Genomic DNA, 56048 nt, shown 5'->3' with positions numbered 1-56048 from the left:
CCGGCTGGACACGCAGCCACTTTGCCACGTACCTGCCGGCGTTTTTCATTTCAGGGCTGCTCTGCGCAGTGGCTGCATTGATTGCCCTGTCCATCGTCCCTGCGGTGAAAGCGGCGAAGGCTCAGACCCACTGACGCGCCTGGGCCAGGACGGCAACGCCCAGGCCCATCAGCCCCCAGGCCAGCAGCGGGTGAAACGCCACCCGCCAGGCCAGCGCCCGCGGTTCGAAACCGACGCCGTGGACATAACCACCGGCCACGCCCCACATGATCAGCATCAGCATGCCGTGGGAATAATGGCCGCTGGCATCGAGCATCGACGCGGGATGAATCATCAGCACCAGGCTCAACGGAATCGCCAGAAGCAGCGACAGTGCCCTGCCCAGAGCGTGTCGGAACGGTGCGTTCAGCACATCAGTTGTCACGTCCGTTCTCCAGCGCGTTGCTGTCGGCTGACTCAAGCCACAACGCATTGATGATGCCGAAGCTGCAGGCCAGCAACACGCCGAGAATCCAGGCGAAATACCACATGAGAAGGTCTCCTTGTCCGAGGGTCGGCTCAATACAGGCCGTGAGGGTCGTGATCGATGTGGGCGGTGGTGACCTTGCCCCACATTTTCGCGTAGCACCAAAGGGTGTAAGCGAGGATCAGCGGCACGAAAATCAACGCGGCGACCAGCATGATGCCCATGGTTTTATGGCTGGATACGGCGTCCCACACCGTCAGGCTGGAAGCCGGGTCGAGGCTGGACGGCATGACGAACGGGAACAGCGCAAAGCCTGCCGTGCACAGCGCGCCGACGATGGCCAGGCTGCTGCCCAGAAACGCCGTGCGCCCCTGCCCCGCACTGGCGCCGAGCAAGGCCAGCAGGCCGCCGAACACACCCAGCAGAGGCGCGATGACCGTCAGTGGATGCTGGTGATAGTTGGCCATCCAGCCGTGGTTGTCGGCATCGACAGTCTTGCTCAGCGGGTTGAGCGCTGCGCCGGCATCGAACGCCGAGGTGATGCTCAGGCCCTGAATGCCACCGAGCAGCAGCCAGACGCCCGCCCCGATGAACGACAGCAGAAACACCAGCGCCAGTAACTGTGAAGCGCGACGTGAACGACGGCCGACCGCGCCCTCGGTGCGCATCATCAACCAGGTGCCGCCATGCAGACCGAGCATGCTCAGGCTGACCACACCGGCCAGCAGGCCAAACGGACTCAGTAACTGCCAGAAATTGCCCAGGTAGCTGGAGCGCAGGTTTTCATCGAAGCGGAACGGCACCCCCAGCAGCAGGTTGCCGAAGGCCACGCCGAACACCAGCGACGGCACCAGCCCGCCGGCAAACAGCCCCCAGTCCCAGCTTTGCCGCCAGCGGGTGTTGTCCAGTTTGCTGCGGTAATCGAAGCCCACCGGGCGCACGAACAAGGCGAACAACACCAGCAACAGCGCCCAGTACATCCCTGAGAACGCTGCGGCGTACACCAGCGGCCAGGCCGCGAACAGCGCGCCACCAGCCGTGATCAGCCAGACCTGATTGCCTTCCCAGTGCGGCGCAATGGTGTTGATGACCACTCGCCGCTCGTTGTCGGTGCGACCGACGAAAGGCATCAGCATGGCCGCGCCCAGGTCGAAGCCGTCGGTCAGGGCGAAGCCGATCAGCAGCACGCCGACCAGCACCCACCAGGTCAGTTTGAGTGTCTCGTAATCGAACATCATGTGTTCCTCAGGCCAGCGCCGGTTGTTGGGCAGGTGCGGACAAGTCGCTGTCGCGCTGTTCGAAGTGGTAACGACCGGTGTGCAGGCTGCTCGGGCCCAGGCGGGCAAATTTGATCATCAGGTACATTTCGATCACCAGCAGCAAGGTGTAGAAGGTCACCAGCGCCACGATCGAGCCGATCACATCCCCCGAAGACAGCGTCGACGCCGACAAGTGAACCGGCAGCACCTCACCGATCGACCAGGGCTGACGGCCGTGCTCGGCCACCCACCAGCCGGTCTGTGTGGCAATCCACGGCAGCGGCAGGCTGAACAGCGCCCACTTCAGCAACCAGCGCTTGCTCGACTCGTTCTTGCGGGCAGAAGCCCAGAAGGCGCAGATGAACAGCGCCAACATGAGCGAGCCGCTCAGCACCATCACGCGAAAGGTCCAGAAGATCGAAGCCACGTGCGGGATGGAGTCCAGCGCCGCCTGTTTGATCTGCTGCTCGTTGGCGTCGACCACCTTGTCGGTGTACTTCTTGAGCAACAGGCCGTAACCGAGGTCTTTCTTCACCTCATTGAAGGCATCGAGGGTCTGCTGGCTCTTGTCACCGGCGCGCAGTTTGCCCAGCAGGTCGTAGGCGACCATGCCGTTGCGGATGCGGCCCTGATGCTCGCTGACCAGATCCTTGATACCGGTGACCTGCTTGTCCACCGAGCGGGTGGCGATGATCCCCATCACGTACGGAATCTTGACCGCGTAATCGGTGCGCTGGGTTTCCTGGTTCGGCAGGCCGAACAGCGTAAAGGCGGCTGGCGCAGGTTCGGTTTCCCACTCGGCTTCGATGGCGGCCAGCTTGGTTTTCTGCACATCGCCGATCTCGTAGCCGGACTCGTCACCCAGGATGATCACCGAAAGGATCGACGCCATGCCGAACGCCGACGCGATGGCGAACGAGCGCCGCGCAAATCCGGTATCGCGGCCCTTGAGCAGGTACCAGCTGGAGATCGCCAGGACGAAGATCGCACCGGTCACATAGCCAGATGCCACGGTGTGAACGAACTTCACCTGCGCCACCGGATTGAACACCAGGTCACTGAAGCTGGTCATTTCCATGCGCATGGTGGTGAAGTTGAACTCCGCGCCGACGGGGTTCTGCATCCAGCCGTTGGCGATGAGAATCCACAGCGCCGACATGTTCGAGCCGATCGCCACCAGCCAGGTGACCGACAGATGCTGCACGCGGCTCAGCCGATCCCAGCCGAAGAAGAACAGGCCGATGAAGGTCGATTCGAGGAAGAACGCCATCAGCCCTTCGATCGCCAGCGGCGCGCCGAAAATGTCGCCCACGTAATGGCTGTAGTACGCCCAGTTGGTGCCGAACTGAAACTCCATGGTCAGGCCGGTGGTCACGCCCAGGGCGAAGTTGATGCCGAACAGCTTGCCCCAGAATTTGGTCATGTCCTTGTAGACCTGTTTGCCGGTCATGACGTAGACCGACTCCATGATCGCCAGCAGGAACGTCATGCCCAGGGTCAGGGGTATGAACAGAAAGTGGTACAGCGCGGTCATCGCGAACTGCAGCCGAGAGAGGTCGACGACTGATTCCGAAATCATTTTGGGTTCTTCTCAGGAGATACGGGAGGGGCGCCCAATACATGCAGGCCGGCTTGCACCCCGTCATCCTTGACCTCGACCGGCGCGTCGAACCAGACGCAGCGGATTCCCATCAACAGGACGAGTTTGATCAACAGGATCAGACCGATTTCTTTCGCCAGCGGGTGTTTGAGGAACGCGAGGGGACCGGGCATGTTGAGGACTCGTCGGGGTGCAGGGTATTTTTCCTACAGCCAAGTCCGAGACCGTTGATCCAGATCAAAAAATGCCGCGTGTGCTGGTGTGGCAGAACGCCACAGGTTCAGTCAGGTCGTGTTTATGGACTTGCCGCGGCGCCAAGGGGCCCCTCCCCAACCACAGGATGAACGGCAGATAACCGTCTCAAGTGGCGGATTTTTCAGCCGATATCCTGATGTGCAAGGCAGTCTGGTCATGTTGATCCGTCCTGTTGGGATCGGAAAACAGTCGCTACTGCAGTCGCTGAGGTAGCCGTCCATGACACTTAAATCGCTCGTTCACACCATCGGCAGCGTGCTTTTGCGCGCGCTGGGCCTGTGTCTGTGTGTCAGTCCGGGCGCGGGCGGCGCGCTGGCCGAGCCGATACGCGTGGTCACCGAGGAGCTGCCGCCCTACAACATGACCCGTGACGGCGTGCTGACCGGCATGAGCACCGAGGTGGTGCAGGCGGTCCTCAAGCAGGTGAACGTGCAGGCGACCATTCAATCCATGCCGTGGGCGCGGGCTTACGATCTCGCCCTGCATGACCCGAACGTGCTGATTTACTCCATCACGCGTACGCCGGAACGTGAACACCTGTTCAAATGGGTCGGCACTATCGCGGCCTCGCGCTGGTTCATCTATTCCTCAGCCAACCACCCGGTCAGCCTCATGGACCTGGAGGACGCCCGCGACTGGCAGACCGCGACGGTCAACGAAGACGTCGGCGAGCAATACCTGATCGCCAATCGCTTCGTCGTCGGTCAGCAATTGCAGTCCAGCAACCGTTACGAACTCAACTATCAGAAGCTGCAGACCGGTCACGTCGACCTGTGGATCTCCGACGAACTCAATGCTTATTACCTCGCCCGCCAGGTCGGTGACGACCCGGAGCGCACGCTGGTGCAATCCTTGCGTGTGCAGGCGCTGGAGGAAACCGGAGGGTTCAACATGGCGTTCAGTGCCGGCACGTCGGATGCGACCGTGCAACTGTTTCAGAACGGATTGAAGGCGATCCGTGAGAACGGCACCTACGACGCCATCGCGCGTAAATGGGATTGAGCATGCTTGCGGAGTCCGAATCGAACCTGACCCAGACCACCGAGGCGCGCCCGCGCAGCGGCTCGCTGGCGCGCCGACTGGTGCTGGCCACGCTGGCGTTCTGCATCCTGTTCACCCTGGCGACGGTCACGGTGCGAACCTGGTTCGCCTGGAACACCAACCTTGCCAACATGACCGCCGAACTGAGCCTGATCGATCAGGTGTTTCAAGGCACGTTGTCCAAAGCGGTCTGGGAGATGGACAGTGAAGCCCTGCAGGCGCAGATCGACAGTGTGGCGACGGCCGCGCCGGTGGGTCGGGTGGAGCTGCGCATCCTGCGCCCTGGCCGTGCGCCCGAGGTGGTCGAGCGCCAGCATGCGGGGCACGCCGGATCGGTGCTGGCACCTGCCCTGCGCCGGCAATTGACCGTCAGTCCTTACGCGGGCGCCAGCGAGGTGGTCGGCGAGTTGACGATCGAGGGCGACGAGAGCCTGCTCTGGAAACGCCTGTGGAAAGAGGTCGGCATCATCATGCTGACGCAGATCATCCAGTCGCTCGCCCTGGCGGGGTTGATCATGGGCATGTTCAACCGCTCGGTGACGCTGCACGTGCGGCGCATCGCCCGGCACCTGGAACAACTGACGCCGCAGAACCTCAAGACGCACCTGTCGCTGGAACGCCGCGGCAAGGCCGGTGACGAACTGGACCTGCTGGAAGCCGGGGTCAACGACCTGCAAGACAAACTGGCCAACCACCTCGAGCGCCAGGCCCGCGATGAGATCGCGCTGGCGGCCAGCCGCGACCAGTTGGCCGAGCTTGTGGAGCAGCGCACGGCGCAGTTGAAAGCGGCGAACATCCGCCTGGAAGCGCTGACCCGCTTCGACCCCTTGACCGGCCTTGCCAACCGCCGGCACTTCGACGAACTCAAGGAACTGGAATTCAACCGCGCGCTGCGCCACGGACTGCCGTTTTCGGTGCTGATGTGCGACGTCGATTTTTTCAAGTTGTACAACGATACCCATGGCCACGCGATGGGCGATCAGTGCCTGCGCGAAGTGGCTTTGACCATGAGCGCGCTGTTTTCCCGCTCGGGCGAGCTGGTCGCCCGGCTGGGCGGCGAAGAGTTTGCCGTGCTGCTGCCCGGTCAGGACGCGGCGCAGGCGCTGGCGTCGGCCGAGCGCTTGCGTGGGCTGCTCGTCGACCGGCAATTGCCACACGGCGCGTCGCCTGTCTCGCCCTTCGTCACGTTGAGTGTCGGCGTCGCCGAACTCGACACGGCGGCCATGGAGCGCTTCGACCAGTTGTTGCAAAGTGCCGACCGCGCACTGTATCGGGCCAAGAGCCAGGGCCGTAATCGTTGCGAGATCTGATCAGGGAGAGGAAGTGACATGGGAAATATTCAACGCCACTGCACGGTTCTGACCGTCAGCCTGCTGGCCTGGATCTGCCTTCAGGCCAGCGCGGCGACGCTGCAGGTGGTCACCGAAGACTCCTCCTACAGTTCGCTGGAGAATGGCAAGGTCAGCGGCGTGGCGAGCGAGATCGTCGAAAAGACCCTCGCCAGGGCCGGCATCACCGATTACCACATGGCCCTGTACCCGTGGGCCCGCGCCTACGACATGGCGCGTCTGGAACCCAACGTGCTGATTTACCCCATCATCCGCAGCAGCGAACGCGAGCCGTTGTTCAAATGGGTGGGCGAACTGGATCAGGTCATGCCGATGTTCTACAAGCTGCGCGCTCGCAGGGACATCGCGGTCGCAACCCTGGAAGACGCCAGACACTACAGCGTCGGCGTGGTGCGGGACGACTCGCGCCAGGAGTATCTGGAGAGCAAGGGTTTCAACAAGATGGTGGTCTCGGCGACCAATCTGGACAACTTGCGCAAGCTGCTCAGCGGCCAGGTGGCGCTGGTGCCGCTGCCTGAACGGGAAGCGCGGGAGCAATGCAAGGACCTGAACATTGCCTTCGAGGAGCTGGAAGCCGTTTACACCCTCGACGAGCTGTCCAAAGGCCTTTACGTCGCACTCAGCGCCGCGACCCCGGAAGACACCGTCAAACGGATCGCGGCAGCGTTTGCCCAGTTGAAAGACGACGGCACCGTGGCGAAGCTGCTCGCCCAGTGAGATCAAACCATCGGCAGCGACTTGAATATCTCCAGCGTTTCCGCGCGGGCGCTGAACTGCGCCAGCAGCGGGTAATCGGCGGGGCTGACCTGATCCGGCACCACCAGCTGGATGAACGACCAGCCCACTGCGATGCTGATGCCGTCCTGCCCGATGTCGGCGTCCGCGGGCAGTGGCTGGCGTTCAAGCTCCCGCTCGAGCTCGGCGCAGGCCGTCTTCAACTGCGCACTCACCCGCTCGACCCAAGGCGCATGCTGAATGTCGGCAGGCCGCAGGTTGCGCTCGTAATAGATCTGCACCGCTTTTTCATAGGCCACCAAGGCAAGCCCGGTCAGGCGCAGTGTGCGCACGCGTTGAGCGGGCTGGGCAGGCATCAGGCCCTCGCCCGGCCCTTGCAGAAATTCGACGTAATCGAGGATCAGGCTGGATTCCATGAGCACCACGCCGTCGTCGGTGACCAGGGTCGGCGCCTTGATCACCGGGTTGATTTCCCTGAACCGTTCCATCCCGCGAAAGACCGAGACCGATTCGTGCTCGAACGCGATCCCCAGACGTTTGAGGCTGACTGCGACCCGTCTCACATACGGCGAATCCAGCATACCGATGAGCTTCATCAAACCTTCTCCATCTGCCTCGTGAATACCTTGTGGCGTACTAGCCGGTTGTGGATTTTCGCAGGCTAGCAAACCTGTTTCGACGCGCAATGCCCCGCGCGGAAAAAATAGTGGGAGGTCTGACAGGCTGTCCACACTTCGTTCACGAACTCTTCACAATCGCTTTGAAAAACTCCGCCCGATATTCCGCTCTCCTATCAATCTGCCTGCCTGTAACGGGCGTTCCATACGTGCGGCCGTAAGGACACGACCAGCGGAACGCGCGCCAGGCCTGCGTCGAGTAGTCGCTAATATGGAAATGCGTTCAGTGGTCAGACCCGTCACCTCCACCCGCCTCGTCATGCTGTTTTCGCTCTGTCTGGTCGCCTTCTATAACCTCGCCACCTGGCACGCACTGCTGGGGCTGACTCAGCTGCAAGGCCTCAAGGCCGTCGCATTCTACGTGTCGTTCGGGTTGTTCCTCTGGGCGGCGATCACCTTGCTGCTGATGCCGTTCTCGTTCCGCCCCACGCTCAAACCCGTGCTGAGTCTGGTCGCCCTGGGCTCCGCCGCAGCGGCGTACTTCATGAACGATTACGGCATCAGCATCGACACGGTGATGATGCAGAACGTGCTCGAGACCAACCCCGGTGAAGTCAAAGCGCTGCTCAGTGGCCAATTGTTTGTTTATCTGGGTCTGCTCGGCGCACTGCCGATCGCGCTGATCTGGTGGCTGCCGGTGACCTATCGCCGGGTCTTGCCGGGGCTGGTCAACAAGGTGCTGGTGTGCATCGGCTGCATTCTGCTGATCGCTGCCGCCGTGGGTCCGTTCTATTCGACCTACGCGCCGATCTTTCGCGACGAAGACAAGCTGACTCACTTCATCAACCCGACCAACTACCTCTACGCCCTCGGCAAACTGACCAAGCAGACGGTGGCGATCAAGGAAACGGAGCAGATCCAGACCGTTGGCGCCGACTCGGTGCTCAGCCCCGAAGCGCAACAGCGACCGAAAAAGAGCCTGATGATTTTCGTGGTCGGTGAAACGGCGCGCGCCGATCATTTCTCGCTCAATGGCTACGGGCGGGAAACCAACCCGGAGCTCAAGCAACAGGACATCCTCAATTTCACCCATGTGGCTTCCTGCGGCACGTCCACCGCCGTGTCGGTGCCGTGCATGTTCTCGCGATTCCCGCGCACCGATTACAGCGACAAGAAGGGCAAGACTTATGAAGGCCTGCTGGACATGCTGCAGCGCGCAGGCCTTGAGGTGGTGTGGCTGGATAACAACAGCGATTGCAAGGGCACCTGCCTGCGCGTGCCGCACAGCGACATTCCGAAAAACCAGCCGAGCGCGTTCTGCGACGGCCAGAATTGCCTGGATGAATCGCTGCTGGTCGGCTTGCAGGACTACATCGACTCACTCAAGGACAACGCGATCATTGTCCTGCATTCCGACGGCAGCCACGGCCCGGAGTACTACGACCGTTACCCCAAGGCGATGGAGCGGTTCACGCCGGTCTGCCATACCAATCAGTTGGGCAGCTGCACCTCGGATGAGCTGAAGAACGTCTACGACAACACGATTCTGTACACCGATCACTTCCTCTCGCAGACCATCGAACTGCTCAAGCGCAATCAGGACAAGGTCGACACTTCGATGATCTACGTGTCCGACCATGGCGAATCACTGGGCGAAAACGGCATTTATCTGCACGCCGCGCCCTACGCCATCGCCCCTGAAGCACAGACCCACGTGCCGATGGTGATGTGGTTCGGCAAGCAGACGCTGGAAGATGCCAGCATCGATCGCAATTGCCTGGCGGCCAAGCAGAATCAGCCGGACCTGAGCCATGACTACATGTTTCATTCGGTGCTAGGCTTGCTCGGTGTCGACACCACTGAATACCAGCCCGCGCTGGACATTTTCCGCAGCTGCAAACACGCCAGAGGATGATCTGACATGGCCCTTCAGAACCCGGTGATCAACGCTGAGACACCGGTGTTCTGGCGGGACCCGCAGTTACCTTTCATTCAGGCCCGATCGATCGCCGACGGCCGCAAGGTCTGTTACGCGCGTCACTCGCACGAGGTGTTCTCCATCGGTGCGATCACTGCCGGACAGAGCACCTATCTGCGCGAAAAGACCTGTCAGACCATCGCCACCGGCACGGTCGTGCTGATGAATCCCGGCGATGTCCACGCCTGCAACCCTATCGACGACCAGCCGTGGTCTTACATCATGCTGTACGTCGATGCCGCCTGGCTGGGCCGGATCCAGCACGCGTGCGGCGTCAGCGAAGACCAGAGCTTTCAGCCGATAGCCGCCACTCATTGCGACGATCCGCAGCTGTTCAATGCGCTGCTGCGCCTGCACCGCGTGCTCATCGATCCGCACGCCCAGACCATGGCGCGCCACGAACAAGCCATCGCCTTCTTCACGCAGATGCAAGAGCGTCTGGGTGGGGGTCGGCCGCCGGTGAGAAAGGCCGGCGCCAGGATCGAACGCGCCGCGCATTACATCAACGCCCATTTCTTGCAGCCGATCCGGCTGGAAGACATCTGTCAGGCCGCCAATCTGTCGGAGGCCTATCTGATTCGCGCCTTCGAGCAGCACTTCCACATGACGCCCCATGCGTACCTGCTCAACCGACGTATCCAGCACGCCCAGACGCGACTGCTCGAGGGCGAGCCGATTGCCGCCGTCGCTCAGCGCAGCGGATTTGCCGATCAGGCGCATTTTCAGCGGGTGTTCAAAAAGCATCTGGCGGCAACGCCCGGACAATATCGCCAGTGATCACACGTAGAGCAGTGATACGGCGCAGCCAGCCAGCAAGGTCGCCATGCTGCGGTTGAACACGCGGATGCGCCGGGAACTGCGCAAGTAAGGGCCCAGAAACGCCCCGGCGTACGCCCAGCACGCCACCGACAAATAGCAGACGATGAGGTAGATCAGCGCAAACAGGCCGATCAGCCGCGCTTCGCCATCGGCCACGAATGCACCCATCCCCGCCACTGCTGCCAGCCAGGCCTTGGGGTTGAGCCATTGCATGGCCGCTCCCCTGAGCAACGAAGGCCGACGCGTGGGCTTGTCGACCTGCAACTGGCCGTCGTCCACCGCCAGTTTCCACGCCAGATAGATCAGAAACGCCATGCCCGCCCAGCGAATCATGTCGGTGAGCATCGGGTATCGGACGAGCACTTCGTGCAGCCCGAAACCAGTGAACACCAGCAGCAAGACGAAGCCCACCGTGGCACCCGTCACATGGCGCAAGCTCGCCGCGAGACCGAACTGCGCCCCGCAACTGAGCGCCACCACATTCACCGGCCCCGGAGAAATAGACGCCGCGAGGGCGAAGGCCGCCATGGAAATCATCAGGTTCATTGCTGCAACTCGCTGCTCATTGGATGAGCGAGAACCTTAATCGGCGAGCGTTGCAGGGGTATTGAAGAAAACTGACCAGTCCGGTGTGCGGCACACACCTGACTGCCCATCCATGGAAAAGCACCTGCGCCAAAGCCAGCGAGATTGGCGCATCGGCTGCGCTGGAGCCCGCTGTGCGATGGCGTTGGGTAGAGCGCGCTGTCAATCACTCGCCTGAGACAGCGGCCGTGCGACCTGCTCCAGGGATTTGCGCTCCGAAGAGACGCCCCAGATCGCCTGCACCGCCGCAGCCAGCAACATCAACGCCGCGCCGATCAGATAGCCGATGAACACCGGGCCGCGCTCATGGCTGTCGATCAGCCTGCCGAACAGCGTCGGGCCGACGATACCGCCCAGAGCCGTGCCGAACGCGTAGAAAACCGCGATGGCCAGCGCGCGGATCTCCAGCGGAAAGGTCTCGGCGACGGTCAGATACGCCGAACTGGCCGCCGCGGAGGCGAAGAAGAAAATGATCATCCAGGCAATCGCCTGCTGGGTCACGTTCAACACGCCCTGCTCGAACAAGTACCCGCTGATGCACAGCAGAATCGCCGAGACGGCGTACGTCAGGCTGATCATCACGCGGCGGCCGATCACGTCGAACAGCCGCCCCAGCAACAGCGGCCCACAGAAGTTGCCCAGCGCAAGCGGCAGCACGTACCAGCCGATCGACGCCGACGGCACTTGATAGAACTCGGTCAGCACCAGCGCGTAGGTGAAGAAAATGGCGTTGTAGAAAAATGCCTGAGCGGTCAACAGCGTCATGCCGACCAGCGCCCGTTGCCGGTAGGTATTGAACAACGTGTCGAAGATCTCCCGCAGCGGCGTGTGATCTCGGGCATGCAGGCGCAAAGGCGGGCCGCTGGGCGTCGGCAGCGCGTGACCCTGCTCGCGAAAACGCCGCTCGATGTTCTCGACGATGCTCCGTGCTTCTTCGCTCTGGCCATGAATCAATAGCCAGCGCGGGCTTTCGGGCAGCCACAGTCGCATCAGCAGAATCACCAGTCCCAGCACCGCGCCGATCCCGAAACACAGACGCCAGCCCAGGTCCGCGCCGATCCAGCCGGGGTCCAGCAACAGGATCGACCCGCCCGCCCCCAGCGCCGCACCGATCCAGAACGTGCCATTGATGGTGAGGTCCACCCAGCCGCGAAAGCGCGCGGGGGTGAACTCCTGAATCGTCGAGTTGATGGCCGTGTACTCGCCACCGATGCCCATTCCGGTCAGAAAGCGGAACAGCATGAAGCTCCACAGGCTGAAAGAAAACGCCGTGGCCGCAGTCGCGCTGATGTACAGCGCCAGCGTGATGAAGAACAGCTTGCGGCGCCCCAGCCGGTCCGTCAGCCAGCCGAAAAACAGCGCACCCAGCACCGCGCCACAGATATAAGCACCGCCCGCCAGGCCAATGTCCGCATTCGTGAGGCGCAGCACCGGGCTCTCCTTCAGCGCTCCGGAGACGGAACCCGCGAGCGTGACTTCAAGACCATCGAGCAGCCAGGTGATGCCCAGGGCAAACACCAGCAACGTATGAAACCGACCCCACGGCAGCCGGTCCAGCCGCGCCGGCAGATCGGTCTCGAACAGCCTGCCCTTGGCCTGCTCCGTTTCGGATTGAACGCCGGTGATAGCCATGCCTGATCCTTGCGCCGATGATCGGAGTGATGTTTGGTTCAGAGTCAGGCCAGGCGCCGGGAGTTCAGCGGATCGCTGCGCAGGGCGCAGTAACGCAAAACCGCCACGTCGCTGGAAGATACGCTGTATGAGTGGGAATGAGCTTACATGCGATGAGGGTGTTTCTGCTGGTAGAAATTTGGGAGCTGAAATGAGGGCTTCGCGGGCAAGCGCGCTCCTACAGGGGTTTTGGGGTGTTCTGGCGAGCTGCGTCACGCCGCTAACTAGGTAGGAGTGAGCTTGCTCGCGATGAGGGCGTTTCTGCTGGAGGAGATGGGTGGCTGAACTGCAGCCATCGCGAGCAAGCTCGCTCCTACAGGGGTTATGTGGTGTTTTGGCGAGCTGCGTCACACCGCGAAACAGGTGGGAGTGAGCCAACTGTTTCTAACGCCCCTTCGATCAACGGTTCAAGAACCGACGCCTTCCCGGCTAAAGCCGGTCCTACGAAAGTCTACAGCGTCTGTAGGATCGGCTTTAGCCGGGAAGAGGCCCGTGCTTGCTCACGAAGAGGCCGTTTCCAGCCACCACTAAATGCCCACCAAGCAAAAGCCCACCGGAAGGTGGGCTTTTGTTTCAGCAAGGTCCGGGTGTTACAGGTTGAACACGGTGACCAGTTTGGTGTTCAGGTACGCTTCGATAGCTTCGGTGCCGCCTTCGGAGCCGTAGCCGGAATCCTTGATGCCGCCGAATGGCACTTCCACCAGGCCAATGCCTTGGTGGTTGATGGAGAGCATACCGGCCTCGATGCGGGTGCTGAGGATGTGCGCGGTTTTCATGGAGGTGGTGAAGGCGTACGACGCCAGACCGAACGGCACGCGGTTGGACTCCTTGACGGCGTCTTCGACGGTGTCGAATGGCACCAGCAGCGCGACCGGGCCGAACGGTTCTTCGTTCATGATGCGCATTTCGGTGGTCAGGCCGCTGAGCACGGTGGGCTCGAAGAAGTAGCCAGGCCCCTCGACCGCCTTGCCGCCGGTGTGAACCGTGGCGCCGTTGTCGCTGGCATCCTTGATCAAGGCCGACAGCGCCGGAATGCGCCGCTCATTGGCCACCGGGCCCATGGTCACGCCCTGCTCCAAACCATTGCCGACCTTGACCTCATGGGTCAGGCCAACGAATTTCTCGGCGAACGCGTCAAACACTCCGCGCTGCACCAGAATGCGCGTCGGCGACACGCAGACCTGACCGGCGTTGCGGAACTTGGCGCCTGCCAGCACACGGGCGGCGAGGTCGATGTCGGCGTCGTCGAAGACCAGCGCAGGGGCATGGCCGCCCAGTTCCATGGTCGCGCGCTTCATGTGCTGACCCGCCAGTGCGGCGAGTTGCTTGCCCACCGGAGTGGAGCCGGTGAAGGTGACTTTCTTGATGGTCGGATGGGCGATCAGGTAGCTGGAAATCTGCGCCGGGTCGCCGTACACAAGGCCGATGACACCGGCCGGCACGCCGGCATCGACAAACGCACGGATCAGTTCGGCAGGCGAGGCCGGGGTTTCTTCCGGCGCCTTGACGATGATCGAGCAACCGGCTGCCAGCGCAGAGGACAACTTGCGCACCACCTGGTTGATCGGGAAGTTCCACGGCGTGAAGGCGGCGACCGGGCCGACCGGTTCCTTGATGACTTTCTGCTCGACCGAGACGTTGCGCGATGGCACCAGTCGGCCATAGGCGCGGCGGCCCTCTTCGGCCAGCCAGTCGATGATATCGGCGGCGGCGAGGGTTTCCATGCGCGCTTCGGCCAATGGCTTGCCCTGCTCCTGGGTCATGATGCTGGCGATGCTGTCAGCGCGCTCGCGCAGCAGATTGGCGGCCTTCTGCATGATCTTGTAGCGGTCGTACGCCGGCGTGCTGCGCCAGGTTTCGAAACCACGCTCGGCGGCGAGCAGCGCCTTTTCCAGATCGGCGATCCCGGCATGGGCGACGCTGCCCAGGGTTTCGCCCGTGGCCGGGTTGATGACGGCCAGGGTGCGACCGTCTTCACTGGTGCGCCATTGACCATCGATGAACAGCTGAACGTCTGGGTACATAAACAAGCTCCGGATGCGCCTGGCGTGAGGCAGGAGAAGGGAAAAAGGCCGTCCAATTTACGGGCATATGCCGCTATCGGTCAACCTCGGTGTGCGGCAGTGCAAGTGTGCGCCTGGCGCACGCTCAAATGTGCATCAGTTGCCGGGCGTACGCGTGCAGCACCTCGCGCTGGATCAGAAAACTGGCGTACTTGCCTTCGCGCAGCGTGGCGATCAGGCCGGCGCGCTCGAGCTCCTTCGTATGATGGGAAACCGTCGCCGCGCTCACCGGATGCACCTTGAGCAGCGCGGCGCACGGCACCGGCTCATCGCTGGCGCCGATCTGAACGAGAATCTGATATCGCCTGCGGTCAGCAAGCGCTCGGGAAATCAACGTGACTTGCAGATCAGTCAACGGAAATTGCTGTGCAGTGCTCATGAAGATCTTTACGCCCCAGTTGAAACCTCCTTGTCGAGAGATGGACCCGTCAGGACCTGGTATTGCCCAATACAACCCGCCGAGTTGGACGCCGATCGCCGACGTCAGGTTCAAAGGCAACAGAATAAGCGCCCGACGCAGACCCGCGAAACATTTTCTGGCATCCTTCGCGCCCTTTTTACAACGGGCGTTCTGGCTGACTCATGCCGTTATTTTGTACACAATTTTTCAATAAATTGTTTTTCATGCTGTGGACATGTTGTAGAGTCGCAAAACCTGACCTGACAGTTAAGTTCTGTCTTCCGGTCAGTCCAGCGTCACCTGCAAAGCCCACGACCGAATAAAAACAATTGGCAGGCTAACCATGACCACACCGCAAAGCAGCTCCGCGTCAACTCGCGCCTCACGCCCGACCGATCTGATCTACGGCCTCAACGACCGACCGCATTTCACCGCCGCGATCTTCGCGGCGCTGCAGCACGTGCTTGCCAGCTTCGTCGGCATCATCACGCCCACGCTGATCGTTGGCAGCGTGCTGGGCCTGGACAGCGAGGTGCCCTATCTGATCAGCATGGCGCTGTTCGTCTCGGGGCTGGGCACCTTCGTGCAAGCCAGGCGCTTCGGGCCGATCGGTTCTGGTCTGCTCTGCCTGCAAGGCACCAGTTTTTCCTTTCTCAGCGTCATCCTCAGCGCCGGCTTCCTGGTGAAGAGCCGTGGCGGCGGCACTGAAGAAGTGCTTTCGACCATTTTCGGCGTGTGCTTCTGCGCAGCCTTCATCGAAGTGGCGCTCAGTCAGTTCATCGGCAAGCTGCGCAAGCTGATCACTCCGGTGGTGACCGGCACGATCATTACCCTCATGGGCCTCTCGCTGCTGAAGGTCGCCATGACCGACATGGCCGGCGGGTTCGGCGCCAGCGACATGGGCTCGGCGGCGAATCTGGGGCTGGCAGGCTTGGTGCTGGTCACGATCGTGGTGCTCAATCGCTTCAATATCCCGCTGCTGCGGCTGAGCGCGATTATCATCGGCCTGACCCTTGGCTTCGCTGTGGCCTGGTACATGGGGCGCATCGACTTCGCGCACATGCCGCAGGTGCCGTTGATGAGTCTGCCGGTGCCGTTCAAGTACGGTTTTTCCTTTGATTTGCTGGCGTTCATACCGATTGCCGTGATCTTTCTGGTATCGCCACTGGAAGCGGCTGGCGACCTCACCGCCAACTCGATGATCTCGCAACAGCCTGTCAGTGGCCCGGTGTACATCCGCCGGATCAAATCCGGGCTGCTTGCCGATGGCCTCAACTCGGCGATGGCGGCCATGTTCAACAGCCTGCCGATGGTGACATTCGCGCAGAACAACGGCGTCATCCAGCTGACCGGCGTCGCCAGTCGCTATGTGGCGTTTTTCATCGCCGGCATTCTCGTGCTGCTCGGCCTGTTCCCGGTCATCGGCGCCGTGCTGCAACTGATGCCCAAGCCGGTTCTGGGGGGCGCCACCCTGATCATGTTCGGCACCGTGGCCGTTGCCGGCATCAAGATTCTCTCGGAGGCTGGCCTGCATCGGCGCAACATGCTGATCGTGGCCATCTCACTTGGCATGGGGCTGGGCGTCGCCGCCGTGCCGGAGGTGCTGCGCGAGTTGCCGAAAGCGCTGCACAACATCTTCGAATCGCCCATTACGGTCGGGGCGTTCTGCGCCATCGTGCTGAACATTTTTCTGCCCGAAGAACATCAGGAAGAGGAGCTCACCGAGTTCGACCCGGAGGCCTCTACGGTCAAGGTTTTGCAGGACCCGGCGCTCCCTGCGCCAGCAGAACCTCTCAGCGCCCGCGAGGTCGCACAGTTGAACCGCTAAGCTGTTGAGTGGGGTGCGCCGCGCCCCCGTCAGCCCGCTTCACTGGAGTGTCCGATGCCCTTACGCCCGATCCGAACCCTGCTCGCCGGCCTGCTGATCCTGGCGCTGAGCGCCTGCGCGCTGTTCCCCAATCGTGACCCGCTGAACATCAACGTGGTGGGTATCGAGCCCTTGCAGGGCCAGGATCTTGAGATCCGCTTCGCCGTCAAATTGCGCTTGCAGAATCCGAACGACACCGACATCGAGTACGACGGCGTGGCGCTGAATCTGGATGTGAACGGCAAACTGCTGGCGTCGGGCGTCAGCGATCAGAAAGGCACCATCGGCCGTTTCTCTGAAGGCGTGCTGACGGTGCCGGTCACGGTGTCAGCGTTCGCCGCGCTGCGCCAGGCCGTCGGGCTGACCGAGCAGCAGCGCCTCGACAATTTGCCGTATGAATTGCACGGCAAGCTGGCGGGCGGTTTGTTCGGAACGATGCGGTTTTATGACAGCGGCACGCTGAGCCTGCCGCAACCGGCAAGCGGAAGCTGGTGATGCCTGCCGGGCGCGGCTGACAGGGCCGCCAACGGCACATTCAGCCGCGGGCACCCGTGGGCATCAGCCTCGCGCGGCGGCGACCTGACGATTGACTTCTGCGCGGACCATGTTGGCGTATTCAGGCGGCGACATGGCGTCGAGCTCGGCGCGCACCCACTCCGACCATTTGCCCTTACGCTTGGCGCGCTCGCCCATCAAGCGGGCCGCGTCGCCCTTGGCCTTGCCCAGATTGCTCTGCCACAGCTCGAACAGACGGGATTTTTCGTCCTCGATGGCGGCGCGTTCGGCAAGGGACTTGTTGGCCAGGTTGAAACTCATGACGGTTACCTCGTGTGCAAAAACGAAACGCTATGACCGAGCCGCGTACGGGCTCAAAAGCGTCAGCATCTTACACCCGACGAGGGCGTTGCCCGACGACATTCGTCGCACTTTTTCGGCTCCGTCCGAAATGTCCTGCAACTTTTTCTCGCCCCGGCGACTCCATTGCTCACTGCCATTATCAACTGAAAGGAAATTGCCATGGCTCGTAAAACTGCTGCCCAGAACGCCGCCGAACAGATCAAGGATCAGGCATTCAGCGAATTGGCGGCCCTCATCGAAGAGTCCGACAAACTGCTCAAGGACAGCGCAGCGCTGGTTGGCGAAGAGGGAGAGACCGTGCGCGCGCAACTGAGCCTGAAGCTGAAACAGGCACTGGACTCGGTAGGCAATGTGCGTGAGCGCACCAAACCTGCGGTCGAAGCGACCGAAACTTACATCGGCGGCCACCCGTGGCAGACCGTCGCCGTGTCCGCTGGCTTCGGCCTGATTGTCGGCCTGCTGCTGGGCCGTCGCTGAGTCGGCACGCCGATATCGCATTTGCCCAAGGCCGTGGCAACGGCCTTCGGCATTTGCCGCCTTCCCCTGCTGCATTACCGATCCGCTCAACGCCGCTGCGGCACCACGCCTTGCAGCAGGCGGGCGAAGTAATCAGCGGTAAACGTCTGGGGTTCCGAATCCTTGACCCCGACAGTCTTCTTAAGCATCCACACCTGCCGTTCGGCTTCCAGGTGTAACGAATATTTCTCCTGTCCGTGCAGGCTCAGCCCGTTGACCGACACACTCACCTGCCCTGCCGGTCCCATGGCGTCCGGGACGAACGTGACCCGATGCGCGGCCAGTGAAAAGGTCAGTCGGCGGCTTCTGAACGGCGAGTTATCGTCAGGATAGCCCTTGCTCTGGGCCTGATGCGGATCGTATTCGAAGCGGGTCTGACCCTCTTCGACCAAGGGCTTGAGCCAGCCTTCGACCTGCTGATAAAGCGCGTCGATGCTGGCGTTCCACTGCACGAGGTCATCGTGAAAACGCTGTTGCTTCTGCTCTTCGTAACGCTGATTGGCATTGAGCAAATCACTCAGGCGTTGAATCTCGTCCATAACGGCGATTCCCGGTTTACGCGCCCGAGTATTCGAACGCGTTGACCGAGGGTGTCACAGCCATGGCAAGGTGTCGCGCTACATCGTGCAGTCGCTGCATCACGGCTTGGGAGGGATGACTTCCAGCTGTGACAGCCGATGACCTTTGACCAGCGCTGCGTCGATGTCGGTCTTGGCTTTCTCGGCGGCGTCCTGCGACTCGAACGGCCCGATCATGACCACTTCCCTGCCATCGACCTTGACCACATACGAAGGGTAATGGTGCTCGACCAGCCAGTAGGTCATGTCGCTCAGGGCTTCCTTCAAATGGACGCGAATGGTCCATTGCGGCGAAGCCGGGGTGGCGGCTTCTGTGACCGAATCGGTCGCCGGAACCTTGGCGGGCGTAGCCGGCTTACCGCCATCACAACCTGCCAGCATCAACACCGCCACCATCATTGCCATCTTGCGCACGTCTGTCGCTCCTCGTCTGAAGTGGCGAGAGTCTATCACTGCAGACGCACGCGGGTTGGCCGGCGAACGGCTGCCCGGCGGCTCCCCTGCGCCGGCGGCCAGCCTTGCGCTTCAAACCTGCGACTTTCCGACGCGGGCCGCACTCAGCGGATCGGCAACCGAGGGTGTGGGCTGGCCGGGTTTCGCGGAACGGTCGTTCATCGCAGCGATCTCGCGCGCCGCCTTGGCTTTGTCGAAAGAACCGTCCCATTTGGCAATGGCAATGGTGCCGATGCCGTTACCGATCAGGTTGGTGACCGCGCGTGCTTCATTGAGGAAACGGTCGACGCCCAGCAACAGCACCAGACCGATCATGGGAATGCCGTGGAACACCGACAGCGTCGCGGCCAGCGTGACGAAGCCCGCCCCGGCCACCCCGGCCGAGCCTTTGGAGGTCAGCAGCAGAACGCCCAGCACCGTCAGTTGATCCCACAAGGTCAGCGGCGTGTTGGTCGCCTGCGCGACGAAGATCGCCGCCATGGTCAGGTAGATGCAAGTGCCGTCGGAATTGAACGTGTAACCGGTCGGCAGGACCATCCCGACCACCGATTTCTCGCAGCCGAGTTTTTCCAGCTTGACCATCATTCGCGGCAGCACCGCTTCTGTGGAGCAGGTCCCGAGGGTGACGAGAATTTCGTCCTTGAAATACCGCAGGAACTGCATCAACGGCAGCCCCGACCAGCGTGCCACCGAGCCCAGAATCACCACGATGAACAGCAGGGTGGTGACGTACAGCGCGACCAGCAACTGGCCGAGCGACAGCAGCGTGCCGATGCCGTATTTGCCGATGGTGAACGCCATCCCCGCCCCGGCCCCCAGCGGCGCCAGGCGCATGACCATCGCCACCACACGGAACAGGCTCTGCAGCAGCATGTCGATGACATTGACCAGCGGCTTGACCGGTTCGCCGATCTGCACCAGTGCAACGCCCATCAGCACCGAGACCAGAATCACCTGCAGCATCGCGCCTTTTGCAAACGCGTCGAACAGCGTGGTCGGGATGATGTTCATGAAGAATTCGACCACCCCGCCCTGCGCCGCGGCGGCCTGGGTGTAGCCGCTGATGGCACTGCCGTTGATGGTGTTGATGTCGATGTTCATGCCCACGCCGGGCTTGAGAATATTGACCACCACCAGACCGATCACCAGCGCCAGGGTCGAGAGGATCTCGAAGTAGATCAGCGCCTTGGCGCCAATGCGTCCCACCTCTTTGACGCTGCCCATCTTGGCGATGCCCACCACCACCGTGCCGAAAATGATCGGTGCGAGCAGCATCTTGATCAGCTTGATGAAGCCGTCGGCGAACGGTTGCAGCTTGGCGCCGATGTCGGGGAGAAAGAAGCCGATGGCACCGCCTATGACGATACCGATCAACACCTGAACGTAGAGCTGGGAATACCAGCGTGTCGAAGCCTGTTCCATGGATTGCCTTACTGTTGTTTTTGTATGAGGGGAAAGGACTGCTTGAGCGATGCAGGACGGGTGGGAGTGAGCCATCTGTCTTTAACGCCCTTTCGATCAGCGACGTAACAACCGACGCGTTCCCGGCTAAAGCCGGTCCTACGAAAAGCTTGCAGCGTCTACAGGAGCGGCTTGAGCCGGGAAAAGGCCGGTGCAAGCTGTGGAGCATGCGGCGTCTGGAGATCAGTCTTCGCGAGCAAGCTCGCTCCCACCGGATCGGTGCTTGGCGCCAGACCACGCCCGCCGTAATACCCTTGTGGGAGTGAGCAAGCTCGCTCCCACCGGTTCGGTGCTTGGCGCCAGACCACCCCGTGCCGCAATACCCTTGTGGGAGTGAGCGTGCCCGCTCCCACCGGTTCGGTGCTTGGCGCCAGACCACGCCCGCCGCAATACCCTTGTGGGAGTGAGCTTGCTCGCGATTGCGATGTGTCAGACACATCGCCGGTGACTGACACACCGCATCGCGGGCAAGCGCGCTCCTGCAGGGGCGAAGCGGCGTGTTTACGCCCCCTCACCCAGTTCACGCATCACCGCATACAGCGCGGACTTGGCTTCGAAGCCCACCCCCGGAATATCCGGCAGTCCAACGTAGCTGTTCTCTACCCGGATACCATCGGCGAAGCCGCCGAATGGCTGGAACACGTCCGGGTAGGACTCGTTGCCGCCCAGGTGCAGGCCTGCAGCGATGTTCAGGGACATCTGGTGCCCACCGTGAGGCACGACCCGACGGGACGACCAGCCCAGGTCCTTCATCACGTCGAGTGTGCGAAGGTATTCCACCAGACCGTAGGACAGCGCACAGTCGAACTGCAGGAAATCGCGGTCAGGGCGCATGCCGCCGTGGCGCAGCAGGTTACGCGCGTCCTGATGGGAGAACAGGTTTTCGCCCGTGGCCATCGGCAGCTCGTAGTGATTGGCCAGTTCCGCTTGCAACGCGTAATCCAGCGGATCGCCCACTTCTTCATACCAGAACAGGTTGTACGGCTTGATCGCTTCGGCATAGGCGATGCCGGTCTTGAGGTCGAAACGACCGTTGGCGTCGACCGCCAGGCGCTGGCCGTCACCCACCACTTCCAGCACTGCTTCGATCCGGCGCAGGTCTTCGGCCAGCGGCACGGCGCCGATCTTCATCTTCACCACGTCATACCCGCGATCCAGGTAGCTCTGCATCTCGGCCTTGAGCTTGCTCTGGTCTTTGCCGGGGTAGTAATAGCCGCCGGCCGCGTACACCCACACCTTGTCGTCGGCCACGCCGTTGCGGTAACGGTCGGCCAGCAGGCGATACAGCGGCTTGCCCTCGATCTTGGCCACCGCGTCCCAGACCGCCATGTCGATCGTCCCCACCGCCACCGAACGCTCGCCATGCCCGCCCGGTTTCTCGTTGGTCATCAGGGTTTTCCAGATGGCGAACGGGTCGAGATTGTCGTGTGCCTGGTCGATCAGCGTTTCAGGGTCTGCTTCCAGAACGCGCGCCAGGAAGCGGTCACGCATGAGCGCCCCCTGCCCGTACCGACCGTTGGAGTTGAAGCCGTAGCCGATCACCGGCTTGCCGTCGCGAATCACGTCGGTGATCACGGCGACCACCGAGCAGGTCATTTTGGAAAAATCGATGTAGGCGTTGGCAATCGGCGAGGCAATGGAAACGGTCTTCTCGCGAATATCGACGATACGCATGGGTGACTCCTGTTGTTTTAGGTGAAGAGGTGCAGCGCTTGGATGAGCCCACTCTAGGGCTGGACCTTTTGTTGCGGCCAATGCTAAAAACGCGGCACTCAATGCGCGGACGGCATCACGATGGAATTGGTCTGGCTGGAAGATTTCAATGTACTGGCGCAAAGCGGGAATTTTTCCCGGGCGGCCGAGCTTCGGCATGTCACCCAGCCGGCGTTCAGTCGCAGGATCCGCGCGCTCGAAACCTGGGTTGGCGTCGACCTGTTCGAGCGCACCACCCAAGGCGCGACGCTGACCGATGCCGGACGGCACATGCTCGACAATGCCCAGGAGATGACCCGGCGCCTGTACCAGATGCGTCAGGAAGCGCGCGAGGTCGCAGGCAAGCAGGCGCGTACGTTGCATTTCGCCGCCACTCACTCGCTGTCGTTCACCTTTTTTCCGGGCTGGGTGCGCGCCGCCGAACGCTCAGGGCCGCTGGAGGCGATCCGCCTGCTGTCGGACAACATGAGCGTGTGCGAGCACATGCTGCTGGGCGGCGAAGTGCAGTTTCTGTTGTGCCATCAGCATCCCGACGTGCCGCCGCGTTTTGCCGCCGATCAGTTTCAGTCCAAGGTCGTCGGCCACGATCTGTTAGTGCCATTGCGCGCCCGTAACAGCGAACCTGCGGCGCCAGGCATCGCGCCGCCACACCTGGCGTACACGGCCGAGTCGGGCCTGGGGCGGATCATCGCCGCGCGGCTGCGCAAGGAAGACCGGCCGCCGACGCTGAACACTGTTTTCAGCTCCCACCTGGCGGCGGTGCTGTTGTCCATGGCTCAGGAAGGAAAAGGCTTCGCCTGGCTGCCCGCAACCTTGTCGGAGGCGGAAGTGGCCAACGGCAAGCTGGTTCGGGCGCTGGACGAGCATTGGGACATTCCCGTCGAGATCCGCCTGTTCCGTCCCAACACCGCACTGAGCGATTTCGCAGAGGATTTCTGGGCCAAGCTCTGACGCCCGAAAATGGCAAGAAAAGCCCCGCGCACGGGCGGGGCTCGATGCTCAGCGGCTGGCGAAGTACATAGTGACTTCGAAGCCGATACGCAGGTCGGTGTACGCAGGTCGGGTCCACATGGACGATGCCTCCTCGATTGACCGGAACAGCCCGGCAGCTCCGGTTATACGCCGTTGTCCGGACACCGCAAGACCCGCGCAGCCTCGGCCCCGGCGCGGCGGCGAGACACTTGCGCTACAGCTGTCGCGACCTTGCAACAGGTGCCGTGCAGCGCGCTGATCCGGGTGTCGCGCTCCGCCGCTCTGGCCCGGGCTGCGCTGTGCCGCAGGCGATCGGGTACAGCATTTGCTGTACCCGGAGCGCGCCGTGAATTATTTTTTGTAACAGGCATATTTCGTCACAGCCGCTAGTCTGAGCGTTATCCCTGCCGCCCCGAATGCCTCGGCGGCCGTCCTCAGAGGACACAGAACAATAATCATGCGTTGAGGCCTCATGGTCGCAGCCGCATCAGGAGAGTCATCTATGCCGTTGCAGACCTCAGCCACCGGACCTGCTGATCTCAAAGCGTTCGTCGGCGATTACTTTGCCGACCGCAGCCTGCCGTCCGATGGCCTGATTGTGCAGTCCTGGTATCGCAGCGTGGTCGAGCACGGTCTGAAGCCGGCAGGCCGGGCCAACAAGGTGATCCTCAGCGCCGCGGAGATTCATCGCCATCAGGAATTCCACCACGATTACATGACCATCGCCGGCCAAGGCGTCAGCGGCCTGGCCAAGCGCGTGGGTCAGGCCGGATTCGCCGTGCTGCTGAGCGACGAACACGGCATCGCGCTGGACTCGCGGGTGCCAACCACCGGCAGCGCCTACGCCGATTCGGGCCTGATCGTAGGTTCGCGCTGGGATGAATCGCTGGTCGGCACCAACGGCATCGGCACCGGCCTGGCCTCGGGCAGCGCGTTGATCATTCATCGCGATGAGCACTTTCTGCGGGAAAACGATCGCCTGAGCTGTTCGGTCTCGCCGATCTTCGATTCGCTGGGCCAGGTGCGTGGCTGCCTCAACGCGTCCTGCCTGAACAGCAACGGTCCAAAAGAGGCACAATACCTGACACTGCAACTGGTGATCATGTACGCGCGGATGATCGAGAACGCCTACTTCCGCCACAGCCACCGCAACACCCTGACGCTGATGATCAAGCCCTGCGAGGACATCAGCGACCTGGCCAACGAGCAATTGCTGGCGCTGGACGACCAGGGCCGGGTGATCGGCGCGAACCGTGCGGCGTTCGTCGAGCATCAGAACCATGGCGACGGCCCGCTGCTGGGGCAAGCATTGAGCGCGCTGCTGCCGGTAGACGTCGAGCAACTGCTGCGACTGTGCAACGGTGGCGCCAATGCCACGCGTCTGCGCAGCGGCCAGCGCTTGCTGGAGGTCGGCTTGCGCATGCCGGTCAAGGTTCAGCCTGCCCGGTCGCCGGAGCCGCGGCCTGCGCAGATGCATCATTGCGCGCCAACGCTGGAGCGGCTGAGCGGTGGCGACCTGCGCCTGCAGCAGAGTGTGGCGCGCTTGCGCAAGGTGCTGAACAAGGACCTGCCGATCCTCATCAACGGCGAGACCGGCACCGGCAAAGAAGCCTTCGCTCGCGCGATTCACCTCGCGAGCCAACGGCGGGCCGGGCCGTTCGTGGCGCTCAACTGCGCAGCCATTCCGGAAACCCTGATCGAGAGCGAACTGTTCGGCTATCGCAGCGGCAGCTTTACCGGTGCCAGCAAGAAAGGCATGAAAGGCAAGCTGGAAATCGCCAATGGCGGCACCCTGTTCCTGGACGAAATCGGTGACATGCCCGCGCATTTGCAGACCCGCTTGCTGCGCGTACTGGCGGAGCGGGAAATTTCGCCCTTGGGCGCTGACACGCCCATGCCGCTGGACATCCAGGTCATCTCCGCGACCCATCAGAACCTGGCCAGCATGATGGCCAGCAAGACCTTTCGCGAGGACCTGTTCTACCGGTTGAACGGCATGACCCTGCACCTGCCGGCGTTGCGCGAGCGCAGCGACATCCGGATGCTGATCGATTCGGTGCTGCGTGATCAGCCTGGCGGGCAAGCCTGCCGCATCGACCCGGTCAGCCTGAAGTTGTTAAGCCGGTACGCCTGGCCAGGCAACATTCGCCAGTTGATCAATGTGCTGCGTTACGCAGTGGCAGTCGCCGACGAAGGGCTGATCGACACGACGTGTCTGCCGGCGGACATTGTCGATCAGGCGGCACTCGACCACGCCGTACCCAGTGCCCTGCCCGACCGCTTGCCGCTGGCACGGCTCACCGCAGACGACGAAGAACAGCGTCTGAAGGAAGCCCTGCGCCGGCACCAGTGGAACGTGACCGGGGTCGCCGACGAGTTCGCCGTCGCCCGGTCAACGCTTTACCGCAAGATGAAAAAATACCGGATCGTGCAGCCCAACCGGGGCGGATGAAAGCGCCTCAGATCTGGATGTACACCACGTGGGTATGGGTGAATTCGTAGACGCCGTGCTTGCCGTCCGCGCCGCCGATCCCGGACTTGCGGATGCCGGCGTGGAAGCCCTGCATGGCCTCGAAATTTTCCCGGTTGATGTAGGTTTCGCCGAAGTCGATTTCGTTGCAGGCGCGCATGGCCGCGCTGAGGTCGCGGGTGTAGATCGAGGACGTCAGACCGTATTCACAGTCGTTCGCCAAATCGATCGCCTGATCCAGATCATCGATGATCTGGATCGGCAGCACCGGCCCGAAGATCTCCTGGCGCATGATTTCCATGTCCTGACGGCAATTGGCGAGCACGGTCGGCTGGTAGTGGAAGCCCTTGCCGTCACGGTCGGCCACCGCGCCGCCAGTGATCACCTGCGCGCCATCGCCCACCGCGGTTTCAACCATCTGCGCGACTTTGTCCAGACCGGCCTTGTTCACCAGCGGCCCCATGTCCAGCCCTTCCTCTGCCAGCGGGTCACCGTATCGAGTCGCAGCCATTGAGGCGCTGACTTTCTCGATGAACTGATCGGCAACCTTGCGCTCGACGTAGACGCGCTCGGCGCAGTTGCACACCTGCCCGGTGTTGATCACCCGCGATGCAGTGATCGCCTTGACCGCCAGATCCAGATCAGCGTCCGCCAGCACGATGGCCGGTGCCTTGCCGCCCAGCTCCAGGTTGAGTTTGGTGATGTTGTGCGCGGCGGCAGCCATGATTCGCTGGCCGGTGGCAACACTGCCGGTGAAGTTGACCATGTCCACCCCGGCGCTGGCGCTGAGCGCGTTACCCACCGTAGCGCCCCTGCCGGAGACGATGTTGACCACGCCTTTGGGCAGATCGGTCTGGGCGAGCAATTTGGCGAATTCGAAGCAGTTGATCGGCGTTTCTTCGCTGGGTTTGATCACGATGGTGTTGCCTGTGATCAGCGCCGGGGCGAGCTTGCGGGCAATCAGGAAGAACGGAAAATTCCACGGCAGAATGCCCGCGACCACGCCCAGAGGCTTGCGGAATACGAAGATGTTTTCACCAGGCCGGTCACTGGTGAGGATTTCGCCTTCGAGACGGCGCCCCCACTCGGCCATGTAATCCAGGTAATCGGCTGTGAAGTTCACTTCCACCAGCGCCAACCCCAGCACCTTGCCCTGCTCGGCGGTAATGATTCGCGCCAGCCGGTCGGCGTTCTCGCGCACCTTGGTCGCGATCTGGCGCAGGTAACCGGCGCGCTCGTTGGCCGGCTTGCGAGCCCAGCCTTTTTGCGCCGAGCGGGCGGCGGCGATGGCCCGCTCGACCTCGCTCAGGCTGGTTTCCGGCACCGAGCCCAGCAGATCGCCGTTGGCCGGATTGAACACCTGAATGTGGTTGTCGCCGGCGCTGAAGGCGCCATCGATATAGCTTTGGTAGATCGGTAGCGGGTTGCTCATGGGGGTTGCCTCTTTTTATCGATTGGATATGTGATCCCTGCAGGGGCGACCGGGGTGGCGCTCCACCTTGCCCGCGATGGCGATGTGTCAGACAGCAATGGGGTGCCGACACATTGCAATCGCGGGACAAGTCACGCTCCTACAGGTAGGGCGTTTACTGCGCCGCTGCGGTCTTGGCCGACGCCATTTCTTTCTTCAGGTCGTTGGCGCGTTTGATGATGTATTGGTGCACCAGCTCGACTTCATCGGGCTTGAGCTCCTCGGCGAACGACGGCATGCCGTCATTGACCCGGCCGCCATAGACGATGCCGAGGAACATCTGATGATTTTCCTTGCTGAGCATGCGCAGATCCGGCAGCACGCCGCCGCTGATCGCGTTGATGCCATGGCAGGTGTCGCAATGGCCGTTGAACAGCGCGCGGCCTTTGTCCACTTGCTCGGTGGTGCCGGTGAAGGCCGGTGGATCGACCTTGCGATCGGCGTATTTGTATTTCAGGTCAGGCAGCTTCGCCGTTCCGCCCAGTTTGTAGGTCAGCACCTGGGCGTTGGGCTTGACCCCGGCGCGCAACGACAACGCGCCGGCGAAGGTCGAAAACGCGCCGCCCCATCCCGCCATGAACGTCACGTACTGCTCGCCATCCACCTCATACGTCACAGGGCCGGCCATCACACCGGTGTTGGCCGGTTGCTCCCACAACACCTTGCCCTTGTCGGCCGAATAGGCGACCACCCGCCCGTCCGCAGTGCCCTCGAACAACAGGTTGCCCGCGGTGCTCAGCGTGCCACCGTTGAAGATCGTCGAATACGGCACTTCCCAGCGCGCCTCCTGCTTGAGCGGATCCCAGGCGATGAGCTTACCGGTCCAGGTGTCGGCCAGTTTGCGCAGGCCGTCCGGGTCCTCCGGCATCATTCCGGTGTTGACCTGCAACTGGTACATGCTCTTGAATTTCTTGCGCGGCGGCTGGCCGTCGACGTCCTGATACAGCGCCGACATGATGTGCGCGGGAATGTAGACGAGGCCCGTCTGCGGGTTGTAGGACATCGGCTGCCAGTCATGGGCGCCCCAGAATGCAGGCTGCACCAACAGCGCTTTCTTTTCCGGGTCGCGCCAGTAGACCGCGGCCTTTTCATCGACGATCGGCCTGCCGGTCTTCATGTCGACGCCGCTCGCCCAGTTGATCGGCACGATGTTTTTCGCCGACAGCAGCTCGCCGGTCTTGCGGTCGATCACGTAGAAAAAACCGTTCTTGGGCGACTGCATGAGCACTTGCCGCTCTTTGCCATCGATCTTCAGGTCCGCCAGCATGATGTGCGCGGTGGCGGTGAAATCCCACGCATCGCCGGGCGTGGTCTGGTAATGCCAGACGTATTCGCCGTTGTCGGGATTGATGGCGATGATGGACGACAGAAACAGGTTGTCACCCTTGCCTTCAGAACGCAGACGCGGGTTCCAGGACGAGGCGTTGCCGACGCCGATGTACAGCAGGTTCAGTTTCGGGTCGTAGGACATCGAATCCCAGACGGTCCCGCCGCCACCCTGTTCGACGAACTTGTCGCCAAACCAGGTTTTGCTGGCAATCTCCATGGCCTTGTTTTCCGGCGGCAGTTTCGGATCGCCAGGGACGGTGAAGAATCGCCAGTCCTGCTTGCCGGTCTCGGCGTCATAGGCAGTGATGTAGCCGCGCACGCCATATTCGGCACCGCCGTTACCGATGATGACCTTGCCTTTCACCACCCTCGGCGCACCGGTGATGGTGATGCTGCGATCGGGATCCGTGCGGGTGTCCACCGACCAGACCTTCTGCCCGCTTTTCGCGTCGATGGCCTCCAGGCGGCCGTCGAGTACGCCGACGAATACTTTGCCGCCCCAGACGGCCACGCCGCGGTTGACGGCATCGCAGCATGCCTCGCCCGCGCGGCTGCGATCGGAGTGCGGGTCGTATTTCCAGAGCAGTTTGCCATCGCGGGCATCCAGTGCGTACACCACCGAAAACGGCCCCGTGGTGTACATCACGCCATCGACCACGATGGGCGTGGCTTCGACACCCCGGTCGATGTCCAGCTTGTAGGTCCAGGCCAGTCCCAGTCCCGAGACGTTGCCGTCGTTGATCTTTTTCAGCGGGCTGAAGCGTTGCTCGTCGTACGTGCGTCCGTGACTCATCCAGTTTCCCGGTTCCTGATCGGCGGCGCTGATTCGCGCGCCGTCAACCTGCGCAGGCTGTGCAGCGAACGTCTGCGGGCTGAAAGCAACGCCCAGTGCGATGGCGGCGAAAAAGAGTCGGGTGGGGGCGCCGGGCAGGCGCGGATGCTGGCCAAATCGGTTCATGTGGCTCTCCGTTCTTATTAGAACCGGGCGCTTGGCTGCCCCGGCTGTCGAGCGAGAGAGCAAGCGCTGTGCCACGCTGAAGAAAGCCTTTTGTTTCAGATAATTAACCGCACGATGCCCTCCTGCTGATCGCGCTGTCGCGCTACACTTGTCGCGTTTGCAGCGACACATGCCGCAGGGACGTCACGCCAGCGCGCTACGGACGGTGCTCATGCCACCGAGATGCCGAGCAGGCGAACCGCCGTCGAACCCGATGCTGGCATTGTGGTCAATCTCTCAAGCCAACCCAGACAGCGTGCTGTTCATGAACTCAGTCCCAAGCAAACCCGGCAGGCACTGCCGCGACGGCGTATCGTCGCCTGCATCGCCTGTGTGCATGCGTATGCTCAAAGCCGATCTATCGTGAACACGTCCATTCCCTCAACGACAACGGCGCCGATGACCGAAAGCCCACCCCCGCACGCCGATTCAGCACAGCGCTGGATCATCTGCGAGCACTGTGACTCGCTGTACGAATCGCAAGCCCTGAACAAGGGCGAGACCGCGTATTGCCTGCGCTGCGCCGCCGTGCTCGACCGCGGTCATCGCATGAGCATCGAGCAACTGCTGGCGTTGAGCGTCGCAGCCGGGATCCTGTTCATTTTCGCCAACGTGTTTCCGGTCATCAGCATCAGCATGCAAGGCCTGCATAACGCGGTGACGTTGTGGGGTTCGGTGCACGCGCTGGCGCAAGGGCAGATCACCCTGATCGCACTGGTAGCGGGGCTGGCAATCATCTTCGCCCCCGCGTTGCAGATCGCCCTGCTGTTCTGGGTGCTGGCCCATGCCCATCGCGGAGAAATCGCACCCGGCTTCAGAACCTGCATGCGCACCCTGGAACACTTGCGGCCCTGGAGCATGCTCGAGGTCTGTCTGCTGGGGATTCTGGTGGCGATCATCAAGCTGGCGGGCATGCTGGATGTCCACCCGGGCGTGGGTCTGTGGGCCATGGCCATGTTGATGGTGCTGATCGTGCTGATCGCCGGCAAGGACATTCGCCGACTGTGGGACGAACTGGGAGTCGAACCGGAATGAACGGCATCCCCTTCGCGCGGGAACACAAGGTCACCCTGTGCCATGTGTGCAGCTATGTCTGCGCCGAGGACGATGAGGCCTGCCCGCGCTGCGAATCGGCAGTGCATCCGCGCAAGCCCGACAGCCTCAGGCGCACCTGGGCGTTCCTGCTCGCCGGGCTGATTTTCTACATCCCGGCCAATACTCTTCCGGTGATGTTCACGACATTGCTGGGCAGCAGCAGCGAGAACACCATCATGAGCGGGGTCATCGAGTTCGCCGAAGGCGGCTCGTGGGACATCGCCATCCTGATCTTCATCGCCAGCGTGCTGGTGCCCTGCATCAAGTTTCTGGTGCTGGGCATGTTGCTGGTGACGTGCCAGCGCCGCAGCCAGTGGGCCATGCGCGAGCGCTCGCGCCTGTATCGCTTCATCGAACTGATCGGCTATTGGTCGATGCTCGACGTGCTGGTCGTGGCGCTGGTCGCCGCGCTCGTTCAATTCCGCGGCTTGAGCACCATCGAGCCCCGGCTTGGCATTCTGTTTTTTGGTCTGGTGGTCGTGATGACGATGTTCGCCGCCATGAGTTTCGATCCCCGGCTAATCTGGGACGCAGAGGTTGAAGATGTCCGATAACACACTCCCCCCGTCAGCCCCCGCGCGCCCGCATGTCAAGGCCCGCAAGGCGCGTATATCACTGGTCTGGCTGGTGCCGATCGTGGCCGGCATCATCGGCCTGTCGATGGTGATCCACGACTTCCTCAACGTTGGCCCGAAGGTGGTGGTGTCGTTCCTCACGGCCGAAGGGCTGGAGGCGAAGAAAACCCAGGTCAAATACAAGAACGTAGTGATCGGGACCGTGACCGACATCGCGCTCAGCGACGACCGCACGCACATTCTGGCGACCATCGAACTGAATCAGTCGGCCACCCCATTCACTCGCGCCGACACGCAGTACTGGGTGGTTCGCCCGCGGATCGGCGCCCACGGCGTGTCAGGCGTCGACACCTTGCTGTCGGGTGCATTCATCAGCGCCGACGCGGGCAGTTCGGACAAGACCGAAAAGAATTTCACCGGTCTGGAAACCCCACCACCAGTGACCTTCGGCGAACGCGGCAAGCGCTTCATCCTGCACACCGATGACCTCGGCTCGCTGGACATCGGCTCCCCGGTGTATTTCCGCCGTATTCAGGTGGGTCAGGTGGTGGCCTACGAACTGGCCAAGGACGGCAAGGGCGTGGACATCGAAATCTTCATCAGCTCGCCCAACGATGAGTTCGTGCTCACTGACTCGCGTTTCTGGAACGCCAGTGGCGTCGATGTCTCGCTGGGCGCCGCCGGATTGAAAGTCTCCACCCAGTCGCTGACCTCGATCATCTCGGGCGGCATTGCGTTTCGCGAGCCCAACTATAGCCCTGACGCCAAGCCTGCCGAGGGCAACGCCGAGTTCAAACTGTTCGATGACCAGGCCAGCGCCCTCGCTCCACCTGACGGCGAACCCAAATACATCCGCATGCGCTTCAATCAGTCCCTGCGCGGGCTGGTGGTCAACGCGCCGGTCGATTTCCTGGGTGTGAACGTCGGCCGCGTGGTGTCGGTGGACCTGGACTACGACCCGGCGACCGGCAGTTTCCCTGGCGTGGTCGGCGCTGTGATTTACCCGCAACGACTGGGCGCGGCCAACGACAAGCTTCGGCAACAGGCTGGCGGTGGCGACGAAGAAGAGCAGACGTCGAGAATCATCGGTCGCTTCGTCGAACGCGGTCTGCGGGCACAGGTTCGCACCGGCAACCTGCTCACCGGCCAGCTGTACGTGGCCATGGATTTCGATCCGAAAGCGCCGAAAATTGCCTACAACGCCAAGGCCCGGCCGCTTGAGGTGCCTACCGTCGGCGGCAGTTTCGACAAACTTCAGGAGCAGTTGCAGGCCTTCGTCGACAAGCTGGGCAAGATTCCGCTCGACGATCTGGCGAAGAACCTCAACGGCAGTCTGATCGAATTGCAGAAAACCATGAAACAGGTCAATGGCGAAGTGTTGCCGCAGATGCGTGGCACCTTGCAGCAAGCGCAGAAAACCCTTGGCAGCGCGAACGACACATTCGCCGACGACTCCCCGGCGCGCCAGCAACTGGGCCAGGCCATGGAGGAAGTCCAGCGCACCGCGCGTTCCGTGCGCGTATTGACCGACTTCCTCAGCCGACACCCGGAATCGCTGATTCGGGGACGCAGCGGCGACGCGGCGCCCGGCTCGTATAAAGGTTCTTCCTCATCCCGTGAAATCGCTCCGGAGCCTGTGCAATGACCCTGCGTAACCACTTTCTGACGTTGGCCTGCGCGTTGAGCCTGGGCGCCTGTTCCTCGACGCCGACGCACTACTACACCCTCATCGCGCCTGCGACCCAGCCTGCAGCCAATATTGCGCAGGCGCCGTTTCAATTCGAGATGCAGCCGGTACTGATGGCCGTGCAAGTGGATCAGCCGCCGCTGGTGGTGCGTCAGGGCGACGGCAGCCTGGCGATTCTGGAAAACGAACGCTGGGGCGCCCCGCTCGGGGATGAGTTTCACGACGCGCTGACCGGACAACTGGAGCGTCGCCTTGGCTCGCGGGATCTGGCCGGGTTGCCCAAACAGAGCGACGAGCCGGTGCTGTCGGTGCGCACCGATGTGCGGCGGTTCGAGTCGGTGCTCAATCAATACGCGCTGATCGACGTGGTGTGGAACCTGAGCGTGCGCGGCGCCGGGGCCAAACGCCAGACGCTGACCTGCAGCAGCGTCATCCGCGAGCCTGCGGGAACCGGCATGGAAAACCTGGTGCTGGCCCATCAGAAAGCCGTGTCGAATCTGGCCGATATCATTGCTCGAACCGCGACTGACTGGGCTCGCCAGCCCTCCTCGCGCTGCCCTTCCTGATCCTGAAGATTGAACTGACGGGCCGCCATGCAATGTGGCGGCCCGCCTTGCCTCCTGCCCATCGGCTATACGCGCCGTTTATGAATATCCATTCAGTCGTAACACTTTCATACAACCATTTGAGAAAAGTCTGACAAATAGCACCAAAATGGATCCACATTCGAATGAATGTGAGTTATCGTCCGAACGCCTTACGCCGTTATTCATTTGGTTTACATCAACCACTCGTTGGAATTCTCCCTGCAAAAGGGATGCTACGAGCTCCACGCTGCAAGACGCATCATCAGGCCTCGGCCAGTGATCAAGGAGTTTCATCATGTCAGGGATCGGTGTGCGGCTCAGGCAGGAACGCAACCGGCTTAAACTCTCCCAGAGCGCCCTCGGCGCGATCGGAGGGGTGGAAACGAACGCACAAGGCAATTATGAAAGCGGGGCGCGCTCGCCCAAGACCAGCTACCTGCTGCGCATTGCCGAGGCCGGTGTCGATCTCAACTATGTGCTCACCGGCGTGCGCACGGACAAAACGAACGCCGCGAATGAGGGTGACGGCGCCGGGCTGAAGCCGGTTGTGGATCACCATTTGCACAAGGTGACCGATCAGTTGCATCGCAATCTGTATGGCCTGATCGACGCGCTGTATCAGATGGCGCAATTGATCGAAACCCGCGCGAACGACACCTTGGATGAACAGGCAAAAGCCGAACTCGACAACATGAAAGCCGAGGCCCAGTCGCTGGCTCAGGCGTCGGTGCGGCTGATCTTCATTACCTCGAAACTGAGCTGATGACCTGCGCCGGGTGATGTACAGCCCGGCGATCCCTGCGGCATGATTCGCTTTCTCCAAACAATGTGGAACGCGCCGTGTCTCTTGCCCCTTCTGACCCCAGTCTGCTGACCGCCAGCGCGGCCTTCAAACAGCTCCAGCGCCGGGAACTGACCGCGCAGCAACTGCTCGGCGCCTGCCTGGAACGTATCCGCGATCAAGAACCACAGGTCCTGGCCTGGCGCCATATCGACGCCGAGCGCGCCCTCGAACACGCCCGCGCACTGGATGCGGGTCCGATACGCGGGCCCTTGCATGGTCTGCCGCTGGGGGTGAAAGACCTGTTTGATACCCGTGACTTTCCGACCAGGTATGGTTCGCCGATCTATCAACACCATCGGCCGGTGACCGATGCAGCCGCCGTTGCCCTGTGCAGAGCAGCGGGGGCTATCGTGTTAGGCAAGACCGTCACCACCGAATTCGCCACCTTCACCCCCGGGCCGACTCGCAACCCGCACAATCCGGGGCACACACCGGGCGGATCCTCCAGTGGCTCGGCAGCTGCCGTGGCGGCGAACATGGTGCCGCTGGCGCTGGGAACGCAGACCGCTGCGTCGATCGTTCGCCCGGCGGCCTACTGCGGGATCGTGGGTTTCAAACCCGGCTTCGGCCTGATTTCCCGTGCAGGCGTGAAAAGCCTCAGTGAGTCGCTGGACACGGTAGGCGGTTTTGGCCGCAGCGTGGCGGACGTGGCGCTGCTGACCTCGGTGATGGCCAATGCTGCGGCCTGGCGTGATCTGCCCGAGGACAGCAAACCTCGAATCGGCGTCTGTCGTACGCCGCATTGGGACAGCGCGAGCGCAGCGGCGCAGCAGGCGTTCGAAGGCACTGTCCAGCGTCTGGCCCGGGCTGGCGCGTTTGTGGTCGATGTCAGCCTGCCCGACGCCGTTGCCGCGCTGACCGAGGTGCACGATGAAGTGATGTGCGCCGAGGCCTTCAAGGCGCTGGCCGATGAGCGTTTGCATCATCCTGAATGGCTGAGTGAACGGCTCAGGGCAATGCTCGAGCGCGGCGCCGCCGTGACCTACGAGCAGACCGTCAGCCATCGCGCACACGTGGCGTCGGCCCGTCATCAACTGGGACGTGGCTTTGCCGCATACGATCTGTTGATGACGCCCAGCGCGTGTGGCGAGGCCGATGCAGGCCTTACCGCCACTGGCGATCCGCTGTTCTCACGTATCTGGAGTCTGCTGGGTTTGCCGAGTGTGGCACTGCCGACCGGATTCGGACCGCAAGGTCTGCCACTGGGCATTCAACTGATCGGACCTTCGATGAGCGATACGGCGACGTTGGGGTTCGCGCACTGGATCGAACAACGCCTGCACGGCTGAGCGATGCGCGGGTTCCGAGGAGAAAGGGCCGACTGAGGAAATCGTCAGGCGTACGGCACGCGTGAACGGCCGTACGCCCTCACCCGGAGCGGGTCAGCGGCGTTTGAGCCGGTCGATGATCACCGCCAGCAACAGGATCGTGCCGCGAATCACATACTGGTAGAAGGTGTCGATGTTCTTCAGGTTCATCGCGTTCTCGATGATCGCCAGGATCAGCACGCCGGCAATCACGTGACGGATCATGCCGATGCCGCCGCTGAGCGAAACCCCGCCCAACACGCAGGCAGAAATCACCGTGAGCTCGAAACCCTGACCGATCATCGGCTGGCCGGAGGTCATGCGCGAGGCCAGCACCACACCCGCTAGCGCGCCGATCAGCCCGTGCACGGCGAAAATGATGATCTTGGTGCGGTCGACATGAACGCCTGCCAGTAATGCGGCTTCCTGATTGCCGCCGATGGCCAGCGAGTTGCGCCCGTAGGTGGTGTAGTTCAGCAGCCAGCCGAAAAACACGAAGCAGACGATGGTGATCAGGATCGGCACCGGCACGCCGAACAACTGCCCGTTGCCGAACACGAAGAAGCCTTCTTCGCCCACGCCTACCGCTTTACCGTTGGAAAAAATATACGCCAGACCGCGCACGATCTGCATGGTCGCCAGCGTGGTGATCAACGCGTTGATGCGCAACTTGGCAATGACGATGCCGTTGATCAGACCGACCAGCAGCCCCATGGCCAGCGCGGCCGACACGCCGAGGAACACGCTCTCGGTGTCACGAATGACGATCCCGGCGATGACGCCCGAACAGGCCAGCACCGAACCGACCGACAGGTCGAAATGCCCGGATGCCAGGCAGAACAGCATGGTGCAGGCTGCGATGCCCACAGTTGAAATCGCCAGCCCCAGGCCACGCATATTGAGCGGCGACATGAAGTTATCGATGAGCAAGGCACAGAGCACAAATATGCCCAGTGCGGCCAGGAGCATCGCCCAATCGTCGAAGAATCGACGCATGTTCATGCCCTGGCGGGGAGCCGTCAGGCTGGTTTCGGTAGACATACGCACCTCGTTTTTATTTTTCACTGTCAACACCCGCTGTCAGCCGCGCGTGCGCGGCAATGCCAGCTGCAATAACCGTTGCTCGTTGGCTCCATCGCGAGAAAGCTCGCCGGTGATCGCGCCTTCGCTCATGACCAGAATGCGGTCGGAAATACCCATCACTTCCATCAGATCGCTGGACACGACGATGACCGCAATGCCGTCCGCCGCCAGGTTGTGGATGATCTGATAAATCTCGGACTTGGCACCGATGTCGATGCCTCGGGTCGGCTCGTCGAGCAGCAATACCTTCATCGGCATCGACAGCCAGCGGCCGAGAATGGCCTTCTGCTGGTTGCCGCCGGACAGGAACAGCATCTGCTGCTCCGGCGAAGGCGTCTTGACGTTCATCGAGCGGATCTGGGCCTTGGCGTTTTCCCGCTCCCACTTGCCCTGAATCAGACAACCCAGGTGCACATGTCGAGGCCGCGCGCCGATATTGATGTTTTCGGCGACGCTGGACAGCGGCACGATGCCTTCCTTCTTGCGGTCTTCCGGGCACAGCAGGATGCCGGCAGAAATCGCATCGCGCGGGGATCGCAGTTCAAGGGGCTTGCCATCCAGTTGCAGGGCGCCGGCATGACTGCGCGTCAGCCCGGAAAGCAGGCGGAACAGCTCGGTACGACCGGCGCCGACCAGCCCGAAGAAGCCCAGCACTTCGCCCTTCTCGACCGCGAAACTGACCGGCTCCTGCAGCCCAGGCCCCATCAGGCCGGTGACGCGCAGACTCGGACCCTGGTGCTGGCGCGGGCGATAATTGTAGATGTCCTGAATGTCGCGCCCGACCATGCACGTCACCAGACGATCATGGTCCAGCTCAGCCATGTCTTCGAAGGTGCGCACGAAGCGCCCGTCCTTGAACACAGTCACCGCGTCACACACCCGGAAAATCTCTTCCATGCGGTGCGACACATACAGAATCACTCGTCCTTCGTCGCGCAGCTTGACGATGATGTCCATCAAGCGATCGATTTCCCGCGCCGAGAGGCTGCTGGTCGGCTCATCGAAGGCGATGACGTGAGCGTTGCGCGACATGGCCTTGGCGATTTCCACCAGTTGCCGCTGGCCCAAAGACAGGTCGCCCAGGCGCATGCCCGGATCGATCTCGTCGGCCAGGCCTTTGAGCAGCTCGCGGGCGCGGCGCGTCATCGCACGGCGGTTGACCATGCCCCAGCGATTGGGCATGTGCCCCAGCAGCAGGTTCTCCGCCACCGACATTTCCGGCACCAGATGCAGTTCTTGGTGAATCACTGCAACCCCAGCAGCGATGCTGTCCGCGGTGGACTTGAATGCCAGGTGCTGATCGCCGATCTGCAGGTCGCCGCTGTTGGGCTGGTACGAGCCGCCAAGGATTTTCAGCAGCGTGGATTTACCCGCGCCGTTCTCGCCCATCAACGCATGAACGCTGCCTGGCCGAGCCTCGAAATTGATGTCTGACAGCGCCTTCACGCCCGGGAAGGTCTTGCCGATCCCGTTGAAGCGCAGACTGCCGCCCGATTGTTGTTGTTGAGCTGATGCCTGTTGCATGAACCACCCTCCTCCTCGCTCCACGCCATGGGCATGAAGCGAGGCCTTGCAGATGTCAGCCTGTGTTATCAGGCCGGCCAATGTGCGCCGCGATTACTTGTACAGACCAATCTTGGTCAGCTCGTCCTTGAAGTTCGCACGGGTGATCAGGGTCACGTCATCCATGGCGGTGTACTTCGCCGGTTCCCTGCCGGTGGTGACCCACTCGTACATTTGCAGGGCGGTGTTGTAGCCCTCTTTGTCAGGGCTTGGCAGCATCGAGCCGAAGAAGCCGCTTTCGGGTTTCTTCAGTTCGTCGATGGCATCGGTGCCGTTGATGCCGATGCCGATGACGTCGGCCGGGATAAACCCCGCGCCTGCGGTTGCGCGCACGCCACCGAGCACGGTGTTGTCATTCATGCCGCCGACGATGAGCTTTTTCGCGCCTTTGGGCAGTTTAGGCAAGGCCGCGTTAGTGGCGTCCATGCTGCCAGGTACGTCGAGGGTTTTCTGCGGGGTGAAGAGGATATGGTCTTCCGGCAGACCGGCTTTTTTCAGTGCTTCGACCGAACCGTCGGTGCGCTTCTTGCCTGTGTCCAGCTCGTTGTAGGTGTTGATGATCGCGTAGGTTTCCTTCCAGTCCCACTTGCGATTCTGCGCTTCGGCGGCCATGGCCGCGCCCTGTTTCTGACCGACCTCGAAAGCGGCCATGCCCAGATAAGGAACGTCTTCCATGAACTTGCCTTTTGCATCGACGAAGCGATCATCCACCGCCATGACCTTCATGTCGTTGGCCTTGGCTTTGGCAACGATCGACGGACCGAGGGAGACATCAGGCGGGCAAATGACGAAACCCTTGGCGCCGTTGGCGGCCAGGCTGTCGATGGCAGAGAGGGTTTTCTCGCCGTCCGGCACGGCAATCTTGATCACTTCGAAACCGTGATCCTTGCCAGCTTTTTCGGCGAATTGCCATTCAGTCTGGAACCAGGGCTCTTCAGCCTGTTTGACCAGAAAACCGATCTTGACCTTGTCAGCGGCAAACGCGCCGCCCGTCATTCCGACAATGGCGGTGGCAACAGCGGCACAGCACAGGGAACGAATCCCGTGGCGACTCAACATAGCTAACTCCTTATTTTTATTGAATAGCTACAGCGTTCAGCAGTGGTTGTCGTGACGACCCGAGTGAGGGGGCCGATCGACTGAAAACAGTCATATCATATTATCAATGACGTCTATGTAACCGAGTGTCACACCCCTTCAACGCGCCCCCGCGTTCATCCAGAGAACCGGTGCGATGGCGTTCCCTTGATACCGGTTTCGGCACTCAACACACAGCCGTCCAGCTCAAGGGCGCCGCTGGCAGGCCTTGCGCTGGTGACGAACAGCGTGGTCATGTCCGGCCCACCGAAGACACAACTGGTGGGGTGGCTGACGGGAAGTTCGACGATGCGATCGACGCGGCCATCGGGCGCGAAGCGGATGATGCAGCCACCGCCCCAGCGCGCGTTCCAGACGTACCCTTCGGCGTCCATCGCTGAGCCATCCGGAGTTCCCCGCGGATGTTCATGGGCCCAGATATCGCGCTCGCCGAGCGAGCCATCGGGGCGAATCGGGTAACGATAGATCAGACCGTCCAGACTGTCGGCGGACAGCAGTGCCCCGCCGCCGGCTGGCCAGAGCATCGTATTGACGATGCCCTGATCGCTCAGCAGCGCAGTGACGCGTGCATCGCCATCGATGCGAAAGATGCCGCCCGAGCGGCGCTCGAGCGGAAGATCACCACCCTGCGCATCAAGGTTGTTTTGCATGGTGCCCAGCCACAGCCGGCCCTGACTGTCGCAACGGGCTTCGTTGGCGCGATTGCCTTCGACCGGATCGGCGACGCACAACAGCGTGAGTTCGGGCTGGTCGGCAGGGGAATTCAGATTCAGGCGATAGACGCCGCTGGCCAGCGTTACCAGTGCATCGCCTGCAGAGGCGGGAATGAACGCCGACACCGGCTCGTTGAATTGCCAGTGACGCACCTCTTGCCGATGCAGTTGCAAGGCGCGGAACCCGGCAATATCGACCCAGTACAACGCCGCTTGCGCGTCGTCCCAGAAAGGCCCTTCGGCCAATGTGAAACGCTGGTCACAGACCGGCTGCCACTTCATAGGAATGTTCCTGTTTTATTATTGTTGTTCCAGGCCTTACGGCCCGCTTGCAACTCATTCGTTCACTGCTGCGCCATCGAGCGAGAGATCACCTCGCAAGCGTTTTCGATCAGACTCATGCACGCCCAGACACCGCGCGCCGAATCACGACTGGCAATCGCATCCGCCAGCTCTTTGTGCAGCGGCAGGGTCCTGCCCAACTCCCCCGGCACCGCCGAGGACACTTCAAACGAAATCGCCAGCAGCGCGCCCAGGGCCGGCAACATCTGCTCGATAAACTGGTTATGACTCGCCGCCAGCACCGCCTCATGGAAACGCTGATCGGCGTGGTTGTAATCACCCATGTCGGCGACACTGGCCGCCAGTTGCACGTACGCCGCCTGAATCTCGGCAATCTGCTGCGGTGTCGCGCGCTCACAGGCCCAACGCACGGCCATCGGCTCTATCGCACGGCGCAGGTCGAGCAGGTCCATCACCAGGCTTTTCGACAATCCCGTCGCCGCCAGCCAACCGACCACCTGCGGGTCGAACAGGTTCCAGCTGCGCGCCGGTAACACGCGGGTCCCGACCTTCGGGCCGACCTCCAGCATCCCCTTGGCCACCAGCGTCTTGATGGCTTCGCGGATCACTGTCCGACTGACGCCGAACTCCTCACCCAACGCCGCCTCCACCTTCAGCGACTGCCCCGGTGCAACGCTGCCCCGAGCAATCCAGGCCCCCAGGCGGTCTACTGTCGACGCGTGAAAACTGCTGCTCATTGATCCGCCCCTTCTCGCGGCCTTTCCGCGAACTGGAGGCTAATGATCATATGATTAGGTGTCAAACGGCTGTACAAGCCCGAAAAGCTGGACTAAACCTGTTCACCGAATCGCTCAAGCAGAAGCTTCTCCAAATAGTATTACAATTTATTTTTAAATCGAGTTTTTTGTTCTATATATTCATCCGTTCGGTTCGCTGATCGTCGAATAGTATGACCAATTGGCGTAAACGTCGTTCGCAGACACGCTGCTCTGCGTGCGGTCGCCCCATTGGCATGCGCAACGCTCCTAAAACAACAAAAGGAAGGACGCAATGAGGAAGACGCTTATCCCTGCCATCGGGCTGACCCTGCTGGCTGCGGCCCTGCAGGCCAATGCCGCCGCCGGCCTGTCCGCCGAACATAGCACCTTCGGCAAAATGCCGGATGGCACGACAGTCGAGAAATACACCCTGCGCAACAGCCTCGGCATGCAGGCGACGGTTATCACCTACGGAGGCACGCTCCAGTCGCTGCTCGTGCCCGACAAGAACGGCAAGGCCGAGGACGTCGTGCTGGGTTTCGATGACCTGGACGGCTACCTCAAAGGCACCTCGTTCTTCGGCGCCACCATCGGGCGCTTCGGCAACCGGCTCGCCGACGGCAAGTTCAGCCTGGACGGCAAGAGCTTCCAGGTGCCGCAGAACGACAAGACCAACGCCCTCCACGGCGGCACTAAAGGTTTCGACAAGCAGGTGTGGAAAGCTGAGCAGGTCAAGGACAAAGGCTGGGTGGGTGTGAAGCTGACCTACGTTTCGGTGGACGGCGAAATGGGCTTTCCCGGTACGCTGAAAACGGAAGTGACCTACAGCCTCAACGAGAAAAACGAGCTGCGCATCCAGTACCACGCCACCACCGACAAGCCAACGGTGCTGAACCTGACCAACCACAGCTATTTCAACCTGGCCGGTGCCGGCAATGGCGACATTCTCGATCAGGTCGCCGTCGTGCACGCTGCGCGCTACACGCCGGTCAATGAAAAGCTGATTCCGACCGGCGAGCTGGCACCCGTGGCGGGCACGCCGATGGACTTCCTCAAACCCGTCGCGTTCGGCAAGCGCATCCGTGAAGACCACCCGCAGCTCAAGTTCGCCGAGCCGACCGAGGGCGGCTATGACTTCAACTGGGTCCTGGACACCAAAGGCAAGGTCGGCAACCTGGCGGCCGATGTGGTCGATCCAAAATCCGGACGCCGACTGCAGCTGTTCACCAGCGAACCGGGCGTACAGCTGTATACCGGCAACTTCCTGGACGGCACGGTGAAAGGCAAAGGCGGCAAGATTTATCCGCACTGGGGCGCCTTTACGCTGGAAACCCAGCACTACCCCGATGCGCCCAATCAGCCTGCTTTCCCGTCCACTCGACTGGATCCGGGCAAGTCGTACAACCAGACCACCGTCTTCAAATTCCTGACCAAGTGACCCAGGCTGCGCTGGCTCATCGGCTCCTCTGATGAGCCAGCGACCGCCCACTCATTCGTCCACATCCTCAAGTTGCCACACATTCTTCTGTACCAAACGTAACCGTTTGGCATTGAAAGGATTATTTGACTGAATTTTCCTGACGGCAGCGACTCAGTGGAATGTGAGCGACTGATAGGGAGGTTAGCAAGAGTGGCACAGTACAAGCATTTCAGAATCGATTATCTGCTTCATGGCAAATACAAAAGCTTCTACATCAGCGCCGAAACCATGGATAACGCATCCGCATGGCATTGGGCTTCTGTAGACGCAGGATTTGGGCAGATACCGAAATATCGCTCGGACAAAGTCCCGAAAGTCAGTAAGCCCAAAGCCGAACAGCTGGGGCTGACGGACGTTGAGTGGGCAGAGTCGTGAGTCGCTGATCGGGCTTGTGAAGTGTTCAAGCCGGCCCCGTCGGCAGCGCTGGAAATGCGTGTCGGCGGGGCCCTGGATTTTGTCATTCCTTTAATGATTGCCCTCTTTCTGCTTCGTTTGGCTGCGTTGATTCCAGGCTCTCCGCCAAACAGCCAATCCACAGTTTGCCCCCCGCGGTCAGCCTTAGCCGACCCTGCCGCCTGGCCTATTCCCGGCTGAAGCCGGTCCTACTGACGGTAGGCGTTTCTTCTGTAGGCCCGGCTTCAACCGGGAAGGCGCCAGACGTCGCGGCTCACCAACGATAGCGCCCACTCGGGCCTATTACCGGCTGAAGCCGGTCCTACTGACGGTAGGCGTTTCTTCCGCAGGATCGGCTTCGACCGGGAAGACACCAAACGTCGCGGCTCACCAACGATAGCGCCCACTCGGGCCTATTACCGGCTAAAGCCGGTCCTACTGACGTATGCGCTTCTTCCGTAGGACCGGCTTTAGCCGGGAATATGCACCACACGTCACGCCGCAGAATCGATGGCGCAAACACAGGCATCTTCCTGCTGGCACAGAACATATTTGTGACCATTGACTGGCTGCATGGGCACCATTGGCGGAACTGATCATTAAACGATCATTATGAGTAAGGCCTTGGATTTACTGCCTCACAGCAACTTATCCACAGAGATATTCACGTTTTCCGTGGACAACTTTTTGAACGATATGGCGTTGACTTTCAGCGTCTGTCCAGCGTAGCCGCAGCAGTCATCATCGGCTCAAGCGGCAGGCACAACCGTTACGAAATCCGGCTTGCTCGCGACGACAAAAAGCTCTCGCAGGCAAGCGTTCCCTTCCCCATAATCCGCCCCTCTTCGGCACGACGCCTCCGGCAAAGGCAGCGCTCGCGGCACGTGTTAGCATCGCTGCCATGCGCAACAGTCACCGAGGAGCACCCATGCTGGAGCAGTCCACCTTCGCCGCCTTTCTGTTCGACATGGACGGCACGCTGACCAATTCGATCGCTGCCGCAGAGCGGGTCTGGACCCGATGGGCGCTCGATAAGGGCGTGAACGTCGACGAGCTTCTGCCCACCATTCACGGCGTACGCTGCATCGACACGCTGCGCCGCCTGAACCTGCCCGGCGTCGATCCCGAGCGCGAAGCCGAACTGCTCGCTCAGGCGGAAACCGATGATGTCGAAGGCGTGATCTCGATCGAGGGTGCTGCGGCATTTCTCGCAAGTCTGCCTGCTGAACGCTGGGCGGTGGTGACCTCGGCGCCGCGAAAGCTGGCCGAGCGCAGAATCCTGGCGGCTGGTCTGCCACTGCCCAAAGTCATGGTGGCCGCTGAAGACGTCGCCCACGGCAAGCCCGCGCCAGACTGCTTTTTACTGGCGGCCCGACGTCTGGGTGTAAACGCTGAAGAGTGTCTGGTATTCGAAGACGCGGTCGCCGGCATCACTGCCGCAGAGGCGGCGGGTGCGAAAGTGATGGTGATCACTGCGGCCCATTCCCACGCAATGGACACCGCGCATCCCACCCTGAAAAGCTATGACGCCTACTCGATCGAATTCAACGATGAAGGGCGATTGCAACTGCGCGCACGCTGAGCCAACTGGGCAGGGGCCGGTCTCAGCCCCTGCGACCGGCCTCTTGAGGTCGCTTCAAAGCAGCTGCTATTCAGCGCCGAGGACGCGAGCCAGTGTTGCCTTGACCTTGCCGATGCCGTCATGCAACGCCTGTTCGATCTCCGCCATGGTAATGACTGCGGAGGACTTGCCGGCGGCCGGGTTCACGACCAGCGCCAGACAGGCGTAATCCAGTTCCAGTTCGCGTGCCAGTGCGGCTTCAGGCATGCCGGTCATGCCGACGATGTCACAGCCATCACGCTCGAGCCGGACGATCTCCGCCACGGTCTCCAGACGCGGGCCTTGCGTGCATGCGTACACGCCAGAATCGCTGAACGGATAGCCTTCGGCAGACAACGCAGCGATCAGCCGCGCCCGCAAAGGCTCACTGTAGGGGTAACTGAAGTCAATGTGGGTGACATGCTCGAGGTCATCGGCAAAAAACGTGTGATCGCGGCCGCTGGTGTAGTCCACGAGGTCATGAGGCACACAGAAATGTCCGGTGCCCATGTCAGGGTGAATACCGCCCACAGCATTGACCGCGAGAATCGCTTCGGCCCCTGCCTGCTTCAATGCCCAGATATTGGCCCGATAGTTGACCTTGTGTGGCGGGAAGCGATGCGGGTGGCCGTGACGGGCCAGGAACATGACCTCGCGCCCGGCATAGTCGCCCACCTGGATCTCACCGGACGGCGCGCCATAAGGCGTGTTCATCGGCAGCGACTGACGAATTGTCAGGCCTTCGAGCTGCGTCAGGCCGGTGCCGCCGATAATTGCGTAAACAGTCATGGCAATTCCTTAATCGATCAAGTGTGCGGCGCGCAGGTCGCTCAACGCCGACAGCCAGCGCGGATGCTGACGGTATTCCGTGGTCGCAAGGCCCTGGCCTCGCATTCTGGCGACGCGGGCAGCGGGTGAAATCTTCAGGCGCTGGGCGGCACTCAACGCAAGCTCTGCCGCCGCGCGATCATTGCAGACCAGCCCCATGTCGCAGCCAGCCGTCAGCGCGGCCTCAATGCGACTGGCCGCATCACCGACCACATGCGCGCCTGCCATGGACAAGTCATCGCTGAAGATCACGCCGTCAAAACCCAGCTCACCGCGCAGAATTTCCTGTAACCAGCGACGGGAAAACCCAGCTGGCTGAGGATCGACATGGGGATAGATGACGTGGGCCGGCATGACCGCAGCCAACTGTTTGCTCAAACGGGCAAACGGAATCAGATCATTGGCGCGCAGGGTTTCCAGGCTGCGTTCGTCAACCGGTATCGCCACGTGGGAATCGGCCTCGGCCCAGCCGTGTCCCGGAAAATGTTTGCCGGTCGCCGCCATCCCCGCCTGATTCATGCCACGAATGAACGCGCCGGCCAGCAGCGCGGCGCGCTCCGGATCGCCTTCGAACGACCGCGTACCGACGACCGCACTTCGCTGGTAATCCAGATCCAGCACCGGCGCAAAACTCAGGTCAAGGCCGACAGAAAGCACTTCAGTGGCCATCAACCAGCCGCATTGTTCAGCAAGGTGTTCGGCATTGGGCGCAGCAGCGATGGCGCGCATGGCCGGCAGACGCACGAAGCCCTGGCGCAGACGCTGAACCCGACCACCCTCCTGGTCCACCGCCAGCAGCAGATCGGGACGGATGGCGCGAATGGATGCGCTCAGCTCACGAACCTGCCGTGGACTCTCGATATTGCGCGCAAAAATAATCAGGCCGCCCACTTCGGGCTGACGCAGAAACTGACGGTCTTCGGATGTCAGCCAGGTACCGGCGATATCCACCATCAGGGAGCCTTGCAGGCCAGAACTCATATGAAGATCCTTCAACAACCATTGCCCAGGCCGGCATGGTGAGGGATCGACGGGTGCGATGCAAATGCCGGCGCACCCGGCGTCGGCTGCGCCTCAGGCCTTGGCGGCGACTGGCGCAGAACTTTTGCTGCGCGGCTTGAGTTGGGCGTTGATCATCGCGGTGTCGGTCACGCCGGTTTCCGCGCGCATGCCGGCCGCCAGAAACGGCACCATCAAGCGCATGACCTGCTCGATGGACGTGTTGACGCCGAAATCGGTTTCGGCGATGGCGCGCAATGCCTTGATCCCGGACATGCTGAATGCCGCCGCACCCAGCATGAAATGCACGCGCCAGAACAGTTCGATAGGCGGAATACGCGGCGCGGCTTCGTTGACCAACAACATGTAACGGCGGAACACCTTGCCGTACATGTCCTCGAGATAACGCCGCAGGTGGCCCTGGCTCTGGCTGAAAGCAAGGCCCAGCAAGCGCATGAAAATCGACAAATCGTTGCCGCTTCGGGGCTGCACGACCAGCGCCTGCTCGACGAGGATCTCGAGCAACTCTTCCAGCGTGGGTTTGTGATCGGGCTTGGCCTGCCGACGCTCCAGTTCGCGATCCAGGCTGATGCAGAAAGGGCCCAGGAATCGCGAGAACACAGCTTGAATCAAGGCTTTTTTCGAGCCGAAGTGGTAGTTCACCGCTGCCAGATTGACTGACGCCTTGCTGGTGATGAGGCGCAACGACGTTTCGGCAAAACCTTTTTCCGCGAACAGCTGCTCAGCAGCATCGAGAATTCGTTCAACTGTTTCCGACTGGGCCATGGTTATTCGCCTGACAAACACTTGTTTGAAACATACGTTTCAGTCGATCGCCTGTCAACCCTGACGGTTCGTTTTCTGTCCAATGAGTCACGCCATTTAACCATACAAACCGTGGCCTGTAGCCAGCCCCTGCGAGACCATCCGGCGCGCTCGATAAAAAGGAGGATTGCCAAGACGCGATCACTGTATATAATCCCAGTCACTGTATAAAAAGACAGAGCGATGCACATGATCAAACTGACGTCACGCCAAGCCGAAATTCTGGACTTCATCAAGCGCTGTCTCGAAGATAACGGCTACCCGCCCACCCGTGCGGAAATCGCTCAGGAACTGGGATTCAAATCCCCCAACGCCGCTGAAGAACACCTCAAGGCCCTGGCGCGCAAAGGCGCCATCGAGATGACCCCGGGCGCTTCCCGCGGCATCCGCATTCCCGGCTTCGAAGCCAAGACCGAAGAAAGCGGCCTGCCCATCATTGGCCGCGTCGCCGCCGGCGCGCCGATTCTGGCCCAGCAACACATCGAAGAATCCCTGGCCATCAACCCGGCCTTCTTTCATCCGAGCGCAGACTACCTGCTGCGCGTACACGGCATGAGCATGAAGGACGTCGGGATTCTCGACGGAGACCTGCTTGCCGTCCACACCACCCGTGAAGCCCGCAACGGCCAGATCGTCGTGGCGCGGATTGGTGACGAAGTCACGGTCAAGCGCTTCAAGCGTGAAGGCAGCAAGGTCTGGCTGATCGCCGAAAACCCCGAATTCGCCCCTATCGAAGTCAACCTGAAAGATCAGGATCTGGTCATCGAAGGGTTGAGCGTTGGCGTGATTCGCCGCTAAGGAGAACGTTTATGCAGTTCCCACAGACACCGCAACAACATGCACAACTGCCTTTGTTCGAAGCATTCATGGCGCCTGTCGCGACGATGCTCGATGTCCCACGGCTTCACATCCCGGTGCTCGACGAAGTCGTCGATACGCCGTGGAACAGTGAGCCGGAAGCCTTTAGTGAATTGTCATTGCGCGGCGCTGCCGGGAACTGCCTGAACCTGCTCGCACCGATTCTGCGAGAACTCAGCCAGGACAAACATGACCGCTGGCTGACGCTGATCGCGCCGCCATCGAGCGTGACACAGGCATGGCTGCGCGATGCCGGCCTGAACCGGGAACGCATTATCCTGATGCATCCTCGTGGAACGCAAAGCGCACTGGAGCTGACTCGCGAGGCGCTGCGCCTGGGCCGCAGCCACACCGTGGTGAGCTGGATCAATCCGATATCGGGCAGCGCTCGTCAGCAACTGATCAGCGCGGCACGCACCGGCGACGCACAGAGTCTCAACATCCGCCTGGGCTGAACCGGCAAACCGCGTGAGGAAGGATTCGGGGATGTTTCCGGGCTTCTCTGGGACGAGAAGCCGACAGACATGAAAGCAAGAGGATAATCCTGGCGGATCAATGCAGGACGCGAGGTCCCTCTTCTTCTTTGGTCAACTCACCCTCGGCCAGACGACCGGCCATCTGCACACCCACACTGAGCATCGCTTTGGCGACTTCGACGTGTTGGCCTTGCAGAAACGCTTTGGCATCTTCGGAGAAGTTCAAGGTCACGAGAGACCCTTCATCCTCGGCTCGGCGCAGCTCGATGCGACCGTCAGGCAGTTCGACAATTTCCAGAAAAGAGGTTGGCATCAGGACAGTTCTCCACGAAAGGCGGGCATTGTAACAGCCTGATGACTCAGGCCCTAGCCCATCGATCACTCTGCTGCCTCAACACTCGCTCAGCCCTTCCCTGAACCGAATTGCCAGCCCTTTCAGTTGCTGACGCCAGCTTTCCATCTCCTCGCGACTCAGCTCCGGTTCAGCGTCTTCCTCCACGGCGACGGCAATGATCAGTGGCTGGGTCACGTCACCTTTGGGTTTCTTCGGCGCTCTGGGTGGCATAAACAGTGCGTTGTACGAAGCCAGCAATTGTGCCAGCCATGTTTCCCGCTGCTGCGCCAGTTCAACGAGCTCGGCCATTTCCGGGATGGCAATGGCTTCCAGAACCTGAGGTGTCAGCAAATCTTCTGCGCGAGAGGTGCCCGCCTGGGGCAAGCGATAAAACCCGGCGATCTCGTGACACAAGCCCAGCAATGCACCATAGAGGTGAAACACTGCCGATTCGCGTTCGGCCTGCTCCAGCCCCTGGGCATTCATGGCATGGCTGTCCCGGGCCTTGGCCATTGCCTCCAGGGCGAGGCCTGCGAAGAAAATCTTCTGATTGGTGCGGGTATAGAGTTCGTGAGCCATGTCAGTGGCCTCCACTTCAATGAATGCGAACGAGCAAGCCTGGCAAAAAAATCCCTCGGGGCGCTTACGCACACCGAGGGATTCTTTTAACGCAAAGCGCCAGGGCTCGCCAGTGTGATCGACCTCAGACGATCAACGCTTGTCTTCGACCTTCCAGCTGCCACCGTCGTAGAACGCACGCCAGCCCGTCGGCTTGCCGTCCACTTCGGTCTGCACGTATTGCTCCTTGGACTTGCGGCTGTAGCGAATCACCGCGGGACGACCATCAGGGTCTTTCTTCGGCGCTTCGCACAGGAAGTGGTACTTGGGATCGATCTCATCCTTGTGCGGCACGATTTCCAGCACCAGCGGCGCACGCGTCTCGCGGTTTTTCGGGAACTGGCTGGCGGCCAGGAACAACCCCGAGGCACCGTCGCGCAGGATGTAGGTGTCGTCGACCTTCTCGCACTTGAGCTCCGGCATTTTGACCGGATCCATCTTCGGCGGCGCCGCTTCTCCGTTTTTCAGCAGTTTGCGAGTGTTCTTGCAGTTGGTGCAGCCGAAGAACTTGCCGAAGCGGCCGGTCTTCAGTTGCATCTCGCCGCCACACTTGTCGCACTCCACGCTAGGGCCTTCGTAGCCCTTGATGCGGTAGTTACCTTCTTCGATCTCGTAGCCCACGCAATCCGGGTTGTTACCGCAGATGTGCAGCTTGTGCTTCTCGTCGAGCAGGTAGGCATCCATCGCCGTGCTGCAGACCGGGCAGCGGTGCTTGCCACGCAACACGCGTGATTCGGATTCGCCCTCGTCGTCTTCGGCGATCTCATCGCCCGGCGTCAGGTTGACCGTCGCCTTGCAGCGCTCTTTTGGCGGCAGGCTGTAACCCGAGCAGCCCAGGAACACGCCAGTGGACGCCGTGCGAATCTGCATCGGACGACCGCAAACCTTGCACGGAATGTCTGTCATGACCGGCTGGTTGGCGCGCATGCCGCTGTCGCTGGCCTCGGCGACTTCCAGTTTTTTCTTGAAGTCACCGTAGAACTCGTCGAGCACGTTTTTCCAGTCGCGCTCGCCTTGCGCCACGTCGTCGAGATTCTCTTCCATGCCGGCAGTAAAGCCGTAGTCCATCAGGTTGGAGAAGCTTTCCGACAGACGTTCGGTGACGATGTCACCCATTTTTTCTGAGTAGAAACGGCGGTTGTGCAGCGCGACATAACCCCGATCCTGGATGGTCGAGATGATCGCCGCGTAGGTCGAAGGACGACCGATCCCGCGCTTTTCCATTTCCTTGACCAGGCTCGCTTCCGAATAACGGGCAGGCGGCTTGGTGAAATGCTGGCTTGGATCGAGCTTGATCAGTTTCAGGGTGTCGCCCTGGGCCATGTCCGGCAGCACGTCGTCATCGCCGGGCTTGCTCATCTGCGGCAGCACGCGGGTGTAGCCGTCGAACTTGAGGATTCGACCCTTGGCGCGCAGCTCGAAACTGCCGGCAGTCACGCTGACCGTGGTGGACAGGTACTGCGCCGGCGGCATCTGGCAGGCCACGAACTGGCGCCAGATCAGGTCGTACAGACGCTCGGCGTCACGCTCCATGCCCGACAGCTTGCTCGGGTGAGTGTTGACGTCGGAAGGACGAATCGCTTCGTGAGCCTCTTGTGCGCCTTCTTTGCTGCTGTAGACGTTCGGCGATTCCGGCAGGTATTTCTTGCCGAATTCGCTTTCGATGTATGTGCGCGCCATCGCAACGGCATCGGCCGACAGGTTGGTCGAGTCGGTACGCATATAGGTGATGTAACCGGCTTCGTACAGACGCTGGGCCATCATCATGGTTTTCTTCACGCCGAAGCCCAGGCGGTTGCTGGCAGCCTGCTGGAGCGTGGACGTGATGAACGGCGCCGACGGTTTGCTGCTGGTCGGTTTGTCTTCACGCTTGGCGATGCTGTAGGAAGAAGACTTGAGCTTCTCCAGTGCGGCCATGGCCTGCGCTTCGTTCAGCGGCTTGAAGGCCTCGCCGTTTTCGCGAGCCACTTCAAATCGCACGTTGGCGCCTTTGGCGGTGCCCAGGTCAGCGTGAACTTCCCAGTACTCTTCCGGGATGAACGCACGGATCTCGCGCTCGCGCTCCACCACCAGCTTCACGGCGACCGATTGCACGCGACCGGCGGACAGGCCGCGGGCGATCTTCTGCCACAACAGCGGCGAGACCATGTAACCCACGACGCGGTCGAGGAAACGGCGCGCCTGCTGAGCATTGACGCGATCGATGTCCAGCTCGCCAGGGCGGGAAAAGGCTTCCTGAATGGCTTTCTTGGTGATTTCGTTGAACACGACACGCTTGTAGCGATCATCGTCGCCACCGATGGCTTCGCGCAGGTGCCATGCAATGGCCTCCCCTTCGCGGTCCAAGTCCGTCGCGAGATAGATGGTGTCAGCATCCTTGGCCAGCCGGCGCAGTTCGTCGATCACCTTTTCCTTGCCGGGAAGGATCTCGTACTTGGCTTTCCAGCCATGTTCGGGATCGACGCCCATGCGTGCCACCAACTGGCGCTTGGCCTTTTCCTTGGGCGACAGCGCAGGTGCTTCGGACGCAGTCTTGCCACGTTTGGCAGCAGGCTCTTTGGCGGCGCTAGCCGAACCGCTGGTGGGCAGGTCTCGGATATGGCCGATACTCGACTTCACCACGTACTGGCTGCCCAGATACTTGTTGATGGTCTTGGCCTTAGCCGGGGATTCCACAATGACCAGCGATTTGCCCATGGATCGGAAAATTCCTAATGCGAGAAAAAAGACGTTGGAGCCGTCGAGGCCCCGCTATATATAGTGGCTGTAAGGTGAGGTCAAGCAGAGGCTACTGCAAGGTCTCGCCTTATCCCCTTGAAAAAAGATCAGGTTCGGCCTGGACCAAAGCAAAGCGCGGCACTTGCTCCCCGTCAACCTCGACCGACTCCAGAAACATGCTCAAAGGGCGTACCCACAAGCCATATTCGCCATACAGCGCCTGATAGAACACCACTTCCTCTTCCGTCTCGGAATGGCGCGCGACACCGAAAACACGGTACTCGGGACCTTTGTAGTGACGATAGAGACCTGGCTGTAACGGCATGGTGCGGACCTCGAGGATTGACGCGAAAAAACTTTCAAAAAAACATTTCCGGAGAAAAACAAAAGCCGGGGCACATGGCCCCGGCTTGCACACTCACACCGGTTAAACGCGTTCGAACACGGTGGAGATGCCTTGTCCAAGGCCGATACACATCGTTGCAACACCCAAAGTGCCGCCCTTCTGCTTCATGACATTGAGCAAGGTGCCGGAAATACGGGCTCCGGAGCAACCAAACGGGTGACCCAGGGCGATGGCGCCGCCGTGCAGGTTAACCTTCTGGTCCATCTTGTCGAGCACTTTCAGATCTTTCAGCACTGGCAAGGCCTGCGCAGCGAACGCTTCGTTGAGCTCGAAGTAGTCGATATCGCCGATGCTCAGACCCGCGCGCTTGAGCGCTTTCTGCGTCGCCGGAACCGGACCGTAACCCATGATCGCCGGGTCCACGCCCGCCACCGCCATCGAACGGATGATGGCCATTGGCTCGATCCCCAGATCCATCGCCCGCTGACCCGACATGACGATCATGCAGGACGCGCCGTCGGTGATCTGCGACGAGGTGCCGGCGGTCACGGTACCACCTTTCGGGTTAAAGGCTGGCTTCAACGCCGCCAGACTTTCGAGCGTGGTTTCCGGACGAATGGTTTCGTCGAAGTCGTACATCTTCAGGAAGCCGTTCTCGTCATACCCTTGCATCGGGATGATTTCATCCTTGAAATTGCCTTCCACGGTCGCCTGATGCGCCAGCTTGTGCGAACGCACGCCGAACGCATCCTGGGCTTCACGGGTGATGCCATGCATTTTGCCGAGCATTTCCGCGGTCAGGCCCATCATGCCCGATGCCTTGGCGGCATACAGCGACATGTGCGGGTTCGGATCGACACCGTGCATCATGCCGACGTGCCCCATGTGCTCGACGCCACCGATGACGAACACATCGCCGTTGTTGCTCATGATCGCCTGGGCGGCGGTGTGCAGCGCGCTCATGGACGAACCGCACAGGCGGCTGACGGTCTGCGCAGCGGACGTGTGCGGGATCTGGGTCATCAGCGAGGCCATGCGCGCGATGTTCCAGCCCTGTTCCAGGGTCTGGTTGACGCACCCCCAGATCACGTCCTCGACTTCGGCCGGGTCGACCTTGCTGTTGCGTTCCAGCAATTTGCTGATCAGGTGCGCCGACATGTCTTCGGCGCGGGTGTTGCGGTGCATGCCGCCCTTGGAGCGGCCCATCGGAGTACGACCGAAGTCGACAATCACGACGTCTCTCGGATTCAAGCTCATATTCTCACCTGTTCGTTGGGCACTTAGCCGAAGAAGCGCTGGCCAGTACGGGCCATTTCGCGCAGCTTCGCAGTGGGGTGGTACAGAGCGCCCAGATCAGCGTACTGGTCAGCCAGGGCAACGAATTCAGCCACACCGATCGAGTCGATATAGCGCAGCGCACCGCCGCGGAACGGAGGGAAGCCGATGCCGTAGATCAGGCCCATGTCAGCCTCGGCCGCGGTGTCGACGATGCCGTCTTCCAGGCAGCGCACGGTCTCCAGACACAGCGGGATCATCATCCAGTTGATGATGTCTTCGTCGGTGACGTCGCGCTGTTCGTAGACGATCGGCTTGAGCACTTCGAGCACGGAAGCGTCGACAACTTTCTTCGGCTTGCCCTTCTTGTCGGTCTCGTAGACGTAGAAGCCCTTGCCGTTCTTCTGGCCCAGGCGATTGGCGTCGTACAGCGCGTCCACAGCGGAGCGGCGATCGTCTTTCATGCGGTCAGGGAAGCCCTCGGCCATGACGTCGCGGCCATGATGACCGGTGTCGATGCCGACCACGTCCATCAGGTAAGCCGGGCCCATTGGCCAGCCGAACTTTTCCATGACCTTGTCGATGCGCACGAAGTCGACGCCGGCGCTGACCAACTTGGCGAAACCGCCGAAGTACGGGAAGAGGATACGGTTGACCAGGAAGCCCGGGCAGTCGTTGACCACGATCGGGTTCTTGCCCATCTTCTTGGCGTAGGCCACGGTCGTCGCCACGGCGACTTCGCTGGACTTCTCGCCACGGATCACTTCGACCAGCGGCATCATGTGCACCGGGTTGAAGAAGTGCATGCCGACGAAGTTCTCAGGACGCTTGAGCGCCTTGGCCAGCAGGCTGATGGAGATGGTCGAGGTGTTGGAGGCCAGAATGGTGCCTTCGGCAACCTGCCCTTCCACTTCGGACAACACGGCCTGTTTGACCTTCGGGTTTTCGACGACGGCTTCAACGACCAGGTCGACGTTGCCGAAATCGCCGTAAGACAGCGTAGGACGAATCGCGTTGAGCGCTTCGGCCATCTTCGCCGGGGTCAGACGCCCTTTTTCGACGCGTTTGCCCAGCAGTTTCGACGCTTCGCCCAGACCCAGTTCGATGGCCTCCTCGCGGATGTCTTTCATCAGGATCGGCGTGCCTTTGACGGCCGACTGATAGGCGATGCCGCCGCCCATGATGCCTGCGCCCAACACAGCCGCCTGCTTCACGTCCTTGGCGACTTCGTCGTAAATCTTCGCTTTCTTTTTCAGTTCCTGATCGTTCAGGAACAGGCCGATCAGACTCTCGGCCGCCGAGGTCTTGGCCATCTTCACGAAACCGGCCGCTTCGACTTCCAGCGCCTTGTCACGGCCGAAGTTGGCGGCTTTCTGAATGGTCTTGATCGCTTCGACAGGTGCCGGGTAGTTCGGACCGGCCTGGCCTGCGACGAAACCTTTGGCGGTTTCGAACGCCATCATCTGCTCAATGGCGTTGAGCTTGAGTTTGTCCAGCTTGGGCTGACGCTTGGCCTTGAAATCGAACTCGCCGGAAATGGCGCGCTTGATCAGGTCCAGTGCCGCTTCCTGAAGCTTTTCCGGCGCGACCACCGCATCGACGGCGCCCACTTTCAGGGCATCCTCGGCGCGATTGTCCTTGCCGGAGGCAATCCACTCGACGGCGTTGTCGACGCCGATCAGGCGCGGCAGGCGAACGGTGCCGCCGAAGCCCGGGTAGATACCCAGCTTGACTTCGGGCAGGCCGATCTTGGCGGTGGCGGACATCACCCGAAAGTCGGCCGCCAGGCACATTTCCAGACCGCCACCCAGGGCGATACCGTTGATGGCAGCGAGCGTCGGGACATTCAGGTCTTCGAAATCACTGAAGATCTTGTTGGCTTCGAGGTTACCGGCCACCAGTTCGGCGTCCGGCAGCTTGAAATTGTCGACGAATTCGGTGATGTCGGCGCCGACGATGAACACGTCTTTGCCGCTGGTGACGATAACTCCTTTGACCGAGCCGTCAGCCTTGATGGCTTCGACAGCCTGACGCAGGTCGTTGAGGGTGAGGCGGTTGAACTTGTTGACGGACTCACCCTTGAGGTCGAAATTCAATTCGACGATGCCACTTTCAAGAGCCTTAACCGTGATGGCTTTACCTTCGTAAATCATCAACTGATC

General features: G+C 61.3%; 54 protein-coding genes (1 of these 54 only partly in view). 22 read left to right on the top strand and 32 right to left on the bottom strand.

Annotated elements, in window-relative coordinates:
* Positions 1 to 134: the end of an MFS transporter gene (locus QRN36_RS07210; RefSeq protein ID WP_285423422.1), read on the top strand. Its footprint begins 1159 nt before the window's first position; only the last 134 of its 1293 coding nucleotides appear in the window; its start codon lies beyond the left edge, outside the window; it ends in the stop codon at positions 132 to 134.
* Here the strand turns inward: QRN36_RS07210 and QRN36_RS07205 are convergent.
* The 5 genes from QRN36_RS07205 to cydP are packed head-to-tail and all read right to left on the bottom strand — an operon-like array spanning position 122 to position 3498.
* Positions 122 to 424: a cyd operon YbgE family protein gene (locus tag QRN36_RS07205; protein WP_285423421.1), complete on the bottom strand. Its 303-nt coding sequence runs from the start codon at positions 422 to 424 to the stop codon at positions 122 to 124. The genes QRN36_RS07210 and QRN36_RS07205 overlap by 13 nt on opposite strands.
* The gene (gene cydX, locus QRN36_RS07200; protein WP_285423420.1) at positions 414 to 530 is read right to left on the bottom strand and encodes a cytochrome bd-I oxidase subunit CydX; all 117 of its coding nucleotides are present in this window, start codon (positions 528 to 530) and stop codon (positions 414 to 416) included. Before cydX ends, QRN36_RS07205 begins: the two co-directional genes overlap by 11 nt.
* Positions 531 to 558: 28 nt before the next feature.
* Positions 559 to 1701, bottom strand: a complete 1143-nt coding sequence (cydB, locus tag QRN36_RS07195) for a cytochrome d ubiquinol oxidase subunit II (RefSeq protein WP_285423419.1) — start codon at positions 1699 to 1701, stop codon at positions 559 to 561.
* A gap of 10 nt (positions 1702 to 1711) precedes the next feature.
* Positions 1712 to 3304, bottom strand: a complete 1593-nt coding sequence (locus QRN36_RS07190) for a cytochrome ubiquinol oxidase subunit I (protein ID WP_285423418.1) — start codon at positions 3302 to 3304, stop codon at positions 1712 to 1714.
* Positions 3301 to 3498 (bottom strand): cytochrome oxidase putative small subunit CydP, encoded by a 198-nt coding sequence (cydP, locus tag QRN36_RS07185; RefSeq protein ID WP_093467755.1) that lies wholly within the window; start codon positions 3496 to 3498, stop codon positions 3301 to 3303. Before cydP ends, QRN36_RS07190 begins: the two co-directional genes overlap by 4 nt.
* Before the next feature lie 301 nt (positions 3499 to 3799).
* Between cydP and QRN36_RS07180 the strand changes: the two genes are divergently transcribed.
* The 3 genes from QRN36_RS07180 to QRN36_RS07170 are packed head-to-tail and all read left to right on the top strand — an operon-like array spanning position 3800 to position 6687.
* A complete protein-coding gene (locus QRN36_RS07180) occupies positions 3800 to 4582 on the top strand; it encodes an ABC transporter substrate-binding protein (RefSeq protein WP_285423417.1) in 783 nt (260 codons plus the stop codon).
* A gap of 2 nt (positions 4583 to 4584) precedes the next feature.
* Positions 4585 to 5931: a diguanylate cyclase gene (locus QRN36_RS07175; RefSeq protein ID WP_285423416.1), complete on the top strand. Its 1347-nt coding sequence runs from the start codon at positions 4585 to 4587 to the stop codon at positions 5929 to 5931.
* An 18-nt stretch (positions 5932 to 5949) separates the two neighbouring features.
* A complete protein-coding gene (locus QRN36_RS07170) occupies positions 5950 to 6687 on the top strand; it encodes an ABC transporter substrate-binding protein (RefSeq protein WP_285423415.1) in 738 nt (245 codons plus the stop codon).
* Positions 6688 to 6689: 2 nt separating this feature from the next.
* Here QRN36_RS07170 and QRN36_RS07165 read toward each other — a convergent pair whose 3' ends face one another.
* Complete coding sequence (locus QRN36_RS07165) at positions 6690 to 7301, bottom strand: glutathione S-transferase family protein (protein WP_285423414.1); 612 nt, start codon at positions 7299 to 7301, stop codon at positions 6690 to 6692.
* 292 nt (positions 7302 to 7593) lie between these two features.
* Between QRN36_RS07165 and QRN36_RS07160 the strand changes: the two genes are divergently transcribed.
* On the top strand, positions 7594 to 9237 hold the full coding sequence (locus QRN36_RS07160; protein ID WP_285423413.1) for a phosphoethanolamine transferase: 1644 nt from the start codon (positions 7594 to 7596) through the stop codon (positions 9235 to 9237).
* 6 nt (positions 9238 to 9243) lie between these two features.
* Entirely contained in the window at positions 9244 to 10077 is an 834-nt protein-coding gene (locus QRN36_RS07155; RefSeq protein WP_285423412.1) for an AraC family transcriptional regulator, read from the top strand.
* Here the strand turns inward: QRN36_RS07155 and QRN36_RS07150 are convergent, their stop codons facing one another.
* The 4 genes from QRN36_RS07150 to QRN36_RS07135 form a co-directional block, all read right to left on the bottom strand.
* Positions 10078 to 10665, bottom strand: a complete 588-nt coding sequence (locus QRN36_RS07150; RefSeq protein ID WP_285423411.1) for a LysE family translocator — start codon at positions 10663 to 10665, stop codon at positions 10078 to 10080. It lies immediately after the preceding gene.
* A gap of 201 nt (positions 10666 to 10866) precedes the next feature.
* On the bottom strand, positions 10867 to 12336 hold the full coding sequence (locus QRN36_RS07145) for an MFS transporter (protein WP_285423410.1): 1470 nt from the start codon (positions 12334 to 12336) through the stop codon (positions 10867 to 10869).
* Between the two features lie 629 nt (positions 12337 to 12965).
* Positions 12966 to 14399: an NAD-dependent succinate-semialdehyde dehydrogenase gene (locus QRN36_RS07140; RefSeq protein WP_285423409.1), complete on the bottom strand. Its 1434-nt coding sequence runs from the start codon at positions 14397 to 14399 to the stop codon at positions 12966 to 12968.
* A gap of 124 nt (positions 14400 to 14523) precedes the next feature.
* Entirely contained in the window at positions 14524 to 14817 is a 294-nt protein-coding gene (locus tag QRN36_RS07135; protein WP_285423408.1) for a helix-turn-helix transcriptional regulator, read from the bottom strand.
* A gap of 364 nt (positions 14818 to 15181) precedes the next feature.
* Between QRN36_RS07135 and QRN36_RS07130 the strand changes: the two genes are divergently transcribed.
* Both QRN36_RS07130 and QRN36_RS07125 read left to right on the top strand, forming a co-directional pair.
* Entirely contained in the window at positions 15182 to 16666 is a 1485-nt protein-coding gene (locus QRN36_RS07130; RefSeq protein ID WP_285423407.1) for a nucleobase:cation symporter-2 family protein, read from the top strand.
* A gap of 54 nt (positions 16667 to 16720) precedes the next feature.
* Positions 16721 to 17200 (top strand): LEA type 2 family protein, encoded by a 480-nt coding sequence (locus tag QRN36_RS07125; protein ID WP_285423405.1) that lies wholly within the window; start codon positions 16721 to 16723, stop codon positions 17198 to 17200.
* A gap of 63 nt (positions 17201 to 17263) precedes the next feature.
* Here QRN36_RS07125 and QRN36_RS07120 read toward each other — a convergent pair whose 3' ends face one another.
* Complete coding sequence (locus tag QRN36_RS07120) at positions 17264 to 17521, bottom strand: hypothetical protein (protein ID WP_093467695.1); 258 nt, start codon at positions 17519 to 17521, stop codon at positions 17264 to 17266.
* 201 nt (positions 17522 to 17722) lie between these two features.
* Between QRN36_RS07120 and QRN36_RS07115 the strand changes: the two genes are divergently transcribed.
* Entirely contained in the window at positions 17723 to 18040 is a 318-nt protein-coding gene (locus tag QRN36_RS07115) for a YqjD family protein (protein ID WP_285423403.1), read from the top strand.
* A gap of 86 nt (positions 18041 to 18126) precedes the next feature.
* Here QRN36_RS07115 and QRN36_RS07110 read toward each other — a convergent pair whose 3' ends face one another.
* The 4 genes from QRN36_RS07110 to QRN36_RS07095 all read right to left on the bottom strand — a co-directional run bounded on the left by QRN36_RS07110 (position 18127) and on the right by QRN36_RS07095 (position 22245).
* A complete protein-coding gene (locus QRN36_RS07110; protein ID WP_285423402.1) occupies positions 18127 to 18618 on the bottom strand; it encodes a hypothetical protein in 492 nt (163 codons plus the stop codon).
* A 99-nt stretch (positions 18619 to 18717) separates the two neighbouring features.
* Complete coding sequence (locus QRN36_RS07105) at positions 18718 to 19062, bottom strand: SPOR domain-containing protein (RefSeq protein ID WP_373568713.1); 345 nt, start codon at positions 19060 to 19062, stop codon at positions 18718 to 18720.
* 120 nt (positions 19063 to 19182) lie between these two features.
* Entirely contained in the window at positions 19183 to 20532 is a 1350-nt protein-coding gene (gene dctA, locus QRN36_RS07100; protein ID WP_285423400.1) for a C4-dicarboxylate transporter DctA, read from the bottom strand.
* Between the two features lie 540 nt (positions 20533 to 21072).
* Positions 21073 to 22245, bottom strand: a complete 1173-nt coding sequence (locus QRN36_RS07095) for a mandelate racemase/muconate lactonizing enzyme family protein (RefSeq protein WP_285423399.1) — start codon at positions 22243 to 22245, stop codon at positions 21073 to 21075.
* 120 nt (positions 22246 to 22365) lie between these two features.
* Between QRN36_RS07095 and QRN36_RS07090 the strand changes: the two genes are divergently transcribed.
* Complete coding sequence (locus QRN36_RS07090; RefSeq protein WP_285423398.1) at positions 22366 to 23235, top strand: LysR family transcriptional regulator; 870 nt, start codon at positions 22366 to 22368, stop codon at positions 23233 to 23235.
* A gap of 48 nt (positions 23236 to 23283) precedes the next feature.
* Here QRN36_RS07090 and pqqA read toward each other — a convergent pair whose 3' ends face one another.
* Positions 23284 to 23355, bottom strand: a complete 72-nt coding sequence (pqqA, locus tag QRN36_RS07085; protein ID WP_093467926.1) for a pyrroloquinoline quinone precursor peptide PqqA — start codon at positions 23353 to 23355, stop codon at positions 23284 to 23286.
* Between the two features lie 403 nt (positions 23356 to 23758).
* Here pqqA and QRN36_RS07080 point away from each other — a divergent pair, with 403 nt between their 5' ends.
* Complete coding sequence (locus tag QRN36_RS07080) at positions 23759 to 25708, top strand: sigma-54-dependent Fis family transcriptional regulator (protein ID WP_285423397.1); 1950 nt, start codon at positions 23759 to 23761, stop codon at positions 25706 to 25708.
* 7 nt (positions 25709 to 25715) lie between these two features.
* Here QRN36_RS07080 and aldA read toward each other — a convergent pair whose 3' ends face one another.
* Complete coding sequence (gene aldA, locus QRN36_RS07075) at positions 25716 to 27158, bottom strand: aldehyde dehydrogenase (protein ID WP_285423396.1); 1443 nt, start codon at positions 27156 to 27158, stop codon at positions 25716 to 25718.
* A gap of 154 nt (positions 27159 to 27312) precedes the next feature.
* A complete protein-coding gene (locus QRN36_RS07070) occupies positions 27313 to 29484 on the bottom strand; it encodes a PQQ-dependent dehydrogenase, methanol/ethanol family (RefSeq protein ID WP_285423395.1) in 2172 nt (723 codons plus the stop codon).
* Between the two features lie 438 nt (positions 29485 to 29922).
* Between QRN36_RS07070 and QRN36_RS07065 the strand changes: the two genes are divergently transcribed.
* The 6 genes from QRN36_RS07065 to QRN36_RS07040 all read left to right on the top strand — a co-directional run bounded on the left by QRN36_RS07065 (position 29923) and on the right by QRN36_RS07040 (position 35600).
* On the top strand, positions 29923 to 30558 hold the full coding sequence (locus QRN36_RS07065) for a paraquat-inducible protein A (RefSeq protein ID WP_285423394.1): 636 nt from the start codon (positions 29923 to 29925) through the stop codon (positions 30556 to 30558).
* Positions 30555 to 31172 carry a paraquat-inducible protein A gene (locus QRN36_RS07060; protein ID WP_285423393.1) on the top strand — a complete coding sequence of 206 codons (618 nt, stop codon included), beginning with the start codon at positions 30555 to 30557 and terminating at the stop codon, positions 31170 to 31172. The genes QRN36_RS07065 and QRN36_RS07060 overlap by 4 nt, the downstream gene beginning before the upstream one ends.
* A complete protein-coding gene (locus tag QRN36_RS07055; RefSeq protein WP_285423392.1) occupies positions 31162 to 32838 on the top strand; it encodes an intermembrane transport protein PqiB in 1677 nt (558 codons plus the stop codon). The genes QRN36_RS07060 and QRN36_RS07055 overlap by 11 nt, the downstream gene beginning before the upstream one ends.
* Positions 32835 to 33446 carry a membrane integrity-associated transporter subunit PqiC gene (locus QRN36_RS07050; RefSeq protein WP_285423391.1) on the top strand — a complete coding sequence of 204 codons (612 nt, stop codon included), beginning with the start codon at positions 32835 to 32837 and terminating at the stop codon, positions 33444 to 33446. The genes QRN36_RS07055 and QRN36_RS07050 overlap by 4 nt, the downstream gene beginning before the upstream one ends.
* A 316-nt stretch (positions 33447 to 33762) precedes the next feature.
* A complete protein-coding gene (locus tag QRN36_RS07045) occupies positions 33763 to 34230 on the top strand; it encodes a helix-turn-helix domain-containing protein (protein ID WP_306470265.1) in 468 nt (155 codons plus the stop codon).
* Between the two features lie 77 nt (positions 34231 to 34307).
* Positions 34308 to 35600, top strand: a complete 1293-nt coding sequence (locus QRN36_RS07040; protein ID WP_285423389.1) for an amidase — start codon at positions 34308 to 34310, stop codon at positions 35598 to 35600.
* Between the two features lie 93 nt (positions 35601 to 35693).
* Here QRN36_RS07040 and araH read toward each other — a convergent pair whose 3' ends face one another.
* The 5 genes from araH to QRN36_RS07015 form a co-directional block, all read right to left on the bottom strand.
* Positions 35694 to 36659, bottom strand: a complete 966-nt coding sequence (araH, locus tag QRN36_RS07035) for an L-arabinose ABC transporter permease AraH (protein ID WP_285423387.1) — start codon at positions 36657 to 36659, stop codon at positions 35694 to 35696.
* 39 nt (positions 36660 to 36698) lie between these two features.
* On the bottom strand, positions 36699 to 38225 hold the full coding sequence (gene araG / locus QRN36_RS07030) for an L-arabinose ABC transporter ATP-binding protein AraG (protein WP_285423385.1): 1527 nt from the start codon (positions 38223 to 38225) through the stop codon (positions 36699 to 36701).
* A 93-nt stretch (positions 38226 to 38318) separates the two neighbouring features.
* Positions 38319 to 39323: a substrate-binding domain-containing protein gene (locus QRN36_RS07025; protein ID WP_285423384.1), complete on the bottom strand. Its 1005-nt coding sequence runs from the start codon at positions 39321 to 39323 to the stop codon at positions 38319 to 38321.
* A gap of 155 nt (positions 39324 to 39478) precedes the next feature.
* A complete protein-coding gene (locus tag QRN36_RS07020; protein ID WP_285423383.1) occupies positions 39479 to 40357 on the bottom strand; it encodes an SMP-30/gluconolactonase/LRE family protein in 879 nt (292 codons plus the stop codon).
* Positions 40358 to 40419: 62 nt separating this feature from the next.
* Complete coding sequence (locus QRN36_RS07015; RefSeq protein ID WP_285423382.1) at positions 40420 to 41115, bottom strand: FadR/GntR family transcriptional regulator; 696 nt, start codon at positions 41113 to 41115, stop codon at positions 40420 to 40422.
* 313 nt (positions 41116 to 41428) lie between these two features.
* Between QRN36_RS07015 and QRN36_RS07010 the strand changes: the two genes are divergently transcribed.
* From QRN36_RS07010 to QRN36_RS07000, 3 genes are all read left to right on the top strand, one after another.
* On the top strand, positions 41429 to 42574 hold the full coding sequence (locus tag QRN36_RS07010) for an aldose epimerase family protein (RefSeq protein ID WP_285423381.1): 1146 nt from the start codon (positions 41429 to 41431) through the stop codon (positions 42572 to 42574).
* Positions 42575 to 42766: 192 nt separating this feature from the next.
* Positions 42767 to 42991: a DUF6555 family protein gene (locus QRN36_RS07005; protein WP_093467628.1), complete on the top strand. Its 225-nt coding sequence runs from the start codon at positions 42767 to 42769 to the stop codon at positions 42989 to 42991.
* 946 nt (positions 42992 to 43937) lie between these two features.
* A complete protein-coding gene (locus tag QRN36_RS07000; RefSeq protein WP_285423380.1) occupies positions 43938 to 44591 on the top strand; it encodes an HAD-IA family hydrolase in 654 nt (217 codons plus the stop codon).
* Positions 44592 to 44657: 66 nt separating this feature from the next.
* Here the strand turns inward: QRN36_RS07000 and QRN36_RS06995 are convergent, their stop codons facing one another.
* The 3 genes from QRN36_RS06995 to QRN36_RS06985 form a co-directional block, all read right to left on the bottom strand.
* Positions 44658 to 45398: an S-methyl-5'-thioinosine phosphorylase gene (locus QRN36_RS06995; protein WP_285423379.1), complete on the bottom strand. Its 741-nt coding sequence runs from the start codon at positions 45396 to 45398 to the stop codon at positions 44658 to 44660.
* Positions 45399 to 45407: 9 nt separating this feature from the next.
* Positions 45408 to 46406 carry a beta-N-acetylhexosaminidase gene (gene nagZ, locus QRN36_RS06990; protein WP_285423457.1) on the bottom strand — a complete coding sequence of 333 codons (999 nt, stop codon included), beginning with the start codon at positions 46404 to 46406 and terminating at the stop codon, positions 45408 to 45410.
* Positions 46407 to 46511: 105 nt separating this feature from the next.
* Entirely contained in the window at positions 46512 to 47222 is a 711-nt protein-coding gene (locus QRN36_RS06985) for a TetR/AcrR family transcriptional regulator (RefSeq protein WP_285423378.1), read from the bottom strand.
* 228 nt (positions 47223 to 47450) lie between these two features.
* Here QRN36_RS06985 and lexA point away from each other — a divergent pair, with 228 nt between their 5' ends.
* Together lexA and sulA are read left to right on the top strand one after the other, a co-directional pair.
* Positions 47451 to 48059, top strand: coding sequence for a transcriptional repressor LexA (gene lexA, locus QRN36_RS06980; protein ID WP_093467923.1), 609 nt, complete (start codon positions 47451 to 47453; stop codon positions 48057 to 48059).
* Positions 48060 to 48070: 11 nt separating this feature from the next.
* On the top strand, positions 48071 to 48574 hold the full coding sequence (gene sulA / locus QRN36_RS06975) for an SOS-induced cell division inhibitor SulA (protein WP_285423377.1): 504 nt from the start codon (positions 48071 to 48073) through the stop codon (positions 48572 to 48574).
* A gap of 97 nt (positions 48575 to 48671) precedes the next feature.
* Here sulA and QRN36_RS06970 read toward each other — a convergent pair whose 3' ends face one another.
* From QRN36_RS06970 to fadB, 6 genes are all read right to left on the bottom strand, one after another.
* Positions 48672 to 48908 (bottom strand): hypothetical protein, encoded by a 237-nt coding sequence (locus tag QRN36_RS06970; RefSeq protein ID WP_093467610.1) that lies wholly within the window; start codon positions 48906 to 48908, stop codon positions 48672 to 48674.
* Positions 48909 to 48986: 78 nt separating this feature from the next.
* Complete coding sequence (locus QRN36_RS06965; RefSeq protein WP_285423376.1) at positions 48987 to 49508, bottom strand: DUF6586 family protein; 522 nt, start codon at positions 49506 to 49508, stop codon at positions 48987 to 48989.
* Positions 49509 to 49640: 132 nt separating this feature from the next.
* Positions 49641 to 52244, bottom strand: a complete 2604-nt coding sequence (topA, locus tag QRN36_RS06960) for a type I DNA topoisomerase (protein WP_285423375.1) — start codon at positions 52242 to 52244, stop codon at positions 49641 to 49643.
* 109 nt (positions 52245 to 52353) lie between these two features.
* Positions 52354 to 52590, bottom strand: coding sequence for a DUF1653 domain-containing protein (locus tag QRN36_RS06955; protein WP_285423374.1), 237 nt, complete (start codon positions 52588 to 52590; stop codon positions 52354 to 52356).
* A gap of 102 nt (positions 52591 to 52692) precedes the next feature.
* The gene (fadA, locus tag QRN36_RS06950; protein ID WP_285423373.1) at positions 52693 to 53868 is read right to left on the bottom strand and encodes an acetyl-CoA C-acyltransferase FadA; all 1176 of its coding nucleotides are present in this window, start codon (positions 53866 to 53868) and stop codon (positions 52693 to 52695) included.
* A 23-nt stretch (positions 53869 to 53891) separates the two neighbouring features.
* Entirely contained in the window at positions 53892 to 56039 is a 2148-nt protein-coding gene (gene fadB / locus QRN36_RS06945; protein WP_285423372.1) for a fatty acid oxidation complex subunit alpha FadB, read from the bottom strand.
* Positions 56040 to 56048: the final 9 nt, after the last annotated feature.

Origin of the sequence: Pseudomonas sp. efr-133-TYG-103a, assembly GCF_030209235.1 — a bacterium.
GTDB lineage: Bacteria > Pseudomonadota > Gammaproteobacteria > Pseudomonadales > Pseudomonadaceae > Aquipseudomonas.
Note: the sequence above shows the minus strand (reverse complement) of the source record. Positions and strands in the feature narration are given on the sequence as shown.

Excerpts from the sequence above, each read along its gene's own strand:
- cydX (WP_285423420.1), bottom strand. The coding sequence starts at position 530 with ATGTGGTATTTCGCCTGGATTCTCGGCGTGTTGCTGGCCTGCAGCTTC.
- cydB (WP_285423419.1), bottom strand. The coding sequence starts at position 1,701 with ATGTTCGATTACGAGACACTCAAACTGACCTGGTGGGTGCTGGTCGGC.
- QRN36_RS07190 (WP_285423418.1), bottom strand. The coding sequence starts at position 3,304 with ATGATTTCGGAATCAGTCGTCGACCTCTCTCGGCTGCAGTTCGCGATG.
- cydP (WP_093467755.1), bottom strand. The coding sequence starts at position 3,498 with ATGCCCGGTCCCCTCGCGTTCCTCAAACACCCGCTGGCGAAAGAAATC.
- QRN36_RS07180 (WP_285423417.1), top strand. The coding sequence starts at position 3,800 with ATGACACTTAAATCGCTCGTTCACACCATCGGCAGCGTGCTTTTGCGC.
- QRN36_RS07175 (WP_285423416.1), top strand. The coding sequence starts at position 4,585 with ATGCTTGCGGAGTCCGAATCGAACCTGACCCAGACCACCGAGGCGCGC.
- QRN36_RS07170 (WP_285423415.1), top strand. The coding sequence starts at position 5,950 with ATGGGAAATATTCAACGCCACTGCACGGTTCTGACCGTCAGCCTGCTG.
- QRN36_RS07165 (WP_285423414.1), bottom strand. The coding sequence starts at position 7,301 with ATGAAGCTCATCGGTATGCTGGATTCGCCGTATGTGAGACGGGTCGCA.
- QRN36_RS07160 (WP_285423413.1), top strand. The coding sequence starts at position 7,594 with ATGGAAATGCGTTCAGTGGTCAGACCCGTCACCTCCACCCGCCTCGTC.
- QRN36_RS07155 (WP_285423412.1), top strand. The coding sequence starts at position 9,244 with ATGGCCCTTCAGAACCCGGTGATCAACGCTGAGACACCGGTGTTCTGG.
- QRN36_RS07150 (WP_285423411.1), bottom strand. The coding sequence starts at position 10,665 with ATGAACCTGATGATTTCCATGGCGGCCTTCGCCCTCGCGGCGTCTATT.
- QRN36_RS07145 (WP_285423410.1), bottom strand. The coding sequence starts at position 12,336 with ATGGCTATCACCGGCGTTCAATCCGAAACGGAGCAGGCCAAGGGCAGG.
- QRN36_RS07140 (WP_285423409.1), bottom strand. The coding sequence starts at position 14,399 with ATGTACCCAGACGTTCAGCTGTTCATCGATGGTCAATGGCGCACCAGT.
- QRN36_RS07135 (WP_285423408.1), bottom strand. The coding sequence starts at position 14,817 with ATGAGCACTGCACAGCAATTTCCGTTGACTGATCTGCAAGTCACGTTG.
- QRN36_RS07130 (WP_285423407.1), top strand. The coding sequence starts at position 15,182 with ATGACCACACCGCAAAGCAGCTCCGCGTCAACTCGCGCCTCACGCCCG.
- QRN36_RS07125 (WP_285423405.1), top strand. The coding sequence starts at position 16,721 with ATGCCCTTACGCCCGATCCGAACCCTGCTCGCCGGCCTGCTGATCCTG.
- QRN36_RS07120 (WP_093467695.1), bottom strand. The coding sequence starts at position 17,521 with ATGAGTTTCAACCTGGCCAACAAGTCCCTTGCCGAACGCGCCGCCATC.
- QRN36_RS07115 (WP_285423403.1), top strand. The coding sequence starts at position 17,723 with ATGGCTCGTAAAACTGCTGCCCAGAACGCCGCCGAACAGATCAAGGAT.
- QRN36_RS07110 (WP_285423402.1), bottom strand. The coding sequence starts at position 18,618 with ATGGACGAGATTCAACGCCTGAGTGATTTGCTCAATGCCAATCAGCGT.
- QRN36_RS07105 (WP_373568713.1), bottom strand. The coding sequence starts at position 19,062 with ATGGCAATGATGGTGGCGGTGTTGATGCTGGCAGGTTGTGATGGCGGT.
- dctA (WP_285423400.1), bottom strand. The coding sequence starts at position 20,532 with ATGGAACAGGCTTCGACACGCTGGTATTCCCAGCTCTACGTTCAGGTG.
- QRN36_RS07095 (WP_285423399.1), bottom strand. The coding sequence starts at position 22,245 with ATGCGTATCGTCGATATTCGCGAGAAGACCGTTTCCATTGCCTCGCCG.
- QRN36_RS07090 (WP_285423398.1), top strand. The coding sequence starts at position 22,366 with ATGGAATTGGTCTGGCTGGAAGATTTCAATGTACTGGCGCAAAGCGGG.
- QRN36_RS07080 (WP_285423397.1), top strand. The coding sequence starts at position 23,759 with ATGCCGTTGCAGACCTCAGCCACCGGACCTGCTGATCTCAAAGCGTTC.
- aldA (WP_285423396.1), bottom strand. The coding sequence starts at position 27,158 with ATGAGCAACCCGCTACCGATCTACCAAAGCTATATCGATGGCGCCTTC.
- QRN36_RS07070 (WP_285423395.1), bottom strand. The coding sequence starts at position 29,484 with ATGAACCGATTTGGCCAGCATCCGCGCCTGCCCGGCGCCCCCACCCGA.
- QRN36_RS07065 (WP_285423394.1), top strand. The coding sequence starts at position 29,923 with ATGACCGAAAGCCCACCCCCGCACGCCGATTCAGCACAGCGCTGGATC.
- QRN36_RS07060 (WP_285423393.1), top strand. The coding sequence starts at position 30,555 with ATGAACGGCATCCCCTTCGCGCGGGAACACAAGGTCACCCTGTGCCAT.
- QRN36_RS07055 (WP_285423392.1), top strand. The coding sequence starts at position 31,162 with ATGTCCGATAACACACTCCCCCCGTCAGCCCCCGCGCGCCCGCATGTC.
- QRN36_RS07050 (WP_285423391.1), top strand. The coding sequence starts at position 32,835 with ATGACCCTGCGTAACCACTTTCTGACGTTGGCCTGCGCGTTGAGCCTG.
- QRN36_RS07045 (WP_306470265.1), top strand. The coding sequence starts at position 33,763 with ATGTCAGGGATCGGTGTGCGGCTCAGGCAGGAACGCAACCGGCTTAAA.
- araH (WP_285423387.1), bottom strand. The coding sequence starts at position 36,659 with ATGTCTACCGAAACCAGCCTGACGGCTCCCCGCCAGGGCATGAACATG.
- araG (WP_285423385.1), bottom strand. The coding sequence starts at position 38,225 with ATGCAACAGGCATCAGCTCAACAACAACAATCGGGCGGCAGTCTGCGC.
- QRN36_RS07025 (WP_285423384.1), bottom strand. The coding sequence starts at position 39,323 with ATGTTGAGTCGCCACGGGATTCGTTCCCTGTGCTGTGCCGCTGTTGCC.
- QRN36_RS07020 (WP_285423383.1), bottom strand. The coding sequence starts at position 40,357 with ATGAAGTGGCAGCCGGTCTGTGACCAGCGTTTCACATTGGCCGAAGGG.
- QRN36_RS07015 (WP_285423382.1), bottom strand. The coding sequence starts at position 41,115 with ATGAGCAGCAGTTTTCACGCGTCGACAGTAGACCGCCTGGGGGCCTGG.
- QRN36_RS07010 (WP_285423381.1), top strand. The coding sequence starts at position 41,429 with ATGAGGAAGACGCTTATCCCTGCCATCGGGCTGACCCTGCTGGCTGCG.
- QRN36_RS07000 (WP_285423380.1), top strand. The coding sequence starts at position 43,938 with ATGCTGGAGCAGTCCACCTTCGCCGCCTTTCTGTTCGACATGGACGGC.
- QRN36_RS06995 (WP_285423379.1), bottom strand. The coding sequence starts at position 45,398 with ATGACTGTTTACGCAATTATCGGCGGCACCGGCCTGACGCAGCTCGAA.
- QRN36_RS06985 (WP_285423378.1), bottom strand. The coding sequence starts at position 47,222 with ATGGCCCAGTCGGAAACAGTTGAACGAATTCTCGATGCTGCTGAGCAG.
- lexA (WP_093467923.1), top strand. The coding sequence starts at position 47,451 with ATGATCAAACTGACGTCACGCCAAGCCGAAATTCTGGACTTCATCAAG.
- sulA (WP_285423377.1), top strand. The coding sequence starts at position 48,071 with ATGCAGTTCCCACAGACACCGCAACAACATGCACAACTGCCTTTGTTC.
- QRN36_RS06970 (WP_093467610.1), bottom strand. The coding sequence starts at position 48,908 with ATGCCAACCTCTTTTCTGGAAATTGTCGAACTGCCTGACGGTCGCATC.
- QRN36_RS06965 (WP_285423376.1), bottom strand. The coding sequence starts at position 49,508 with ATGGCTCACGAACTCTATACCCGCACCAATCAGAAGATTTTCTTCGCA.
- topA (WP_285423375.1), bottom strand. The coding sequence starts at position 52,244 with ATGGGCAAATCGCTGGTCATTGTGGAATCCCCGGCTAAGGCCAAGACC.
- QRN36_RS06955 (WP_285423374.1), bottom strand. The coding sequence starts at position 52,590 with ATGCCGTTACAGCCAGGTCTCTATCGTCACTACAAAGGTCCCGAGTAC.
- fadA (WP_285423373.1), bottom strand. The coding sequence starts at position 53,868 with ATGAGCTTGAATCCGAGAGACGTCGTGATTGTCGACTTCGGTCGTACT.
- fadB (WP_285423372.1), bottom strand. The coding sequence starts at position 56,039 with ATGATTTACGAAGGTAAAGCCATCACGGTTAAGGCTCTTGAAAGTGGC.